This is a genomic window from Saccharothrix longispora (assembly GCF_030852425.1).
GTDB lineage: Bacteria > Actinomycetota > Actinomycetes > Mycobacteriales > Pseudonocardiaceae > Actinosynnema > Actinosynnema longispora.
This window is the reverse complement of record NZ_NSDM01000009.1, coordinates 173,014-230,684: the sequence shown is the minus strand read 5'-3', so window position 1 is coordinate 230,684 and position 57,671 is coordinate 173,014. Positions and strand designations below refer to the sequence as shown.

The 57,671-nt window shown below is 74.1% G+C and carries 37 protein-coding genes (2 of these 37 only partly in view); 16 read left to right on the top strand and 21 right to left on the bottom strand.

Annotated elements, in window-relative coordinates; genetic code table 11:
- Nucleotides 1-291: the 3' end of a pectate lyase family protein gene (locus CKY47_RS21770; RefSeq protein WP_306747780.1), read on the top strand. The gene continues 690 nt to the left of window position 1, outside the view; only the last 291 of its 981 coding nucleotides appear in the window; the start codon falls outside the window, past its left edge; the stop codon is at nt 289-291.
- A 12-nt stretch (nt 292-303) separates the two neighbouring features.
- Nucleotides 304-1,311, top strand: a complete 1,008-nt coding sequence (locus CKY47_RS21765; protein WP_306747779.1) for a pectate lyase family protein — start codon at nt 304-306, stop codon at nt 1,309-1,311.
- Here CKY47_RS21765 and CKY47_RS21760 read toward each other — a convergent pair.
- From CKY47_RS21760 to CKY47_RS21725, 8 genes are all read right to left on the bottom strand, one after another.
- Nucleotides 1,292-2,539, bottom strand: coding sequence for a putative PEP-binding protein (locus CKY47_RS21760; RefSeq protein ID WP_306747778.1), 1,248 nt, complete (start codon nt 2,537-2,539; stop codon nt 1,292-1,294). The two genes, CKY47_RS21765 and CKY47_RS21760, sit on opposite strands and share 20 nt — an antisense overlap.
- Before the next feature lie 177 nt (nt 2,540-2,716).
- Entirely contained in the window at nt 2,717-4,519 is a 1,803-nt protein-coding gene (locus CKY47_RS21755) for an FAD/NAD(P)-binding protein (protein ID WP_306747777.1), read from the bottom strand.
- Nucleotides 4,520-4,721: 202 nt separating this feature from the next.
- Nucleotides 4,722-5,180: a hypothetical protein gene (locus CKY47_RS21750; RefSeq protein ID WP_306747776.1), complete on the bottom strand. Its 459-nt coding sequence runs from the start codon at nt 5,178-5,180 to the stop codon at nt 4,722-4,724.
- A 37-nt stretch (nt 5,181-5,217) separates the two neighbouring features.
- Nucleotides 5,218-7,032, bottom strand: coding sequence for an aa3-type cytochrome oxidase subunit I (gene ctaD, locus CKY47_RS21745; protein ID WP_306747775.1), 1,815 nt, complete (start codon nt 7,030-7,032; stop codon nt 5,218-5,220).
- Nucleotides 7,033-7,040: 8 nt separating this feature from the next.
- The gene (locus tag CKY47_RS21740; protein WP_306747774.1) at nt 7,041-8,210 is read right to left on the bottom strand and encodes a zinc-dependent alcohol dehydrogenase; all 1,170 of its coding nucleotides are present in this window, start codon (nt 8,208-8,210) and stop codon (nt 7,041-7,043) included.
- Nucleotides 8,207-8,638, bottom strand: coding sequence for a hypothetical protein (locus CKY47_RS21735; RefSeq protein WP_306747773.1), 432 nt, complete (start codon nt 8,636-8,638; stop codon nt 8,207-8,209). Before CKY47_RS21735 ends, CKY47_RS21740 begins: the two co-directional genes overlap by 4 nt.
- Nucleotides 8,635-8,769, bottom strand: a complete 135-nt coding sequence (locus CKY47_RS21730; RefSeq protein WP_306747772.1) for a hypothetical protein — start codon at nt 8,767-8,769, stop codon at nt 8,635-8,637. The genes CKY47_RS21735 and CKY47_RS21730 overlap by 4 nt, the downstream gene beginning before the upstream one ends.
- Before the next feature lie 103 nt (nt 8,770-8,872).
- The gene (locus CKY47_RS21725) at nt 8,873-9,595 is read right to left on the bottom strand and encodes an AfsR/SARP family transcriptional regulator (protein ID WP_306747770.1); all 723 of its coding nucleotides are present in this window, start codon (nt 9,593-9,595) and stop codon (nt 8,873-8,875) included.
- A gap of 195 nt (nt 9,596-9,790) precedes the next feature.
- Between CKY47_RS21725 and CKY47_RS21720 the strand changes: the two genes are divergently transcribed.
- Together CKY47_RS21720 and CKY47_RS21715 are read left to right on the top strand one after the other, a co-directional pair.
- Nucleotides 9,791-10,654, top strand: coding sequence for a manganese catalase (locus CKY47_RS21720; protein WP_306747768.1), 864 nt, complete (start codon nt 9,791-9,793; stop codon nt 10,652-10,654).
- A gap of 66 nt (nt 10,655-10,720) precedes the next feature.
- The gene (locus CKY47_RS21715) at nt 10,721-11,953 is read left to right on the top strand and encodes an Nramp family divalent metal transporter (protein WP_306747766.1); all 1,233 of its coding nucleotides are present in this window, start codon (nt 10,721-10,723) and stop codon (nt 11,951-11,953) included.
- On the opposite strand, the gene CKY47_RS21710 is transcribed toward CKY47_RS21715, so the two are convergent.
- Both CKY47_RS21710 and icmF read right to left on the bottom strand, forming a co-directional pair.
- Entirely contained in the window at nt 11,943-12,752 is an 810-nt protein-coding gene (locus CKY47_RS21710) for an MBL fold metallo-hydrolase (RefSeq protein WP_306747765.1), read from the bottom strand. The two genes, CKY47_RS21715 and CKY47_RS21710, sit on opposite strands and share 11 nt — an antisense overlap.
- A 51-nt stretch (nt 12,753-12,803) precedes the next feature.
- Nucleotides 12,804-16,046, bottom strand: a complete 3,243-nt coding sequence (gene icmF / locus CKY47_RS21705; protein ID WP_306747764.1) for a fused isobutyryl-CoA mutase/GTPase IcmF — start codon at nt 16,044-16,046, stop codon at nt 12,804-12,806.
- Between the two features lie 226 nt (nt 16,047-16,272).
- Between icmF and CKY47_RS21700 the strand changes: the two genes are divergently transcribed.
- Together CKY47_RS21700 and CKY47_RS21695 are read left to right on the top strand one after the other, a co-directional pair.
- Nucleotides 16,273-16,434 carry a hypothetical protein gene (locus CKY47_RS21700; protein ID WP_306747763.1) on the top strand — a complete coding sequence of 54 codons (162 nt, stop codon included), beginning with the start codon at nt 16,273-16,275 and terminating at the stop codon, nt 16,432-16,434.
- A 58-nt stretch (nt 16,435-16,492) separates the two neighbouring features.
- Nucleotides 16,493-17,110 (top strand): alpha-ketoglutarate-dependent dioxygenase AlkB, encoded by a 618-nt coding sequence (locus tag CKY47_RS21695; RefSeq protein ID WP_306747762.1) that lies wholly within the window; start codon nt 16,493-16,495, stop codon nt 17,108-17,110.
- A gap of 46 nt (nt 17,111-17,156) precedes the next feature.
- Here CKY47_RS21695 and CKY47_RS21690 read toward each other — a convergent pair whose 3' ends face one another.
- Nucleotides 17,157-17,981 (bottom strand): ATP-grasp domain-containing protein, encoded by an 825-nt coding sequence (locus CKY47_RS21690; protein ID WP_306747761.1) that lies wholly within the window; start codon nt 17,979-17,981, stop codon nt 17,157-17,159.
- A gap of 131 nt (nt 17,982-18,112) precedes the next feature.
- Here CKY47_RS21690 and CKY47_RS21685 point away from each other — a divergent pair, with 131 nt between their 5' ends.
- Nucleotides 18,113-19,279 carry an MFS transporter gene (locus CKY47_RS21685; RefSeq protein WP_306747760.1) on the top strand — a complete coding sequence of 389 codons (1,167 nt, stop codon included), beginning with the start codon at nt 18,113-18,115 and terminating at the stop codon, nt 19,277-19,279.
- Nucleotides 19,280-19,337: 58 nt separating this feature from the next.
- Here the strand turns inward: CKY47_RS21685 and CKY47_RS21680 are convergent, their stop codons facing one another.
- Complete coding sequence (locus CKY47_RS21680) at nt 19,338-19,829, bottom strand: MarR family winged helix-turn-helix transcriptional regulator (RefSeq protein ID WP_306747759.1); 492 nt, start codon at nt 19,827-19,829, stop codon at nt 19,338-19,340.
- 92 nt (nt 19,830-19,921) lie between these two features.
- Here CKY47_RS21680 and CKY47_RS21675 point away from each other — a divergent pair, with 92 nt between their 5' ends.
- Together CKY47_RS21675 and CKY47_RS21670 are read left to right on the top strand one after the other, a co-directional pair.
- The gene (locus CKY47_RS21675; protein ID WP_306747757.1) at nt 19,922-20,467 is read left to right on the top strand and encodes a YceI family protein; all 546 of its coding nucleotides are present in this window, start codon (nt 19,922-19,924) and stop codon (nt 20,465-20,467) included.
- Between the two features lie 290 nt (nt 20,468-20,757).
- Entirely contained in the window at nt 20,758-21,258 is a 501-nt protein-coding gene (locus CKY47_RS21670) for an ATP-binding protein (RefSeq protein ID WP_306747756.1), read from the top strand.
- 32 nt (nt 21,259-21,290) lie between these two features.
- On the opposite strand, the gene CKY47_RS21665 is transcribed toward CKY47_RS21670, so the two are convergent.
- The gene (locus tag CKY47_RS21665; RefSeq protein WP_306747754.1) at nt 21,291-24,569 is read right to left on the bottom strand and encodes a hypothetical protein; all 3,279 of its coding nucleotides are present in this window, start codon (nt 24,567-24,569) and stop codon (nt 21,291-21,293) included.
- A 504-nt stretch (nt 24,570-25,073) separates the two neighbouring features.
- Nucleotides 25,074-25,736: a lytic polysaccharide monooxygenase auxiliary activity family 9 protein gene (locus CKY47_RS21660; protein WP_371320717.1), complete on the bottom strand. Its 663-nt coding sequence runs from the start codon at nt 25,734-25,736 to the stop codon at nt 25,074-25,076.
- A 422-nt stretch (nt 25,737-26,158) separates the two neighbouring features.
- On the opposite strand from CKY47_RS21660, the gene CKY47_RS21655 reads away from it, so the two are divergent.
- Nucleotides 26,159-26,590, top strand: coding sequence for a hypothetical protein (locus tag CKY47_RS21655; protein ID WP_306747753.1), 432 nt, complete (start codon nt 26,159-26,161; stop codon nt 26,588-26,590).
- 11 nt (nt 26,591-26,601) lie between these two features.
- On the opposite strand, the gene CKY47_RS21650 is transcribed toward CKY47_RS21655, so the two are convergent.
- From CKY47_RS21650 to CKY47_RS21630, 5 genes are all read right to left on the bottom strand, one after another.
- A complete protein-coding gene (locus CKY47_RS21650; RefSeq protein ID WP_306747752.1) occupies nt 26,602-28,119 on the bottom strand; it encodes a hypothetical protein in 1,518 nt (505 codons plus the stop codon).
- 297 nt (nt 28,120-28,416) lie between these two features.
- Entirely contained in the window at nt 28,417-29,007 is a 591-nt protein-coding gene (locus tag CKY47_RS21645; protein WP_306747750.1) for a hypothetical protein, read from the bottom strand.
- Nucleotides 29,004-30,635 carry a vWA domain-containing protein gene (locus CKY47_RS21640; protein ID WP_306747749.1) on the bottom strand — a complete coding sequence of 544 codons (1,632 nt, stop codon included), beginning with the start codon at nt 30,633-30,635 and terminating at the stop codon, nt 29,004-29,006. Before CKY47_RS21640 ends, CKY47_RS21645 begins: the two co-directional genes overlap by 4 nt.
- Nucleotides 30,632-31,783 (bottom strand): toxic anion resistance protein, encoded by a 1,152-nt coding sequence (locus CKY47_RS21635; protein WP_306747748.1) that lies wholly within the window; start codon nt 31,781-31,783, stop codon nt 30,632-30,634. Before CKY47_RS21635 ends, CKY47_RS21640 begins: the two co-directional genes overlap by 4 nt.
- Nucleotides 31,780-32,850 (bottom strand): hypothetical protein, encoded by a 1,071-nt coding sequence (locus CKY47_RS21630; protein WP_306747747.1) that lies wholly within the window; start codon nt 32,848-32,850, stop codon nt 31,780-31,782. Before CKY47_RS21630 ends, CKY47_RS21635 begins: the two co-directional genes overlap by 4 nt.
- A gap of 424 nt (nt 32,851-33,274) precedes the next feature.
- Here CKY47_RS21630 and CKY47_RS21625 point away from each other — a divergent pair, with 424 nt between their 5' ends.
- Complete coding sequence (locus CKY47_RS21625) at nt 33,275-33,910, top strand: SRPBCC family protein (protein ID WP_306747746.1); 636 nt, start codon at nt 33,275-33,277, stop codon at nt 33,908-33,910.
- 21 nt (nt 33,911-33,931) lie between these two features.
- Here CKY47_RS21625 and CKY47_RS21620 read toward each other — a convergent pair whose 3' ends face one another.
- Nucleotides 33,932-34,777, bottom strand: a complete 846-nt coding sequence (locus tag CKY47_RS21620; RefSeq protein ID WP_306747745.1) for an EamA family transporter — start codon at nt 34,775-34,777, stop codon at nt 33,932-33,934.
- A 176-nt stretch (nt 34,778-34,953) separates the two neighbouring features.
- Here CKY47_RS21620 and CKY47_RS21615 point away from each other — a divergent pair, with 176 nt between their 5' ends.
- On the top strand, nt 34,954-35,568 hold the full coding sequence (locus tag CKY47_RS21615; RefSeq protein WP_306747744.1) for a GTP pyrophosphokinase: 615 nt from the start codon (nt 34,954-34,956) through the stop codon (nt 35,566-35,568).
- A gap of 5 nt (nt 35,569-35,573) precedes the next feature.
- Here CKY47_RS21615 and CKY47_RS21610 read toward each other — a convergent pair whose 3' ends face one another.
- Nucleotides 35,574-36,263, bottom strand: a complete 690-nt coding sequence (locus tag CKY47_RS21610; protein ID WP_306747743.1) for an MOSC domain-containing protein — start codon at nt 36,261-36,263, stop codon at nt 35,574-35,576.
- 122 nt (nt 36,264-36,385) lie between these two features.
- Between CKY47_RS21610 and CKY47_RS21605 the strand changes: the two genes are divergently transcribed.
- The 4 genes from CKY47_RS21605 to CKY47_RS21590 all read left to right on the top strand — a co-directional run.
- A complete protein-coding gene (locus tag CKY47_RS21605) occupies nt 36,386-36,973 on the top strand; it encodes a CGNR zinc finger domain-containing protein (protein WP_306747742.1) in 588 nt (195 codons plus the stop codon).
- A gap of 355 nt (nt 36,974-37,328) precedes the next feature.
- A complete protein-coding gene (locus tag CKY47_RS21600; protein WP_306747741.1) occupies nt 37,329-38,603 on the top strand; it encodes a serine hydrolase domain-containing protein in 1,275 nt (424 codons plus the stop codon).
- A gap of 79 nt (nt 38,604-38,682) precedes the next feature.
- Entirely contained in the window at nt 38,683-46,338 is a 7,656-nt protein-coding gene (locus tag CKY47_RS21595; protein WP_306747740.1) for a non-ribosomal peptide synthetase, read from the top strand.
- 7 nt (nt 46,339-46,345) lie between these two features.
- Nucleotides 46,346-57,671, top strand: the 5' portion of a protein-coding gene (locus tag CKY47_RS21590) for a non-ribosomal peptide synthase/polyketide synthase (protein ID WP_306747739.1). The gene runs 7,517 nt beyond the window's last position; 11,326 of the gene's 18,843 nt are visible here — the first part of the coding sequence; it begins with the start codon at nt 46,346-46,348; its stop codon lies beyond the right edge, outside the window.

Below are 57,671 nucleotides of genomic sequence, written 5' to 3'. Positions count from 1 at the left end.
TACAACAACTACTTCCGGGACAACGCGCTCTACGGCGTGGCCTCGACGGAGAACGCGGGCGTGCTGGTCGAGGCGAACCACTTCCGGAACGTGCCGCACCCGATCTACGTGGGCTACGACGAGAGCGGTCCCGGTCGCGTGGTGGAGCGCGACAACGTCTACTCGAACTCCGGCGCGCCGCAGACCGCGGGCACCGTCGTGGAGCCCCGCACCTACTACTCGTACACACCCGACAACCCCGCGAACCTGCCGACCACGGTGCCCGCCGGTGTCGGCGTGGGCCGGATCTGAGGAGGGGCGACCATGAGCCCGCTGAACCGCCGGCGCCTGCTCGCCGGCTCCGCACTCGCCGCCGCGGCGGCGGCACTCCCCCGCACCGCCTGGGCCGCGCACCCCTCCGCGCTCGCCGCGGCCGACGGGTTCGCCTCGGTCGACGCCCTGGGGCAGAACGGCACCACGGGCGGCGCGGCCGGCCAGGCCGTCACCGTCACCAGCGGCGACGCGCTGGCCGACTACGCGGGCCGCAAGGAACCCTACGTGATCACGGTGTCCGGGCTGCTCGACGTGGACGACATGATCACCGTGGTGGCGAACAAGACCATCATCGGCGTCGGTTCCACCTCCGGGATCACCGGCGGCGGCCTGCAACTGGGCTCCACCACCCGACCGGGCAACAACGTGATCATCCGCAACCTGCGGTTCACCGGCGCCTCGGACGATTCGATCAGCGTCACCAACAAGGCCCACCACGTGTGGATCGACCACTGCGACCTGTCCGACGGCTACGACGGCCTGCTGGACGTCAAGCGGGAGTCCGACTACGTCACCGTGTCGTGGAACCACTTCCACGACCACAGCAAGGCCGCGCTGCTCGGCCACTCGGACAGCTACACCGCCGACCGGGGCAAGCTGCGCGTCACCTACCACCACAACTTCTTCGACCGCACCGACCAGCGCCACCCGCGCGTGCGGTTCGGCGAACCCGTGCACGTCTACAACAACTACTACCGCGGCAACGCGCTGTACGGCGTGGCGTCCACGGAGGACGCGGGCGTCCTGGTGGAGAACAACTACTTCGAGAACGTCGCCCACCCGATCCTGTCCGGCTACGACAAGAGCGGCCCGGGGCGCGTGGTCGAGCGCGGCAACGCCTACGTCGGTTCCGGCACGCCGCAGACCCTGGGCACCGTGGTCGAACCCCGCACCTACTACGCGTACGCGCCCGACCCCGCCTCCGCCGTGCCCGGTCTGGTCACGGCGGGCGCGGGCGTCGGGCGCATCCGAGCGGGGCTCAGTTCCACGCCCCGATGACGCTCTGCGGTCCGGTGTCGAGCGGGCGGTGGGCGGTGGGCGGGGCGGACCGGCGGGCGAGCTGCCGCAGTTCGGCCGCGCACATCATGAAGCCGTCCGCCGGCAGGCGTCGCACGTAGTGGTCGAGGTCGACGGCCAGCGCGAACACGTGCACCGGCGTCCTCGCGGCGCGGCCCGCGTCGACCACGTGCCGCAGCGCAGCGAGGACGGCCGGGTGGCGCATCCGGTAGGAGGACGCCACCAGGTGGTTGCCCCGGTCCGCCGCGAGGTAGAACTGGGTCAGGTCCTTCGTGCCGACGAACAGCTCGCTCGCGCCCGCCGCGCAGAACGCGCCGGCGGCGTGCACGGCTGCCGGCGTCTCGACGAACACCGCGAGGGGCAGGTCCTCCGGCAGGTCGAGCCGCTGCCGCAGCAGCAGGTACTCGTCCTGGTCGTTGATGAACGGCACGGCGAAGTCCACCTGCCCGGCGGCGGCGCCCAGGTGTTCCCGGACGTGCGCGCGCAGGGCCCGGAAGGCGCGCGGGTAGTGCTCCTCGTCGAGCAGCCACCGGGCGCCGTGCAGGCCGAGCTCCGGGTTGGGCTCCCGGTCCACGCCCACGTCGCGCGTGATGTGGGCGGCGTCGTCGGACCGGAGGTCCAGCAGCCGCATGACGAGGCGCTGCCCCGGCAGCAGCTGCCCGGCGATCGCGCACAGCTCGGCGCCGAGGGCCGCGCCGTAGCGCTCGGCCCGCTCGGGGCCCGCCCGCAGCGAGTCGAGCGGGCTCAGGCCCGCCGTCAGGCACAGGAACTCCTCGCGGATGAAGAAGGTGTCCAGGCCCTCCACGCGCTGGTCGAGGGCGTTGACCGACCGGACGTCCGAGGTGGCGGCGATGACCGCGCAGATCGAGCCGAGGTCGGCCGGCACGGTGACCGGGGACTCCGCCGCCCTGGCCCGCGGCACGGCGCCGCCGAGCACGACCGACTGGCGGTCCAGCCGGACGGTGACCTCGCCGACGAGGTCGTCCAGCTCGGCGGCGTCGACCCGCATGACGGGGATGCCGCGCAGGCGGCACAGCGACTGCATGTGGCCCGTCTTCCCGCCCTTCGCGCAGATCACGGCCGACGACGCCACCAGGGCCTCGTACATCCCCGGGACGAGCGACTCGACCACCAGCACCGATCCCTCGACGGGCTCGCCGGTGCGGTTGCACGTGCCCCGGACGCTCGGCACCGGCACGTCGACCAGCACAACCCCTGAGATCTCGCGAGGCCCCACATGTCCTCCCACGGCTCCGGTCGGTGCGCGGAGGACCGACGCCCATCACGGAGCGTCGACACCTGACTCCGCTCGGCCACCGCCACCCCACGAGCGTGGCAGCCGCCCGATCCGCCGATCATCTCCCCCCTTGCGCCGGGCCCGGTCGGGTCACCCGGTCGGGCCCACCGCGTCGTCGAGTCCGAGGAGGGCCCGGAGGTCACGCGGTGTGACGGACAGGTCCTTGAGCATCTCCGTCGCGGTGGTGTTGACCGCGAATCGCAAGGCGCTGTCGTCGACCGGGGCGCCCAGGGCGTCCCGGATGGCCCCGAGGCTGTCGTCGAGCCGCTCGGCGAGGGCTTCGCGGTCGGCGCGGCGGCGGGCCGCCATCCGCCGGACGTCGAACGACACCGCACGGGAGAACACGCCGTCCACGGCCGGGTCCGAGGTGGTGGTCAACGCCTCGACCACGTCGTCCGCGCGTTCGTCGTAGCGGTGTTCGAGCCGCTGGAGCACGGTGGCGGCGGCGGACACCGAGTGGTTCTTGATCGCGGCGAGGTTGAAGGTGAACGCGCCGGTCCGCCCGTGGCGCACGATCTCGTCGCCCTCGCGCGGGCTGCCCACGACGGTGACCGGTCCGGCGGGTGAGCCCGCCGGGGTCAGCAGCCCGCCCGCCGCGTCGACCTCGACGCCCCGGCCGGTGTGCCGGTGCGCGGTGGCCAGGCCCTTGCGCAGCAGGGACGCCCAGAGCGGCGACTCCGCGCGCAGGTAGTCGGACTCCCGCCCGAAGTTGCAGATCACCAGGCGCGCCTCGATGGTGCGCGTCCCGTCCGCCCCCGAGACGGACACCGCCAGCGCGCCGTCACCGGTGGGCTCGACGCGCTCGACCGCCCCCACGGTGAGCGAGAGCCGGTCGCCCGCGAGCACCGCCTCCTCGACCAGCCTGGTCGTGTACGGCACCGCGCCCACCCGCAGCACGGCCAGCAGGCTGCTGTGGGCGGTGAGCAGGGCGCGCAGGTCGTCGGGCGGCACGCGGGCGACGACCTCGGGCAGGTAGGGCTCCCAGGACTTCGCGACCCGTTCGGACACCACCTCCCTGGGCACGTCGGGGTGCCGGCGGACGACCGCGTCGCACGCCTTCTCCCACTCCGCCCGCAGGCGCCGGACGAAGTCCTCGCGTCCCTCGTACGGGTGGTCGAGGAGGCGGGGCGGCGGCAGGGCCAGGACGTGGTGGCGGTGGTCCGGCGGGTAGGTCCGCAGCATCAGGCCGGACCGCGAGACCAGGTGCACGCGCCCGGCGTGACCGCGGCGCAGCAGGAGGTCGGCGAAGTCGTAGGCGGTGAGCAGCGAGCCGACGATGACCACGTCGTCGTCGGGCGCCACGTCGAGGACGCGGGCGAGCCCGGCTTCCGAGTACGGGTGCCGCACGAACGCGGGGTGGTCCGCGACGTCGGCCGCGAACGCCGGGAAGCGCACCTCCAGCCCGGTCGCGAGGACGACGTGGTCGGCGGTCAGCACCTCGCGGGACGCGCCGCCGAGCACGACGTCCACGCGGCCGTCCCGGACCTCCAGGTCGACGGCCTCGCCGTCCGCCTCCACCAGGACCACGCCGGCGGCGGCCTCGCGGGCGGCCTCGGCCAGGCGGTTGTCGAGGTAGTCGTGGTAGATCCGCCGGGGCGCGGGCCCCGACTCGGTGAAGGCGAACCCGCGCCACTCGTCTGGCCACCCGGTCCGGTCGGCCTCGTGGTTGGCCCAGTCGACGAAGTCGTCGACGTCCTCGCGGAAGGCGGACATGCGGCCCGCCTGGATGTTGAAGACGTGGTGCCAGTGGTTGCCCGCGCGGTGGTAGGCCACCCCGGCGTTGCGGTAGTCGGGGCGCCGTTCGAGCAGCACCACCTCCAGCGGTTCCCGGGCGAACCGCAGCAGGCGGATGGCGGTGGCCACGCCCCCCAGGCCCGCGCCGACGACGACCACCCTGTGCGCTCTTCCCGAGTTCCCCACGCTGCTCCGGTCTCCCGCCGTACGCGATCCGCGATCACGTTAGCGGGAGCACCGGGCCGTGTCGCCGTCGTCGCGGACGCCGGGTTCGGCCTCGCGACGCGGGCGTGCCCGACCCCGCGCCGCCGCGCCCGGTGGGGTCACGGCGGCGCGGGGTCGGGCACGCCCGGGGTACGGCTCAGTAGTCGTCGGACGCCTGACCGCGGCCCACGGCCTCGGCCCGGATCCGGTCCTCCCGCGACAGGGTGTCCGGATCGGCCCTGACCAGCTCTTCCGGCTGGTCGAGCCGCTCCAGGGTGGCGTCGTCGCCGTCCTGCGACACCGCCTCGTCGTCGAGGCTCACCACGTCCTCGTCGGCCTGGTCGACCGGCTCGCCCGCGGGCCGGTCCGCCGTCACGTCGGGCTGCTCCTCGGCGAGCCGGTCGGCGAGGGGCCTGGGGTGGGACTCCTCGTACGGCGTCATGCCGTACTTGGTCACGCCCGACCAGTTCTCCGGCGGGTCCATCCCCGCCTCCAGCGGGTCCTTCCTGATCCGGTCCTCGTCGAGGTCCTCGGCCGCGTTCAGCGCCGCCGGGTCGCTCTCGGCCTCGCTCGTGTCCTGCGACGGTGCGTAGCCCGTCAGATCCTCCGAACTCATGACGACGGTGTACCCACTCCGCCGGGGCCGAACCCGGTCACGAGTCGCCACCGCCCTTGTCGTCGTCGAGCTTCACGTCGCGCTTGTCGTCCCGGTCGGTGATCTTCGTGTCGCGGTCGGTCGACGCCAGGTACTTCTCGGTGGTGGGGTCGACGCCCGCGTGACCCCCGCGCTTGGTCAACGAGTAGTGCGACTCGTCGCGCATCCGCTCGACCATGTGCGGGTAGTGCAGCTCGAAGGCGGGGCGCTCGCTGCGGATGGGCGGCAGCTCGGTGAAGTTGTGCCGCGGCGGCGGGCAGGTGGTCGCCCACTCCAGCGAGTTGCCGAAGCCCCACGGGTCGTCCCCGCCCGCGATCTCGCCGAACCGGTGGCTGCGGAACACGTTGTAGACGAACGGCAGCGTGGACGCGCCGAGGACGAACGCCGCCACCGTGGAGATCGTGTTGAGCGTGGTGAACTCGTCGCTGGGCAGGTAGTCGGCGTAGCGGCGCGGGAAGCCCTGGTTGCCCAGCCAGTGGTGGACCAGGAAGGTCCCGTGGAAGCCGAGGAAGGTCAGCCAGAAGTGCAGCTTGCCCAGCGGTTCGTCCAGCATCCGCCCGGTGAACTTCGGGAACCAGAAGTAGATGCCCGCGTAGGTGGCGAACACGATCGTGCCGAACAGCACGTAGTGGAAGTGGGCCACCACGAAGTACGTGTCGTGCACGTGGAAGTCGATCGGCGGCGAGGCGAGCAGGATGCCGGACAGGCCGCCGAACAGGAACGTCACCAGGAACCCGACGCTGAACAGCATCGGTGACTCGAACGTCAGCTGCCCCTTCCACATGGTGCCGATCCAGTTGAAGAACTTGATGCCGGTCGGGATCGCGATGATGAACGTGCTGGCCGAGAAGAACAGCAGCAGCACCGCGCCGGTGGCGTACATGTGGTGCGCCCACACGATCACCGAGTACAGCGCGATGGCGATCGTGGCGTAGACCAGTCCCTTGTAGCCGAACAGGGGTTTCCGGCTGAACACCGGCAGGATCTCCGACACGATGCCGAAGAACGGCAGCGCGACGATGTACACCTCCGGGTGACCGAAGAACCAGAACAGGTGCTGCCACAGGATCACCCCGCCGTTCGCGGGGTCGAACACGTGCGCGCCGAAGTGCCGGTCGGCCAGCAGGCCCAGCAGCGCGGCGGTCAGGATCGGGAACGCCACCAGCACCAGGATCGAGGTGATGAGGATGTTCCAGGTGAAGATCGGCATCCGGAACATCGTCATGCCGGGCGCGCGCAGGCAGACCACGGTGGTGATCATGTTGACCGCGCCGAGGATCGTGCCGAGGCCACCGACCGCCAGGCCGCAGATCCACAGGTCCGCGCCCACGCCGGGGCTGTGGATCGCGGTGGACAGCGGCGTGTAGGCGGTCCAGCCGAAGTCCGGCGCGCCCGCCGGGGTGAGGAAGCTGCTGACCGTGATCAGGCCGCCGAACAGGTACAGCCAGTACGAGAACGCGTTGAGCCGCGGGAACGCCACGTCGGGCGAGCCGATCTGGAGCGGCAGGATGAAGTTGGCGAAACCGAACACGATCGGGGTCGCGTAGAGCAGCAGCATCACCGTGCCGTGCATGGTGAACAGCTGGTTGTACTGCTCGTTGGAGAGGAACTGCATCCCCGGCCGGGCCAGCTCGCCGCGCATCAGCAGCGCCATCAGGCCGCCGACCATGAAGAACGCGAACGAGGTGACCAGGTACATCAACCCGATCAGCTTGTGGTCGGTGGTCCGGAACAGCCGCAGCAGCGCGGAGCCCTTGAGCCGCGAACGCGTCTGGTCCGCGATCGGCATGGGTGCGGGCTTGAGCGTGGTCATGTCGCCCCTCACGGGCGGAAGACGGCTCGCAGGCAGTCGTCTTCCTTGTCCTTGAACAGTTGGTAACCGCGTGCGCCCTCGTCGAGCGGCATGACGTGCGTCGCCAGGTGGGTGGTGCTCAGCTCTCCCGAGGCGATCCGGTCGAGCAGCATCGGGATGTAGCGCTGCCCGTGCTGCTGCGCGCCGCGCAGGGTGAGGCCCTTGTTCATCATCGCGCCGAGCGGGAACTTGTCGACGATGCCGCTGAACACGCCGAGCACGAACACCGAGCCGCCCTTGCGGCAGGCGTGGATCGCCTCGCGCACCGCGATCGGCCGGTCGGTCTCCAGCTTCAGCTTGCTCTTGACCTGGTCGTAGGCGTGCTGCGGGCCGTAGCTGTGCGCCTCGCAGCCCACCGCCTCGATGCACACGTCCGGGCCGCGACCGCCGGTCATCTCGCGCAGCGCCGCGCCGACGTCGGTGTCGCCGTAGTTGAGCGTCTCGACGCCGAACGCCTGTTCGGCCTGCGTGAGCCGGTAGTCGAAGCGGTCGATGACGACCACGCGCTCCGCGCCGAGCAGCTGGGCCGAGCGGGCCGCCATCTGGCCGACCGCGCCGCTGCCCCACACGGCCACCACGTCGCCGGGGCCGACGCCGCCGAGTTCCGCGCCCATCCACCCGGTCGGGGCGGAGTCGGAGGCGAACACGGCGCTCAGGTCGTCCACGGCGGGTGGGATCGGGATGGCGGTGTGGTCGGCGAACGGCACGCGCACGTACTCGGCGTGGCTGCCCTTGAAGCCGCCCATCGCGTGCGAGTAGCCGAAGATGCCGCCCGGGTCCGCGCCCCACAGGGCCTGCGTGATGCCGGGGTTGGTGTTGGTGTTGTCGCACAGCGACCACAGCTCGTTGCGGCAGTACCAGCAGCGCCCGCAGCCGATGAACGAGGCCACGACGACGCGGTCGCCCACCTTGTGGCGGGTGACGCCCGGCCCGACCTCGACGACCTCGCCCATGAACTCGTGGCCGATGACGTCGCCGGCCTCCATGAAGGGGATGTGGCCGGTGAGCAGGTGCAGGTCGGAGCCGCACACGGTGCTCAGGCCCACCCGCAGGATCAGGTCCTCGTCGTTCTGGATGACGGGGTCGGGCACGTTCTGCACCCGGACGTCGTTGACGCCTTCCCAGCACAGCGCCTTCACAACCTGCCCTCTCCCTTGGACTTGCGCACGACGAACTGGAGCACCTTGCCCGCCGGACCGGGGTGCGTCGACGGCCGCGCGTCGGGCTGGACCACGGTGCCGGTCTCCAGCAGCGACTTGGCCTTCCGCAGCGCCACCCGCAGGTCCTCCCGCGACACGGCGTCGCCGCGCGGCCGGCCCAGCACCTCGGTGCCCCGGTCGCCGGGGGCCGCGCGGAAGCGCAGGTCGACCTGCCCGCTCAGTCGCTCCAGCGGTTCGGGCAGGGCCCGCGCCCCCTCCACGTCCTCCAGCGGGCGGGCCACCGTCACCGCGAGCCAGTGGTCCGACCGGGTGCCGTGCGCCGCGCGGCGCCGGGCCACGGCGCGGCCGGCCAGCGCCGCCGCCGCACCCGCTCCGGTCAGGGCAAATGTCGTGAGCCTGCCGTTCACGCCTCGTCCTCCGGCGAGTCGCTCGGCGGCCGCTTCGAGACCTCGACCTCGGTCTCGGTCAGGGGTGCCCCGCTGTCCTCCTCGGCCGCACCGCGCTCGACGTCCTCGTCGTCCCGCTGTGGTTCGGTCATCGACTTCCTCCTCGTGCCCGCGAGCGGTGGGCGCTGGATTGCCGGGCCGATCCGCTTCAAACCCCCGGACTGCGACCCGTTCGCCTGAACCTCCCCCGCGCCGTCACGCCCGTCCGCCGAGGAGCGGACCGACCAGTCGGTGGATCTCCGGTGACGGCTCCAGCCCCAGTTCGGCACGCAGCCGCGAGCGGTAGCTCCGGTACTGCCGCACGGCCTGCGCGGGGTTGCCGTCGTCGAGGTGCAGCTCGACCAGGGTTCGGTGGGCGCTCTCGCGCAGCGGGTCGCTCTGCACGGCCGCCAGCGCGGCCTGGTGGGCGCGGTGGCGGTCGCCGGCGGACCTGAACCGCGTGCTGAGCGCCTCCAGCGCCCGCAGCCGCGCCTCGTGCCACCAGTCCTGCTCGGCCGCCAGCCACTGGTCGCTCCAGCCGGGCAGCAGGTCGGCCTTGAGCAGGGCCACGGCCCCCGGGTCGGGCGTGCCCGCCTCCGCGGCGGTGGCGGCCAGGCGGCACGCCCGGTGGAAGTCGACGTCCACCGCCGCGCCCAGGCGCAGCGCGTCCTCGGTCGGCTCGACCAGCGGCGCGCCCGGCTTGGCCAGGCGCCACAGGGTGGAGCGCAAGCACGCGGCGGCGCGGCGGGTGGTCGCCTCCGGCCACAGCATCGCCGCCACGACCGCGCGGCTGACCGGCGCCTGCCGCACGGCGAGCAGGGCCAGCAGCCGGCGCGCGCCCGGTATCACGTGCAGTGGTGTCGGACCGTGCTCCAGGACGAAGCCGTCGAGGAGCCTGATCGTGGTGCGGGGCTCGGACTCGGCGAGGGGTTCGCTCATCGGTACTGCCCATCTACAGGGTGCTCGGGCCGCACGGGTGCCCGTGAAATCCGCGAACACACCATCAGCCGCGAATTTTCTTCCGCTGTGACCAGCACGGGTGACGCGGCGGTGACGCGCCCGTGGCGGGTTCGGACGCTCCCCGTCATGCGGCGTTCCTAGCGTCGGCGCCCTGACCGCAACCCAGGAGGCGTGATGTTCCTGCACACCAGCAGGCTTCAGTTCGAGGCCAAGCCCAGCGCGCCGGACGCCCTGTTCGCCCGCAAGCTCCAGGAGCTGATCGGTGGCGCGTGGGGCGAGATGACGGTGACGATGCAGTACCTGTTCCAGGGCTGGAACTGCCGCGTGGAGGGCAAGTACAAGGACCTCATCATGGACGTGGCCACCGAGGAGATCGGCCACGTGGAGATGCTGGCGACGATGTGCGCCAGGCTGTTGGAGGGCGCTCCCTCGGAGATGACGGCCGACGCCGTGAAGGACCCCGCCGTCGCGGCGGTCCTCGGCGGCATGGACGTCCAGCAGGCCATCGTCAGCGGCGGTGGCCCCACCCTGTCCGACAGCAACGGGGTGCCGTGGAACGGCCGCTACATCGTGGCCAGCGGCAACCTGATGGCCGACTTCCGGGTGAACGTCGCGGCCGAGGCGCAGGGCAGGCTCCAGACCGCGCGCCTGTACAACATGACCGACGACCCCGGCGTGCGCGACATGCTCAAGTTCAACCTCGCCCGCGACACCGCCCACCAGAACATGTGGCTGGCCGCGATCGAGGAGCTCCAGGAGGACGGGCTGGAGGGCCCGATCAGCCCGAGCGCCCTGTTCGACGAGGAGCACCAGGAGCACGCGGGCACGATCTGGCACAACTCCGACGGCGTGCACGGCCCCGAGGGCCGCTGGGCGTCCGGGCCCGCGCCGGACGGCTCGCACGAGTTCTCCTACCTGATGGACGTCGAACCGCTGGGGGGCAAGGCGTCCGCGCCGCCGCCGGACCCGATGCTCTACGCGACGAGCCCCGCGAACCTCGGGCTCATCGAGAAGGCCATCAAGAAGCTCGCTCCCTGATACCAGGTCCCGCGGTGGTGGCCACCCGCCCGGGTGGCCACCACCCGAGCACGGAAGGACGGTGGGATGGTCGGCATCTCGATGGCGTCGCCGGTGGTGGCGCGGCTGCGGTCGGCGGCCGTGGTCATGGGCCCGGCGTTCGTGGTGGCGGTCGCGTACGTCGACCCGGGCAACTTCGCGACCAACATGGCGGGCGGCGCCAAGCACGGCTACCTGCTGCTGTGGGTGATCGTCGCGGCGAGCGGGTTGGCGATGTTCATCCAGTACCAGTCGGCGAAGCTCGGCGTGGTCACCGGCCGCAACCTGCCGGAACTGTGCCGCGAGCGCTACTCGCGACCGGTCACGGGGATGCTGTGGGTGCAGGCCGAACTGGTGGCGATGGCCACCGACCTGGCCGAGTTCGTGGGCGCGGCGGTGGCGCTGAACCTGCTGTTCGGGGTGCCGCTGCTGCCCGCCGCGCTGATCACGGCGGTGGTGTCGGCGGGCATCCTCGCGCTGGCCCCGCTGCGCAGGCGCCGGTTCGAGTCGGTGATCGTCGGCCTGCTCGCGATCGTGCTCGGCGGGTTCCTCTACCAGGCGTTGCAGCTCGGTCCCCTCACCGGCGCGGCGGCCGGGCTCGTGCCGGGGTTCGCCGGTGTGGACAGCGTGCTGCTGGCCACCGGCATGCTCGGCGCGACGGTCATGCCGCACGTCATCTACCTGCACTCGGCGCTCACCCAGCGCCACCACACGACCGACCCGGTGGTGCGGCGGCGGACGCTGCGGGCCAGCCGCACGGACATCCTGGTCGCGCTCGGCGTGGCCGGGGTCGTCAACGTGAGCATGCTGGTCGTGGCGGCCGGCGCGTTCCACGGCAGCGACGCGCCCCGCGAGTCGCTGGAGGACATGCACAGTGGGCTGGGCAGCCTGCTCGGCCCGGGCGCGGCGCTGGCGTTCGCGCTGGCCCTGCTGGCCTCGGGCCTGGCCGCGTCCAGCGTCGGCACCTACTCCGGTCAGGTCGTCATGGAGGGCTTCCTGCGCCGCCGCATCCCGCTCTCGCTGCGCAGGCTGCTGACCATGGCCCCGGCGCTGGTGATCCTGGCGATGGGCGTCGACCCGATGAAGGCGCTGGTGCTCAGCCAGGTCGTGCTGTCGTTCGGCATCCCGTTCGCGCTCGTCCCGCTCGTGCTGCTGGGGCGCCGCCGCGACGTGATGGGCGACGCGGTGAACCGCCGCGCCACCACGTTGTTCGGCGCGGCGGGCGCGGCGGTCATCTCGGCGTTGAACGTGTTCCTGCTGGTCCGCACCATCACCGGGTGAGCCGGCCGGGGATCGGGACCGTCTCGCCGCGGCCCACCGGGATCAACGAGACCGGTGGGCGGCGGCGCTCGACCTCGCCGACGAAGTCCGACAACGGCGACTTCATCAGGCCGTAGTCGTCGTAGTGCACCGGCACGGCGTGCCGCGGGCGCAGCATCTCCAGCAGGTCGACGCCCTGCGCGCCGTCCATGGTGAGCAGCACGCCCAGCACCTTCGTGCCGCCCAGGTGGACGACCGCGACGTCGATCTCCGGGTAGCGCTCGCGGATCTCGCGCAGCTCGTCGTGGACGAGCGTGTCGCCGCTGAGGTAGACCCGCAGCGGCGTCGCGGTCGGGTTCGCCCGGTACTCCACCATGGTGCCCATCACCGGCGGCAGGACCCTGGCCAGCGCGCCGAGCGCGTGCCGCCCCGGCAGCGACGTGATCGTCACCGACGCCTCGCCCCTGGTCAGCGTCTCCTGCCCCCAGGTGCGCAGGCCCAGCGTCTCCCGGAAGCCGCGCCGGCCCAGCCTGCGCGCGGCGTGCGGGGTGGTCAGGATCGGCAGGTCGTGGTCGAGGCCGCGCGCCGCGACCCGGTCGAAGTGGTCGCCGTGGAAGTGCGACAGCACCACCGCGTCGAGCGGCGGCAGCCCGTCGATGCCGACGGCCGGGTCCTTGAGCCGCCGGGACACCAGCCCCTGCCCGAAGTAGCTCCACTGGCCGCGGCGGAGGAAGTTGGGGTCGGTCAGCAGGGTGAACGGCCCCAACCTCAGCACCGTCGTGGCGTTGCCGACGAAGAACAACGAATTCTGCTCGCCCATGGCCGCGGGATAGCCGCGGGCGGGCGGTTCAACCACGCGGGTCGCGATTCCTCACACGTTGCGCCGGTACTGGCCGCCCACCTCGAAGAACGCCTCGGTGATCTGCCCGAGCGTGCACACGCGCGCCGCGTCCACCAGCACGTCGAACACGTTCTCCCCCGACGCGGCGGCCTGCTTGAGCCGGCGCAGGGCGGGCTCGGCCTCCGCGGCGTGGGCGGCGGCGAACGAGCGGGTCCGCTCGACCTGCGAGCGCTTCTCGTCCTCGGTGGCGCGGGCCAGCTCGATGGTCACCTGCTCGCGCGAGCCGTCCTCGGGCAGGAACGTGTTCACCCCGACCAGCGGCAGCGACCCGTCGTGCTTGCGCTGCTCGTAGCGCATCGACTCGTCCTGGATGCGGCCGCGCTGGTAGCCGGTCTCCATCGCGCCCAGCACGCCGCCCCGCTCGGAGAGCCGGTCGAACTCGGCGAGCACCGCCTCCTCGACCAGGTCGGTCAGCTCGTCGATCACGAACGAGCCCTGGAGCGGGTTCTCGTTCGCCGACAGGCCCCACTCCTTGTTGATGATGAGCTGGATGGCCATCGCCCGGCGCACCGACGCCTCGGTGGGCGTGGTGACCGCCTCGTCGTAGGCGTTGGTGTGCAGCGAGTTCGTGTTGTCGTACAGGGCGCACAGCGCCTGGAGGGTGGTGCGGATGTCGTTGAAGTCCATCTCCTGCGCGTGCAGGGACCGGCCGGAGGTCTGCACGTGGTACTTGAACTTCTGCGACCGCTCGTTGGCGCCGTAGCGCTCCCGCATGGCGATGGCCCAGATGCGCCGCGCCACCCGGCCGATGACGCTGTACTCGGCGTCCATGCCGTTGGAGAAGAAGAACGACAGGTTGGGCGCGAAGTCGTCGATCGACATCCCGCGCGCGAGGTACGACTCGACGTAGGTGAACCCGTTGGCGAGGGTGAAGGCGAGCTGGCTGATGGGGTTCGCGCCGGCCTCGGCGATGTGGTAGCCGGAGATGGACACCGAGTAGAAGTTGCGGACCCGGTTGCGGATGAACCACTCCTGGATGTCGGCCATCATCCGCAGCGAGAACTCGGTGGAGAAGATGCAGGTGTTCTGGCCCTGGTCCTCCTTGAGGATGTCGGCCTGCACGGTGCCGCGCACGGTCGACAGCGCCCGCGCCCGCAGCTCCGCGGCCTCCTCCGCCGACGGCTCCCGGCCGTGCTCGGCCCGGAACTTGTCGACCTGCTGGTCCACCACGGTGTTGAGGAAGAACGCGAGGATCGTGGGCGCGGGGCCGTTGATGGTCATCGACACCGACGTGGTCGGCGCGGTGAGGTCGAAGCCGTCGTAGAGCGCCTTCATGTCGTCCAGGGTCGCGATGGACACGCCGGACGTGCCGACCTTGCCGTAGACGTCCGGCGGGGTGTCGGGGTCGCGGCCGTAGAGGGTGACCGAGTCGAACGCGGTGGACAGGCGCGTGGCCTCCGAGCCCTGGGACAGGTACTTGAAGCGGCGGTTCGTGCGGAACGCGTCGCCCTCGCCCGCGAACATGCGCGCCGGGTCCTCGCCGTCGCGCTTGAACGGGAACACGCCCGCCGTGTACGGGAAGCGGCCGGGGAGGTTCTCCTTGCGCAGGAAGCGCAGCAGCGTGCCGTCGTCGTCGTGGCGGGGCAGCGAGACGCGGCGCACCCGGTTGCCCGACAGCGTCTCACGGGTGAGCGTCGTGCGGATCTCGCGGTCGCGGACCTTCACCACCAGCTCGTCGCCGCTGTAGTCCTCGACGGTCTTCGGCCACTCGGCGAGCAGCGCCGCGGACACCGCGTCGACCCGCTGCTCGGCCGCCTCCAGCAGCTCCGCCACCCCGGCGGTGTCGTGGCCGGCGGCGCCCAGCTCCTCGCGCACGGCGCGCAGGCGCGCGACCCGGCGCACGGCGTCCACGCGGGTCTCGGTGGCGCGGTGGTAGCCGCGCACGGTCTCCGCGATCTCGGCCAGGTAGCGGACGCGCTCGGGCGGCACGACGGTGGACGCCGACGTGGACACCTTGCGGTCGACCCGGGCCAGCGCGCCGTCGCCCACGGCGAGGCCGCGCTGCGCCAGCTCGTCGCGCAGGTGCTGGTACAGGGCGGTCACGCCGTCGTCGTTGAACGTGGCGGCGGACGTGCCGAAGACCGGCATGTCCTCCCAGGACGCGCCGAACGCCTCGCGGTTGCGCACCAGCTGGCGGGCGACGTCGCGGCGGGCGTCCTCGGCGCCGCGGCGCTCGAACTTGTTGATCGCGACCACGTCGGCGAAGTCGAGCATGTCGATCTTCTCCAGCTGCGACGCGGCGCCGAACTCCGGCGTCATCACGTACAGCGAGAGGTCCGCGAAGGGCACGATCGCCGCATCGCCCTGGCCGATGCCCGGCGTCTCCACGACGACCAGGTCGAACCCGGCCGCCTTGCAGGTCAGGATCGCGTCGGCCAGCCCGTCGGGCACCTCCGCGCCCGCGCGCCGGGTGGCCATCGAGCGGAAGAACACGCGGTCGCCGTCCAGGCAGTTCATCCGGATGCGGTCGCCCAGCAGGGCGCCGCCGCCCTTGCGGCGGGTCGGGTCGACGGCCAGCACGGCCACCCGCAGCTTGTCCTCCTGGTCGAGCCGGAAGCGGCGCACCAGCTCGTCGGTCAGCGAGGACTTGCCCGAGCCGCCGGTGCCGGTGATGCCCAGGACCGGCACGGTGCGCCCGGTCGCCGCGGCGACCAGGTCCTCCCGCAGGTCGTCGGGGAGCCGCCCGGCCTCGACGAGCGTGATGGCGCGGGCCAGCAGGTCGTCCCCGCCGGTGAACAGCCCGTCCCACGACGGCGGCACGCGCTCGGCCAACGGGTGGTCGCACGCCTCCACCATCGTGTTGATCATGCGGGCCAGGCCCAGCTGCTGGCCGTCCGCCGGGGAGAAGATCCGCGCCACGCCGCGCGAGTGCAGCAGGTCGATCTCCTCGGGCACGATCACGCCACCACCACCGCCGAAGACCTTGACGTGCCCCGCGCCGCGCTCGGCGAGCAGTTCGACCAGGTAGGTGAAGTACTCGACGTGGCCGCCCTGGTAGGCGCTGATGGCGATGCCCTGCACGTCCTCCTGGATCGCCGCGTCCACGACCTCGCGCACGGACCGGTTGTGGCCGAGGTGCACGACCTCGACGCCCTGCGACTGGAGGATGCGGCGCATGATGTTGATCGCCGCGTCGTGCCCGTCGAACAGGCTGGCCGCGGTGATGAAGCGGACCGGGTGCTCCGGGGCGTGCAGCGGGCTGGCGGCGGTCACGACGGCTCCTTCGGCATCGGCGACTCCCCACAGATTACTAGGACATCCGTCTATCGGAGGTAGGAAGGAATTGTCGCGCACGTCACGCGACCGCGCACCGCGCCACCCCGCGACCGCTCCCCCGGACCACCCGTCCGGCCGACCCCCGGTCGTTTTGCCAACCCTGGACGCATGCCTTGACGCACACGCGTGTAACTTGCGTACAAACGGGGTAGAGGATTTTTCTATGAGCAGCACACCGATCTACGACGAGCTGGCCGCCATCCTGCTGTCCGACAAGCCCGCCGAAGGTGAGGCCGCCGGGCCGAAGCAGGTCGACCAGGGCCAGGAGCAGGCCGCGCCCGTGCGCACCGGTGGCCGCCGGCGCAAGCCCGAGCCGGACGCCTGACCCCCTCCCGCCAGTCGTGGTCGAACAGGTGTTCGACCGACCGGGTTATGCTGCCGACATGCAGGTGTCGCTGTTCGACGACGGCGCGCAGGCCCCGGCGCTGCGCCCGCTGACGGGGCTGCGGCGGACCGCTCTGGGCGACGGCGCGTGGGTGGACGTGCTGCCGGGCTGGCTGACCGGCGCGGACGCGCTGTTCCGACGCCTGGTGGCCGAGGTGCCGTGGCGGGCCGAGCGCAGGCGGATGTACGAGCGCGTGGTCGACGTCCCCCGTCTGCTCTGCTTCTACGACGAGACCGCTCCCCTGCCCGACCCGGTGCTCGCCGAGGCGCGCACGGCGTTGAGCGCGCACTACGCGGAGGAGTTGGGCGAACCGTTCCGCACCGCCGGCCTCTGCTACTACCGCGACGGCCGCGACGGCGTGGCCTGGCACGGCGACACGACCGGCCGGGGCGCGACGCACGACACGATGGTGGCCATCGTGTCCGTCGGTGCCCCGCGCGCCCTGGCCCTGCGCCCGCGCGGCGGCGGTCCGACCACCCGCTACGCCCTCGGCCACGGCGACCTGATCGTCATGGGCGGCTCGTGCCAGCGCACCTGGGAGCACGCCGTCCCCAAGGCGGCCGGCGCGGTCGGTCCGCGCGTCAGCGTCCAGTTCCGGCCGCACGGCGTGCGCTGACCCCGCGGTGTCGCACCGTGGGTCCAGCGCCGTGGGTCCGGCGCCGTCACAGGATCGCGACCACCGCGCCCGCCGCGGTGGTGCCGGGCTTGTCGCTGACCTGGCCGTCGCCGAGTTCCACCACCCGCCACTCGCCGTCCGCGCGCCGGGCCAGGTCGACGGTGGCGAACCGCAGGTCGGCGATCAGCGGACCGATGGCGTCGAGGTCCGGCGCGTCGGGCACCTCGTTCGGCGTGTCGGGGTGGGGGCCGATGAGCGCGCAGGCGCCGTCGACCCACCAGGTGCGGACCTCGGTGGAGGTGAACCGCTCGAAGCGGCGCAGCACGAACCCGCCGGTGGCGTCGTCGTCGCGCAGTTCGCGGAACCGCGCGGCGACCCGCCAGGCGGCCTCGGCGTCGGTGAGGTCCGGGATGTAGGCGGCCTCGTGCCAGTGGTGCTTCGCGGACTTCGTGTAGTCGCGCAGCACGGCCGGACCGGAGCCGAGGTCGCGGCGGATCCCGTCGAAGGCCTCGCGGTCGAAGCCCTCCGTCCACACCGACTCGGGGGTGTGCGCGGTGAAGTCGCCGTACCAGCCGGGCAGCTCGTGGGCCCGGCGGTACTGCCCGGGCGAGGTGCGCGTCGCCACGCCCCGCGCGGCCAGGGCGTCGGCGAACGCGGCGTAGTGCTCGGAGCGCAGCATCCAGCCCCGGTAGACGGCGTCGTCGTCGGCGGGCACCCGCCCCACGGCGCGCTCCGCCTCACCGCGGGCGAGCGCGTCGTGGTCGACGACCGCGACCCGGTGCCCGGCGTCGCGGGCGGCGGCGGCCTCGGGGGCGAAGTGCGGGTCTGGGCGCACCGGCCGCAGCGGGTCGGCGGGGACGAGCAGCATCATGGCCGCCATGGTGACCGCCCGCGCGCCCGGTGGCCGGCGGTTTTGCGCGAAACGCGCACCGAAAGGTTGCGCAAGCCCTCGACCCGCGGTGCGCGGTCGGCCGATCCTCGGACCGGTCCGGGGGAGGTCCGGTGGACGGGGTGCGGGTCCGGGTCGCGGCGGCGTACGCGACGTTCGCGTTGCTCGGCGTCGGCATCGGCGCGTCGGGCGTGCTGCTGCCGGCGCAGCTCGACGACTACGGGGTCGACCGGTCCACGCTCGGGCTGACGTTCCTCACCGGGTCGGCGGGGTTCGTGCTGGGCGGGGCCGCCGCCGGACCGCTGCTGCACCGCTGGGGGCCGCGGGCCGTGCTCGCGGCGGCGGGCGCCCTGTTCGCGGTGGCCGCCCTGGTCACCGCGGCGCACCCGCCGTTCGCCGGGTACGCGCTGCTCCAGGCCGTCGTGGGCTGGGCGAGCGGGGTGCTGGAGTCGGTCCTCAACGCGGTGCTGGCGGCGCTGCCGAGGGCCACGACCCGGCTCAACCGGCTGCACGCGTTCTTCGGCGCGGGCGCGCTGCTCGGACCGGTGGGTGCGACCCGGCTCCTCGCCACCGCGCCGTGGCCCACCACCTGGCTGGTGCTGGGGCTCGCCGCGCTCCCCCTGGTGGCCTGCTACCTGGTCGCGTTCCCCGCGCGGGCCCCGGCGGCGTCGCCGACCCGGTCGACCGGCCTGCTGGGCACGGCGCTGCGCCACCGCGGCGTACTGGTCGCCACCCTGCTGCTGGTGCTGTACGTCGGGGTGGAGCAGTCGGTCGGCAGCTGGGGGTTCAGCTACCTGGTGCAGGCGCGCGGGCACGCCGACGCGGCGGCCGGCTACGCGGTGGGCGCGTACTGGCTGGGGTTGACGGTCGGGCGGTTCACGATCAGCCCGGTGCTCACCCGCCTGGGGTGGACGGCGGTGGGCCTGATGACGCTGTGCCTGTCCGGGGTGGCGGTGGCGGCGGCCGCGCTGTGGCTGACCCCGTTCCCCCCGGTCGCGGGCTTCGCGCTGCTCGGCTTCGCGCTGGGGCCGGTGTTCCCGACCGCGATCGCGGTGGTGCCGGACCTGACCGGACCTCGGCTGGCGCCCACCGCGATGGGTGTGCTGAACGCCGGTTCCTCGGTCGGCGGCGGGGTGCTGCCGTGGTCGGCGGGCGCGCTCGCGCAGGCCGTGGGCGTGGGGACGCTGCTGCCCTTCGCGCTGGCGCTGGCCGTGCTGCAGCTGGTCGTGTGGTGGCCGGTCGCCCGGCTGGTCCGGTCCGGTCCCACCGGGACGGCCTGATCGCCGCCCCGGCCGGCGCCGTCGCCCCGACGGCCGCGCGGTGCCGCGGCGGGACCCGTCAGAACTCGCCGAGCTCCGTGCGGGCCTTGTCGCACTCCACGGTCAGCCCCGCGTCGACCGCGCGGCTGATCGACGCCAGCGCCCGCAGCTGCTCCGGCGTCAGCACGTCGAACAGGTGCTCGCGCACCGCCGCCACGTGCCCCGGCGCGGCCTCCCGCAGTACGGCGAAGCCCTCGTCGGTCAGCGTCGCGATGGAGCCGCGCCGGTCCGACGCGCACGCCCGGCGCTCGACCCAGCCCTCCTTCTCCAGGCGGGCCACCGCGTGGGACAGCCTCGACCGGGAGGAGAGGCACACCGCTGCCAGTTCGCTCATCCTCATCGCGCGGTCCGGCGCCTCGGACAGGGCGACCAGGATCTCGTAGTAGGCCATCGGCATGCCGGAGTCGCGCTGCAACTGACGGTCCAGGTGTTCGGTGAACTTGGTCACGGCGGTCATGAAGGCACGCCAGACCTGCTGCTCCTCGGCGCTCAACCACCGCACGTCGCTCATATCCCCATCATACGTCCGTTGTTGAACACTCAACCAGGATGCGCTATGTTCTGTTGAGAGTTCAACCAGACCGACCGAGAAGGACTTTGACGATGACCTCGCAGACTGCGATCCCCGGCTACCTCGTGGGCACCTGGGCGATCGACCCGGTGCACTCGGACATCTCCTTCGTGGTCCGCCACCTGGGCGTGTCCAAGGTCCGCGGCCACTTCGGCACCTTCGAGGGCACCATCGTGACCGCCGAGAACCCGCTGGAGTCCACGGTCACCGCCAAGATCGACGCGGGTTCCATCGACACCCGCAACGAGCAGCGCGACGCCCACGTGCGCGGCGAGGACTTCCTGGACGTCGAGAAGTTCCCGGAGCTGACCTTCACCTCCACCGGTGTGCGCGCCCACGGCGAGGGCTTCCTCGTCGACGGCGACCTGTCGTTCCACGGCGTGACCAAGGCCGTGACCCTGGAGCTGGAGCCGAACGGCTTCGGCGACGGCATGGGCGAGGGCTCCAAGGTCGCGGGCTTCTCCGCCTCCACCGAGATCAGCCGCAAGGACTTCGGCGTGACCGGCGGCCCCGCGGGCGCCGTCGTCGGCGACAAGATCACGATCCTGCTGGAGATCGAGGCCACCAAGCAGGGCTGAGCCCCGCTCGAAGGCCGATCGCGAAAGCCCCGCCGGCGCCCCCGGCGGGGCTTTCGCGCACCCACCCGGACGATCCCGGGCGACGTGGTCGCGGTCCGGGGTGAACCGGACCCCGTGCGCATCCGTAGTAGCCCTTGATGCCAGGGTTCCTCCCGTGCCGGGCCGATGCGCCGGAACCGCGTCGCGGACACGGTCTGCTCACGGTCCGCGGACCGCGTGGGTGACACGGACGCAGGCATGGCACCATCTGGCGCAACACGCGCGCCGGACGCAGTCGAGGAGGGACCGGTGTGAACGCCAAGACCGAGCAGGTCGACGACCTTCGACTCGTCGCGCTACCGACCGCGGTGAACGTCGCGGACATGTTCGTCCGCTTCTCGCTCGGCGAGTGGCGCCTGCGGGGGATGCAGGACGAGGCCGCCCAGACCGCGCGCCGGCTCGTGGGCGCCGCCGTCGAGGTGGCGGACCGGCGTGCCCCCGGCCTCCTGCTGATCCGGCTCCGGCTGACCGGCACCTACCTCGTGGTCGAGGTCGAGGGCAACCGGGTGGCCGTGCCGCCGGAGCTGGCGGGCACCCGGGCGGGCCTCGTGGACCTCACCGCGGGCGGCCACCTCGCGTGGTGCGAACTGCCGCTCCCGTCGGGCATGAACGCCTCGTCGGTGCCGCTGCCGCGCCGCGAGCCGCGCCGCTCCCCCGCCGCGGAGAAGCTGGGCGACGAGCCCGACGTGGACCCCGAGGTGATCCAGCGCATCCTCTACGGCCTGGGTGGTGGCGCGGGCCGCCCCGAGTGACCCCGGTGGGGCGGCGACCGCGCCGTCCCACCTCACTCCACCGCGGTCACCACGCCCGACGCCGCCTCGCGCACGTCCGGGTCCTCGTGCCGGCGCAGGCCGCGCAGCAGCACCCGCCACGGCTCGGGCCACCCCGTGCCGCGCCCCACCGCCGAGACGACCGCGAGCGCCAGCGGCGCGCACTCCGCGACGAGCGCCGACGCCACCTCGTGCAACCTGGTCGGTGACAGCCGGGACAGCCGCGCGCCGAGCTCGTCGGAGACGCCCTCCGCCGCGCGCCACCGGAGCGTCGGCCGCACCGCCAGCCGCACCACCTCGCGCAGCCCCTCCAGTTCCGCGCCGGGCTCCTCCCACGGCACGGCGGCCAGTGCGAGCGAGACCGCCGCCGCGTCGAGGCCGGCCGCGGCGAGGTCCCGGGCCAGCGCGCGGGACGCCGCCCGCCACCGCACCTGTCCGCGCTCCGCCACCAGCCGCGACGCGATCGAGGACACCCGCTGCCGGGCCGGCAGGTCCCGGTCGGGTTCGGCGTCGTGCAGGTCCACCCGCGCGAGCAGCCCGGCCACGGCGGCGCGCAGCGGCGCCACGTCCCGCGTCGTGGCCGAGGCGCGCAGCAGGGCGGTCAGGGCGCCCGACCAGGTGGCCGTGTTGTCGAGGTCCACCACCAGGTCCACGAGCAGGTCCGCCGAGCCCGCGGTCCACCGGACCCACTCCGGCAGCGCGCCGAGGCCGCGCCGGGCCGTGTCCGGGTCCGCCGAGGAGGCGACCGCGCGCACGAGACCCGCGTACCGCTCCCGGTGGCGCCGGGCGACGGCGGCGGGCGGCAGCTCCAGCAGTTCGACCGCGACCTCGCCCCGTTCGCCGCTCGCGCGGGTCAGCAGCTCCCACGCCGCCGGGTCGTCGAGGAACCACCGGGTCGCGGACACCAGGGCGCGCTTCACGTCCCGGTGCGCGCCGTCCCACGCGCCGGCGAACGCGGTCGCGGCGCCGGGCACGCGGTGCCGGGCGAGGAGCCGCACGGCCTCCTTGCGGGCGGTCACCTTCCGCCCGGCCGCCAGCGGCGCGAGCAGCGCGCCCAGCCGGTCGGGCGGGGTGGAGCGGGCGCAGCGGGCCAGCGCGTGCACGGCGACGCGGGCCCGGTCGGTGTCGACGTGCGCGAGGAGGTCCGGCAGCACCGCCGACGGTTCGTCGGTCCACGCCAGCGCACCCAGCGCCGCCTCCACCACCCGCACCTCGGGGTCGGCCAGGAACCCGCGCAGCACGTCGGCCGTCCCCGGCACGCGACCGAGGGCCCGCGCGGCGGCCGCGCGCTCCACGGCGGGGACGCGACGCGCCTCGACCAGCGTGCGCAGCGCGGCGGCGTGCGCCTCGACCTGGCGCGGCAGCCAGCGGTGGAAGCAGCCCCGGAACGCCGGCACGTACCGCACGCCGCGCTTGAGGAACCGCCCGTGCAGCGGCCCGGCCGCCACCCGGTCGAGGAGGTCGGTGCGACGGCGGCCGATCGCCTCGCGCACGGCGTGCAGCGTGATCGTGGAAGGGTCGTCGCGGAACACGCGCTCCACCCGCTCGTCCCGGGTCGCGGGCGGCGCGAGCCACAGGTCGATCGCGCGCCGCACCACGTGGTCGTCCTTGGCGGACCGGGCCCGGTCCAGCAGTTCCTGCACGCGGTCCAGGCGCCAGGCACGCTTGCCGAGACCCGCCGCGAGCCCGAGCAGCACGGCGTGGCGACCGCGCCGGGCGTCCGCCGTGATCCGCGGTTCCAGCACCGCGAACACCCGCTCCTCGGCGCCGCGCGGCAGGACGCGGTCCAGGTTCGACAGGTCCACCGACGTCGCGTGCCCGCCCAGGTGCTCCACCGCGGCCAACCCGGCGTCCACCAGCGCGGGTCGGCGCGACACCGCGCCCTCGCGGATCAGCGCCGCGGCCAGCGCGCGGACCGCGTGCTGGGTCCGCCACGACGAGTCGCGCGCCTCCGCCGCGTCCAGCGCGACCTTGACGAGCACGTCGGCCTCGTCCGGGCGGAACAGCCACCCGGGGATGGCGGCGAGGGCGGCGATGGCCCTGGCGCGCACCGGGTCCTGCTCGTTGGTCAGGCCCGCCAGGCCCGCGACGACCCCGCCGACCACCTCGGGGTCGCGGGTCGCGGCGGCGGCCGACAGGTACAGCGGGTAGGCCGCGGCGCGGTCGTCCGCGGTGGCACGACGGGTGGCGGTCAGCAGCGCCTCCCGCGACTCCTCCCACGGCAGCCGCGCGGTCGCCTCCAGCCGGCGGACCGGGTCGTCGGCGACCACGCGCAGTCCGAGCAGCCGCCGGGCCGCCTCACCGCGCGCGGCGGACGGCAACTCGTCCAGCACGGGCAGCGGCACGTCCGGGCGGTCGCCGAACACGCCCGCGACCACCGCGGCCCGCCGGGACGGCGCGACGGCGCGCAGGAACCGCACCTGCTGGTCGCCGTCGAGCACGCGGGCGACCGGCACCAGCCGCTCCTCCGGCAGCACGGCGAGCGCGCGCCACAGCGACCGGCGCGCGGGCAGCGGCCCGGTGCGGCGCGGGTCGACCAGCAGGGCCGCGACCCGCTCCGGCGCGTGCCGAGCGAGTCGGCCGACGACCTTGTCCAGCTCCCACGGCAGCGGCACGTGCGGCAGCACGCGTTCGACCAGGTCGAGGACGCGGTCCGGTTCGGCCCGCGCGGCGGCGACCACGGCCTGCCCGAAGCGCTGCCACGTGCCCGCCCACCACGTGGGCGCGGTCGCCGACAGCTCGGCCTCGACGAAGTCGAGCACCACGCCGGGGTGTCGACGCCCGACCGCGGTCCACCCGCCGACCGCGTGCTCCAGCTCCGGCAGCGCGGCCCGGACCACGTCCGACGAGCAGGCGGGCAGCAACCCGGCGGCCTCGTGGTCCCCGTGGAGCGAGCGGGCGACGGGCAGCAGCGCGTCGGCCAGCGCCCGGCGTTCCCGCCGGCGCACCGCGCCGTAGAGCAGCCGGCGCAGGTCGGTCGGCAGGTGCGGCAGGCGTTCGCGGAACACCGCGCCGGGCAGGTCGAGCCGGATCGCCGCGCCGAGCGCCTGGTGCACCACCGCGGTCTCGGGGGCCGACAGGCAGCGCTCGACGTGGGCGCGGTGCCCGGCCACGTAGGCGATCTGCACGGCCGTCAGCCGTTCGAACGGGCCCCGGCCGTGGAGGTCGTCCAGCAGCCGGTCCAGCTCGGGCGTGCCGACCAGCTCGCGCGCGGTGCGGGCGAGCAGGCGGCGGCGCGCGGCGAACGGCAGCGGGTCGAGGGAGTGCAGCAGGCTGCGGGCGGAGGTCGTCACGGCGGGATTCTGTCCCGCGGGGCACCGGGCCGCCACCGAGTAGCCGAAATCGCCCGGTTAATTGTTTTGACGCCGCTGATCGGGGTTCGCCATGATCGGTGCCACACGGAAACCGGGAGCGGACATGACGAGCACGGGCCGGATGGCGGCAATGCCCCGCCGTAACGCGCTCACCTGCCCGTTCCAGCTCCACGGACCAGGCTCTCGCACCTGACCTGCGCACAGGTCGCACCGGGAGCCGCCCGTCGGGTAATCCGACCAGGGCGGTTTCTTTTTGCCGCACCCACCACGACCGATGCGGAATGCGCGCGTATTCGCGTGCTCACGACAACACGGAGGTAACGAGCACCATGGACGGAAGAACCAGCCCGAGGCCGTCGCACCCCCGGCCCACCACCCGCGGCCCGCGCAGACCCCCGACGCGCCACGGCGGCGACCAGTGGGACGGCAGCAGGTGACCGCGCCCGGACCCCGGCCCACGTGACGTGGGCCGGGGCCGGTCGACTACTGGAAGATCACGTCGGAGCAGAAGTAGTACGACTGGTCGCTGTGGCTGGCCTGCCAGATCGCGTAGACGACGTGGCGGCCCGTGCGGCTGCCGGCGTTCACGGCCACCTGGTAGGTGCCCGCCGGCGCGTAGCGGCCGGTGGTGGCGACCAGGTCGACGTTGTTCCAGCCCAGTGCCTGCCTGGTCGGGTCGAAGCCCTGCTTGGTCACGTACACCCGCAGGTAGTCCGCGCCGTGCCGGGCCTGGTCGGTGATGGTGAGCGTGAACTGCCGCGGCTTGGTCACGGCCCTCCACTGGCCCGGGTTGTCCAGCGCCGCGTACCGCATGCCGCCGGTCCGCCCGCCGCTGCACAGCTGGCCGTTGGGGATCGCGCCCTGGTGGTTGCCGGCGACGCCCTCGCGGTACAGGCCGTTCCAGTTCCACATCGCGTTGGTGTCGGCCTGCCACGCCTGCCAGCACATCGGGTCCTGCTGGGCCATCGACGGGTTCTGGAAGTCACTGCCCCAGCGCTGCCAGCAGCCGTAGTTGCGCGACGGCGGGTCGGTGGTCGAGCCGTGCGCGTCGGCCACGCCGGTCAGCAGCCCCGCCATGAGCCCCGTGACGGCCACGAGCAACGCGAGGGACCGGGCGAACACGTTCTTTCTCGCAGGGATTGGCATGAGCGCCACTCTCTCCTCCTCGTTGAGGATGACCAACAGACTGGGAGCGCTCCCAAATCGCACTGTAACCACCTGTGCGCAATCTTGGGAAGTGTTGCCGCACAACGACTTCCATTCGACGGCGTTCGACGCCCGTGTTCGACGAAAGCCGGCAGGCCCTGCGCCGGCGCACGGTCGCGCAGCCACTCGGCCGGGTCGTCGGGGCACCGGTCGCCGGCGTCCACAGTGGAGCTCGCGTCATCGGCGGTGCAGGCGTCGGACATCACCCACAGGGTCGCGCTTTCCGCGCACTCTTGGTGATGAGCGCAGGTCAGAGGTGGTCACACCGCACCAGAATCCTTACCCGATCCGCTTACCCACCGTTGGACCTGATCACGTCGGGTACCTGACTGGCGCATGGTCACTACTCAAGGAGGTTCCCCATGCGCAACATCACTCGTCTCATCGCCGCGAGCTTCGTGTCCGCCCCGGTGCTGATCGGTGCCGCCGGTCTCGCCTCGGCGTCCGCCGAGGACGTCCACCACGAGCACGAGGTCTCGGTCGCCACATCCGAGGGCGCGGGCTCGGAGGGCGTGTACTCCGGCGTCGTGGACGGTGTGGCGTTCTTCCTGGAACACGAGTCGTGGGCGGACGACGAGGGGGCCTACTCCGAGGAGACGGGCTCGCTCGCCGGCGGCCACGGCTGGGGCGGCGACCACGGCTCGGACGGTGCCCACTACTGGAACTCGACGCACTACGCCGGCGAGGAGGGCGCCTTCAGCGAGAGCGTCGAGAGCCACGCCGGTGACAACGGCTGGGGCGAGGACGCCGAGGTCGAGGGTGACGACGTCGAGGTCGAGGCGGAAGAGGAGTAGGCGGTCGCCGGTCACGACCGCCGACCGTTTCGCGACGACGCGCTGAAGAGCACCGAGCAGTGAGGTCCGCCGCGCACCACGGATGTGCGGCGGACCGTCGCGTTTCCCACCGCGGGCCGGCGCGGCCGCCACACGCCGGTCGTGCCGGGGCTGGTCAGGCGGTCGGAGTCGAGCCGGGCCGGTCGCGTGCCGCCGGTCAGGCGGGACAGGATCTCGTGGTGGCGGCGGGCGAGGGTGGCGATCACCTCGGCGGGCGGGGTGGTGGGGTCCGACGCGTGGGCGTACCAGTTGCCCAGGACCTCCAGGGCCAGGTCGGTCAGCATCACCGCGCCGACGGCGTGCACGGGTTCGTCGCCGGCCGGCCCGGAGTGCGGGGTGGGGTTCCTCGTCGCGTGGAGGGCGTCGAGGACCGCGGACGTGCGGGTGATCCGGTCGCGCAACCGGCCGGCGAGCACCTCGGGACCGGCCGGCGCGGCGCGCCGGCCGGTGACCTCGTGGACGGCGGGCGGGTGCAGGTGCGGGAGGAGGTCGCCGAGCGCGGCGCGGGCGGCGGACGACCCGGCCCGGCCGGTCGGGTCCCGGCGGGCGGCGGCGCGGTGGCGCTCGGCGCGCTCGGCCTCGGCCACGCGCCGCCGGGCCTGCTCCAGTCGCGCGGCCGCGGACTGGTGCACGGTCCGGTACGCGCCGACGACCTGCCGGCGCAACGCCTGCACAGCCGGCGCCGCGGCCGGCTCGTGCCGCCGCACCAACCCGCAGGCCTCCAGCGCCGACCACGCCGGCGCCGACGCCACGGCGGGCGCGCCGGCGGCCACGTGCGCCATCCGCAGCGCCCGCCGCACCTCGTCGGGCAGCTCGCGGCGGGTCAACGGGCGGGCGACGGGGGTGGTGCGCACGGGCGGCCGCCACTGCTCGGTCCCGGCCGCACCCACCCGGTTCACCAGCACCCGGGCGTCCACGACCGGCGAGGACAGGCGCGTGCCCGCCGTGTACTGGTCGAGCAGCTCCACCAGCGCCCGGCGGGCCTTGCGGGCGGCCGACCGGCGGTCCACCGCGCGCACCTCGCCGCCCGCCGACGTGGCGTCGACGAAGGCGCGCGGCCCTTGCGTCGCCGAGTCCCACCGCAGGGAGCGGGCCGAGCGCGGCGGCGCCTGCTCGGCGGTGGCGTCGAACGCGTCCAGGCCCTCCAGCGCGCCGGCTCCCGGCACGACCAGCGCGGCCCGGTGCGGCGCGACGTCCGGTCGCAGGGTCCGCCACACCGACGCGGCGTCCCAGCGGTCCAGGCGCGCCAGGTCCAGCTCGACGGCCGACGGGTCGCGGGCGAGCGCGGCGAGCAGGCAGGCGACCTCGTCGGCGACGCCGTCGGCCGTGTCGTCCGGGTGCTCCCGGACCTCGGTGAACCGCCGTGCGAGCACCCCGTCCACGCCGGACACCGCGTCGCGCAGCGGTCCGAGCGGGCGCACGCCGTCCACATCGGACCTGGCCACGGCGGCGCGCGCGTCCCGCACCAGCCCGGCGTTCGGGTCGAGCACGTCCCGTCCCGGACGGCGGTGCTCGCGTCGACGCGAGCGGGGACGTTCTCGCACAACCGGTCGACCAGGTGCTTCTGCGGCTGCCCCGCCGCGTGGTGGTGCTCCAGCGCCGCGTGCAGCCCGGGCAGCTCGGCCACGAGGCCGGCCGGCGCGGAGGCGTGCCGGCTGTGGATGACGGCCGGTTCGACGCCGCGCAGCACCTGCTGCACCAGGCAGGCCCGCTCGGGGGTCAGGGCGTCCAGCAGTGCCGACAGGTGCGCGCCGAACCCCGGTACCTCACCGGGCGGACACCATCGGTCAGCCCTCGTCGCGGTCCCTCAGATATCGGGTGTGGTCGGCCTGCCGGTCGACGTCGGCGCCGTACACCCGGTCGGCGAGCCGGTGCGCCTCGGCCTCCAGCAGCTCCAACTGGGCCAGCAACTCGGCGTCCGGGCTCGTCCCGCCCGCCCGCTGCCGGACCGCGTACCACCACGGCAGGTTCAGGTAGGTCTGCACGGACAGCGGCAGGTCGGTGCGGGCCAACCGCGGCACGGCGTGCCGCAGCTCGGGGTCCGCGGTCAGGGTGGCGGGCCGGTCGAGCAGGTCGCCGAGCACGGCGGCGATCCGGCGCACCGCCTCCAGGGCGGGCGGCGGCACGCGGGAAGCCCGGGCCTCCACCCCGCGCACCAGCTCGTCCAGCCCGGACCGCAGCCGCCCGACCTCGACGACCGGGTCGACCGGCACCAGGCGCACCCCCTCCGCCGGGGCGAGCAGCGCGCCCGCCGCGTACAGGGCGGCGACGACCGCGGGCCACCACGCCCCGACGGCGCCGGTCACGTGCAGCAGCACGCCCGCCAGGCCGGCCAGGCAGCCGACGAGGTTCTTGGTGGAGCCCAGGTAGCCGATCACTGGTACCCGCGGATCTCGCGGAACACCCCGCCGAGGTCGACGGCGCGGGCGTCGAACACCTTGCCGCCGGTCAGCGCGGCCACGCGGGTCAGCTCGTCGTCGCTGCCCTCGCCGAACAGCACGGTGAACACCGGCACGCCCCGCAGCCGCGCGGGCACCGAGCCGAACGACGCCTCGAACTCCGCGAGGCCCGAGCCGTCGGTGTTCTCGCCGTCGGTCATCAGCACGATCGAGGTGAACCGGTCGGGGTCGGCGGCCACCAGCGGTCCCATCACCTCGTAGGCGCGCGACAGGCTGTCGTAGATCGCCGTGCCGCCGCCCTCCCGCAGTCCCCCGGCGTACTCGGCGATCCCGGCCAGTGCGGCCGTGGGGTCGCCCTCGGGCAGGGTGAAGGTGCGCGGTTCGCCCGGAGCGCTGCCGAACGGCAGCATCGTCACCTCCTCGCGGCTGCGGAAGCGCCGGTACCGACCGGTGAGCGAGTCGTCCGCGCCGGTCAGCCCGATCAGCGCGGAGCGCAGCGACGCGATGCGGTCGCCCGCCATCGACCCGGAGGTGTCGAGCACGTAGAGGGTGCGGGAGGGGCGCCGGATCTCGTCGAAGTACGCGGCGAGCAGCGCGTCGACGGCCGCCTGCGCCACGGGGAACGGCAGCTCGACCAGGTCGCGCCGCGTGAAGTCGTCGGACAGCGCGACGCCCGGCACGACGGGCCTGCGGTGCGTGGTCTCCATGATCCGGCGCTGCGCGTCGGGCGTGCGCAGGTGGTCGGTGAGGCGACGGTGGGCGTCGCGCGCGTCGTCGCCCGCGTCGGCGAGCAGGGTGAACGGGTAGTCGGCGGTCACCACCCCGTCGCTCGGGTACACGACGGTGAACTCCTCGGGCGATGCGCGCACGGAGTCGACCGACAGCAGCACGGACTCGTAGTTGATCAGCCCGTCGACCTTCCCGCCGGGGTCCTCGCCGGTGGCGCGGCGCTGGTAGGCCTGCCACAACCAGCCGGACGAGCCGGCGGACAGCGCCTGCGCGGAGAAGAACTCCTTGAGCTCCGGGGTGACCGCGTCGATCTGCGCGGCGTCGACCGCGGCGCCCGCCCCGGCGAGGGCGGACGCGACGCCGACCAGCGCGGAGAACCCGGAGTTCGAGGCGGACGGGTCGGTCATGCCGTAGCTGAACGCGCGCCGCCCGGCGGCCTCGGCGATCTCGCCCCAGCCGACCCGGCGGTCGGTCCAGCCCAGCTCGCGGGCCTTCGACCCGGTCAGTCCGAGGACGACCGGGGAGCTCATCACCTCGACCTGCGCGCCGAGCCGCCGGGCCGCCTCGGGGACGCCCGCCGGGTAGCGGTTGGACGAGAACCACACGGCGTCGTACCTGCCGTCGACCGCGCCCCCGGCCAGCGCCTCGGTGCCCTCCAGGGTGCCCGTGAAGGTGAACTCGACCCGGACCCCGGTGGCGGCCGCGGCCTCCTCCAGCACGTCCCCCATGTCGGTCAGCTCGCTGCCGGCGAGCACGCGCAGCACGCCGGGCCTGGGCGGCCCCGCCGGCAGGCCGGGTTCCGCCGGCCCCGGGTCGGTCGGGCCGGTGCACGCCGACACCAGCAGCAGCACGAGCACGAGCGTGAACGGCGTCCTCATCGGTCCCCCTCGACCAGCGCGGTGTCGTGCGAGCGGCGCAGGTGCGCCTCCGCGCGCCGGACCTCCCCGGACAGCGACTCGACCGTCGCCTCCATCGTGCGCACCGCGTCCGCCCGGTAGCCGTCGACCGCGTCGATCGCGGCGTAGATGCGGTCGAACGAGGAGCGCAGCGCCTCCACCGCGACCGCCGGGTCGCTGCCCGCCCGGCGGATCTCCGCGGTCTGGAGGTCGAGCAGGTCGGCGTTGGCGCGCAGCAGGCCGTCGGTGGTGGCGCGCACGGCGTCGACCTCGTCGAGCACGTCCCGCTGCTGCGCCAGGGCGCCACTGACCAGCAGGGCGACCCGCAGCGCGGCGACCGTGGTGGACACCGCCCGCTCGACGCCGCGGACGAGCTCGTCGTTGGTGCGCCGCACCAGGTCCAGCGCGAGGTAGCCCTGGGCGCTCACGGCGAGCTGGGTGAGCAGGTCCTGGTGGCGTCGGCGGATCGGGTGCAGCACGTCGGCGCGCAGCGCCCGGGCCCGCTCGGGGTCGGTCAGGTCGAGCACGTCGGCCTGCCGCGCGACGGCCCCGTCGACAGCCTCGGCGAGGGCCGCGGACTCGGCCAGCCGACCCATGACCTCCCACAGCCGCTCACGCTCGCGCTTGACCGCGGCGTTGTCGCGGCGCAACGCGTCCTGCCGGGTGCGCAGGTCCACGACGAGCTGGTCCACCGGCTCCCCCGCCGCGCGGTAGCGGTCCAGGGCGCGCTTCGCCGCGTTCGCGCCGGGCAGCAGCCGGACCAGTTTGCGCCCGGTGATCGGCAGCCTGGCCGGGTCGAGCTCGGCGACGGTGCGGCGCAGGCCCGCCAGGCTGGTGGTGATGCCGACCTGCGGCGAGCCGTCGCGCAGCGCGCGGGCGGAGCGGTCGAGCATCGCGCCCGCCACGCCGGCCGCCGCGCGCATGTCCGACTCGCCGACGGCGAGCAGCTCGTCCAGCGCGGTGGTGAACGCCGGTGAGCGCGCGTCGAGCGCCGCCAACCGCCCGGCGAACTCGTCGGCGCGTCGGCCGACGTCGGCGCGGGCGTCGTCGTCGAGGGCGATCAGGCCCGCCGCGCGTTCGACCGGGACCGGCGGCACCGGCTCGGGCGGGGTGAGCGCGAACCCGGTCACGACGGCGCGCCGACCGCGTCGAGCAGCCGTTCCAGCACCTCGAACGACGGCGGTTCGACGACGTCCACCAGGTCGACGGGCGCCTTGTCGCCGACGACGCCGGCGAAGTGCGCGGGATCGGTGGTGCGGAAGCCGAACGCGGCGGCGAGCCTGCCGAGTTCGGCGTCGGTGGACAGCACCCTGCCGACCTCGTCGCCCCGGTCGTCCAGCGGCACGAGCGTGTGCTTGGAGTACACGGTGGGCGCGAGGTAGAGCAGGCGCATGTCCGGGCGGATCGAGCCGTCGCCGCGCAGCACCCGGTCGAGGTACTGCGACTCGTAGACCAGGGCCAGCGGCGCCTTGCCCATGCCCGCGGCCAGGTAGTCCTCGAACGGCCCCTCGGTGCTGTTCTGCGTGTAGCCCTGGTCGCGGAACAGGCCGGCGACCAGCGGCAGCACCCGCGCCTCCTGCTCGGGCGCGGTGACCGCGGCGTCGCCGTTGGCCACGAACGCCGCGGCGGCCAGGTACATGGCCGCCGAGTTCGACTCGGCCGGGTTGGTCGTGGTCACCAGGATGTTCTTGCGCACCGGGTAGTCGGTGTTGCCGGGCAGCTGGTCCCAGCGGGTGCCGGCCAGCTCCAGCACCGCCGCGACGTCGAGCACGCGGTAGTCCCCGGCGCCCCGGCGCACCGCGCCCGCCGCCTCCAGGAGCCGCACGACCGGTTCGAAGGACGCCACGGCCAGGGGCGACTGGAACGGCGTGTAGCCGGCCGTCGTGCCCCTGTCGCGCTGGATCTTCTGCGCGGCGGGCGAGGACGACGGGAACGCGAACGCGTACTCGCCGAGGTCGACGGAGGTGGCGATCTGCCGCGACCCGGCGGTGTCCACCTCCACCGACAGCCCGTGCGCGGCGAACCGCTCGACGACCCTCGGGTCGCGGAAGAACGCGAGCTTCTCCGACCCGATGACACCGCGGACGGTGGTCGGGCCACCTCCTCCCCGCGCGTCGCCGGGACCGTCCCACACCACCACCGCGACGACCGCGGCCAGCAACAGCACGGCCGAGCCGATGGACAACCGGCGCTTCACCTGACCTGCTCACCCCCGTGTTCGTCGGAATCCTCTCCCCCGCCCGCCTCGTTCGACGCACGAAGCGGTGGTGGACGGGAGAACTGTGGGTGAACGATGGGTGTCGGTTCACCCGGTGAGGGGCCGACGGCGCCGTCCCGCCCGACGAGCGGCGGTCGCGGGGCGTCGAACTGCCGAGCTGGTGGGGTGCCGACCACCTTCATCAGCTACCGGCGCGACGACAGCTCCGGTCACGCCGGACGGCTGTACGACGTGCTGGCCGCGCGGTTCGGCGAGGACGCCGTGTTCCTGGACGTCGACTCGATCGGGCCGGGCGAGGACTTCGCGGTGGTCGTCGAGCGCGTGCTGGACCGGTGCGACGTGCTGCCGGCGGTCGTCGGGGCGGGCGTGGGCGTCCGAGCGCCTGCACGACCCGGCGGACTTCGTGCGGCTGGAGGTGGAGCGCGCGCCGGCCCGCGGCCTGCGCGTCGTCCCGGTGCTGGTGGGCGGTGCGGCGCTGCCCGCCGCCGGGGACCTGCCGCCCTCGCTGCGCCCGTTGCTCCGGCGCAACGCCTTCGAGCTGAGCGACCTGCGGTTCCGCCGGGACGCCGACCGGCTCGCCGAGCACCTCGTCGAGGCCGCGCCCGCGGTGGTGGCGTTCACCCTGGAGCGGCACGTGCGGGCCGCGCCCGAGGCGGTGTTCGACCTGCTCGCGGACCCGGCGCGGTCGGTCGCGGTGTTCTCGTCGGTGACGCGGGTCGAGCTCGTCACGCCCGGCCCCGGCACGCGGTACCGGCAGACGTCACGGGTGCTCGGCGCGGAGGCGGACGCCGAGGTGTCCTCCGTGGAGTTCGTCCGGCCGCACCGGCTGACGACCGTCGTGGCCGGGACCGCGAGCGGTGCCCCGAGTCGGATCGAGTACGCGTTCGCGCCCGCCACCGGCGGCACCCCGGCCACCTGCCGCTACCCGGTGGTGGGCGGGGGCCGGAAGCTGCGCGCGGCCGTGCTGGCGAGCAGGGCGTACAGCGCGCGGCGCGCCCGGCGGGAACTGGACGAGCCGGCCGCCGCGGCCGAGGCGTGAACCGCGGCGGCCGGCCCGCGCTCACCGGCGGGCGAGCACCGCCAGCGCCAGCACCAGCACGCCCATGCCGCACCACGACACGAGCGGCAGGCGCTCACCCAGCACGACCACGCCCAGCACGGCCGCCACGGCGGGTTCGGCCAGGGTCAGCGTGGTCGCCGCCGCCGCGCTCGTGTGCCGCAGGCCGAGCCCGAACAGCAGGTACGCCAGGAACGTGGTGAACACCGCGAGGTGCGCGGTCACCGCCGCGCCCTGGACGGTGCCCACCCAGCCGACGCCGAGCACCAGCAGCACGGGCAGGGTCAGCGCCGACGCGCCGCCGAACACCGCGCCCACGACCGCCCGCGACGGGTGCCCGCGCGCGATCAGGTGGGCGCAGACGGCCGAGTAGGCGGCGTACGACAGGCCCGCGACCAGCGCCAGTCCGACGCCGACCACGTCGACGTGCGCCTCGCCGCCACCGAGCACGAGCACCGCGCACCCGGCGACGGCGGTCAGCGTGGTGAACGGCCGGGCCCGCAGGCCGAGCACGATCGGCGCGGTCGCCAGCGCCACGGTCGTGGCCACCGCCACACCGGTGCGCGCCACGGCCGGGTAGAACGCGAGCGCGTAGCCGGCCGCCGTCACCGCCCCGAGCAGGAGCAGCCGCCGGTCGGCGGTGCGCAGCACGTCGCGGGAGCCACGCGCGCTGAGGAACAGCAGCAGGCCGCCGAGCACCAGCCCGGCCGCGCCGACCGCCGAGGGCGGCGCGGAACCGGGGGCGAACGAGCTGACGGTGCCGGTGGTGCCCCACAGGGCGCACGCGGCGAGGATGGGCAGCGGCCCCTGGATCAGACCAGGGCGTGCCGGTGCATCGAGAGTGGACACCAGGTCTCCGTTCGCGGAGGAGGAGAAGGGGACGCGAACGGGCGCGCTGCGCGAGCAGGCGTGGGGTGTGCTTCCGCGAGTGCGCCCGTCAGGCGCCCGGAGGCGGGAGGACCACGTGCCAGTGGGTGTTCACGCCCGGCATCGTAGCCGACAGGGGCGGCGGTACCCTGGGGATCATGGACCTGGACGTCGCGGACGACCTGCTGCGGCGGTCCCTCGTGGTCTACAAGTTCGCCGTGGACGAGCTGATGACGAAGCTCCGCATCCTCAGCGAGGAGTTCGACCTCGTCCACCGCCACGACCCGATCGAGCACGTGACCCAGCGCGTGAAGCGGCCGGACGCGATCCTCGACAAGCTCGCGCGCAAGGGGCTGCCGCCCGACCTGTCGCTGGCGGCCGAGCACCTGGACGACGTGGCGGGCGTGCGGGTGGTGTGCCCGTTCGTGTCCGACGTGTACCGCGTGCGGGACATGCTGGCGCGGCAGAGCGACGTGGAGATCCTCAAGACCAAGGACTACATCGCCGCGCCCAAGCCCAACGGGTACCGCAGCCTGCACCTCATCGTGCGCATCCCGGTGTTCCTGTCCGACCGGGTGGAGCACGTCAAGGTCGAGGTGCAGCTGCGGACCATCGCCATGGACTTCTGGGCCACCCTGGAGCACAAGCTGTTCTACAAGTACGACGACCAGGTGCCCGCGGGGTTCGTCGACGAGCTGACGAACACCGCCGCCATCGCCGCCGAGCTGGACGCGCGGATGGAGGCGCTGCACCTGGAGGTGCAGCGCGACTGAGCCGGTCAGCCGGGGAGCGCGTACGGCGCGCCGGTGATCCAGCCGCCGACGTGGTCCGGCAGCTCGTCGGTGGGCACCAGCTCCGCGGTGTCGCCCTCGCGGACCCGGCCCGGTCGGATCACCCAGCAGTTCAGGGCCAGCCGGCCACCGAAGTCGGTGCGGATGCGGCGGAAGACGTCGGGGTGCCGCTCACCGCTGTCGGGGTCGATCGAGGTGACGACGCACCTCGCGCGCAGCGAGAACACGCCGACGACGGCGTCGCCGACGAGCAGGGCGTGCCCCGGCCAGTCGCGTTCCGCGTCCGGGTCCACGCCGCCGATCAGCAGGTTGGGGCGCAGTCGCCGGACGTCCGAGCCCCACGCCCGGACCGCGCCGTCGGTGGCGACGAGGAGGTTGAGCACGTCGAACCGCTCGGGTCCCGGGTAGCGGGCGAGCCTCCCGCCGAAGGGCTCGACCAGCGCGCCGGCCTCCGGGCCGTCCCAGCGGTGGCCGGCGACGAGCGGCGTGCCGTCGGGGCCGGTGGAGGCCGGGATGGTGAGCAGGCCGTGCCGGGTGCGGCCGGTGAGCGGCGTGTGGCCGCCGCTGACGTGCACGAGCCGGTCGCCCGCCACGCCGTCGTCGGTGAGCTCGGCGGCGGTGATCCGCTCGCCGCCCAGGGACTTCACGGGGTAGCGCCACAGCGCCTCCACGTGCACGGCTACCCCGCCCGACGTTCGGTGTCGTCCTGTGGCATGACGATCCCTTCTAACGTTTGCAGTGGCCTCCGAACGTTAGAACGAGACCCTCACGGATGCAAGCCCCTGTTACCGTGAGGCACGTGCCGTCCACCGAGCCGCGCCCGATCCGCCTGGCCAACACCGTCCGTCGCGACCGCTCGACCGTGCGCGACCACCTGACGACCGCGGCCGACCTCGCGGCGTGGCTGAGCGGGAACGACGTCGGGGCGGACGCGGGCACGCGGGTCGCCGCCGGGGACATCACCGCCGAAGACCTCGCCGCGTTCCGCGAGCTGCGCACCGCCGTGCGCGACCTCGCCGCCGCGCTGACCGACGACCCACGGCCGATCGCCCGGGACGCGGACGTCGAGCGCGCCGTGGGCGCGGTGAACCGGGCGGCGATCCGGGCGGACACCCGACCGCAGCTCGAAGTCGTGAGTGGACGGTTGCGCCGGACCACCGCGACGACCGCCGGACCGGTGGCCGCCGCACTGGCCGCCACCGCGGCCGAGGCCGTCGACCTGTTCACCGGCGACGAGCGCGAACTGCTGCGCGCCTGCCACGCGCCCGGCTGCGTCCTGTACTTCGTGAAGGACCACCCGAGGCGTGAGTGGTGCTCCACGGGGTGCGGGAACCGGGCGCGTGCCGCCCGTCACTACCGGCGCACCTCGGGGGCTACGGCCGGGTAGCGTCAAACGACGTCCGCAGGTATCGGTTACGGGTGTCCGTAAAATTGTTTCGGAAGTCCATCGAATGGCTCACCATGAACATTCGACAGCCTCCGATGACCGAGCGTACGCCTTAGCGCAACCGTTGCCAGGCGACTGCGAATAACCCTCGCGTACTGGGCTTGTTTACGAGACACGACGGTCCAAACCTGCCGATCGAGTGAACCGTGCCACGTCTCCCTACAACGACGGGTTAAGTTTGGACAAAATAGGGAATCAACATTCTGTAAATGCTCCGTTCGGCGGTCGCGACGATCCGGTCGCAACAGTCAACGTAGGTCCGCAGCCACTTCGGCTCATTTCTCAGAGGACCAGGATGGACACGCACAGGATCGCGACTCGATTAGCCGACCTCGTCCGCGCGCACCGCGTGCCGGGCGTCCAGCTGGCCGTCCACCAGGACGGCCGGACCTGGACGCACGAGATCGGCCTCCCCGCCGACGCCGCCGTACCCATCGGCTCCATCACGAAGACGTTCACCGCCACCGTCGCCATGGCGCTGGTCTCCGACGGTGACCTCGAACTCGACGCGCCGCTCTCCGACCACCTCCCGGTGGTCTCGGGCGAGCTGACGCTGCGGCACCTGCTCAGCCACACGGGCGGGCTGCCCTCGGACCCGGAGGACGTCCGCTCCACCTCGCTGCGCCGCCACGTCGAGCAGGCGCTGCGCGACCTCGACCCGCTGCACCGGCCGGGCGAGGGCTTCTCCTACTCCAACATCGGCTACTCGCTGATCGGCCACCTGATCGAGGTCGCCACCGGGATGACCTGGTGGGAGGCCATAGACGCGGTGCTGCTGCGCCCCCTGGGCGTGCGGCCGCGGTTCACCACCGGCCCCGGCGCGGGCGTCGGCGTGGTCCCCGGGCACGCGGTCAACGCGGACACCGGGCGGGCCGTGCCGGTCGAGCAGTCGCTGAGCCTGGTCGACGCCCCCGCGGGCGCGCTGGCCGCCGGCGCGACCGACCTGGTGGCCCTGGGCCGCATGCTCGGCGGGTCGGCGCCGCACCTGATCGACCCCCACGACCTCGACCTCATGCGCACCCCCGCGCGGCACGCCGAACCCTTCGGCATGGCGGACGGCTGGGGCCTCGGCCTCGCCCTGTTCCAGCGCGACGGGGTCCGCTGGGTCGGCCACGACGGCACGGCCGACGGCACCTCGTGCCACCTCCGGATCAACCCCGCCGACGGCACCACGGTCGCCCTGACCTCGAACGCGGGGCCCGGGTTCGCGTTGTGGCGCGACCTGGTTCCGGAACTGGCCGACGCCGGGCTGCCGGTGGGCGATTACGACGGAATGCGCGGCCTCGACCACCGCATCGCACCACCTCCGGACTGCACGGGGAGGTTCCGTAACGGCGATGTCGAATACGCCGTGCGCCCCCTCGACCGGGAGCGGCTGGCGCTCACCGTGGACGGCGAGCCGTTCGCGGACCTCTCCTTGTTCGACGGACTGGTGTTCGCCATGCGCGATTCGGACACGGGCGACACCAACCAGACCGGCCGTTTCCTCCGGGACCCCGGCGACGGCGACATCCGATGGATCCAGATCGGTGGGCGCCTCGCCCGCCGACAGGTCTCGGAAATGGTCTGACGAATCACGTTTGAACTTTCCGGAACCGGGTAAAGCGCGTCCCGGTCGTCCCTACCGAGCCAGAGAGGCACCTTTCGCGATGACGCACGCCCACACCCTGCCGGCGCTGGTGGCCGCGCAGGCACGACGCACCCCCGACGCGGCCGCGGTCGTGTCGGCCGAGGGCGAGGTGAGCTACCGGGAGCTCGACGAGCGGGCCAACCGGCTCGCGCACCTGCTGATCGCGAAGGGCGCCCGCCGAGAACGCGTGGTGGCGATCCAGCTGCCGCGCTCGGTGGACAACGTCGTGGCCCGCCTGGCGGTGCTCAAGGCCGGCGCCGCCTACCTGCCCGTGGACCCGGCGTACCCGGCGGACCGGATCGCGTTCATGGTGGACGACGCGGGCCCGCTGCTCGTGCTGGACGGGCCGGTGGACGTGGCGGACCAGCCCGCCACCGACCCGGGCGCGGACATCCGGCCGGACGACCCCGCCTACGTCATCTACACGTCCGGCTCCACCGGGCGGCCCAAGGGCGTCGTGGTCACCCACCGCGGCCTGCCCGCGTTCGCCGCGGCCGAGATCGAGCACTTCGACGTGCGGCCTGGCGACCGGGTGCTCCAGTTCTCCTCCCCCAGCTTCGACGCCTCGGTGCTGGAGCTGTGCATGGCCCTGCCGGCGGGCGCGGCGCTCGTCGTACCGCCGCCGGGACCGCTGCTGGGCGAGCAGCTCGCGGACGTGGTCGAGCAGTTCGGCGTCACGCACGCGCTGATCCCGCCGGTCGCCCTGGCCACGGTGCCGGTTCGCGCGCTGCCGACGTTCCGCACCGTGATCGTGGGCGGCGACGCCAGCTCGGCCGAACTGGTGGCCGCGTGGGCGCCGGGCCGCCGCATGATCAACGCCTACGGCCCGACCGAGTCCACGGTGGTCACCTCGTGGAGCGGGCCGCTCGAACCCGGTGGCACGCCGCCGATCGGCCGCCCGATCCCGGGGACCGAGGTGCGGGTGCTGGACGACCAGCTGCGGCCCGTCGCGCAGGGGGAGCTGTACGTGACGGGCGTCGGCCTGGCCCGCGGCTACCTCGGCCGGCCCGGCCTGACCGCGCAGCGGTTCGTCGCCGACCCGTTCGGCGAGCCCGGTGCGCGCATGTACCGCACCGGCGACGTGGTCCGCACCCGCGACGACGGCCAGCTGGAGTTCGTCGGCCGCGCCGACCACCAGGTGAAGATCCGCGGCTTCCGGGTCGAGCCCGGCGAGGTCGAGGCCCTGCTGCGCGCGCACCCCGCCGTCGACCAGGCGCTGGTCGTGGCGCGGGACGAGCCCAAGCGGCTGGTGGCGTACGTGGTGGGCCGCGGCACGGACGGGCTGCGCGAACACCTGGCCGCCACGCTGCCCGACTACATGGTGCCGTCGGCGTTCGTCGCGCTCGACGCGTTCCCGTTGAACCCCAACGGGAAGCTGGACCGCGCCGCCCTGCCGGTCCCGGTCGTCGGCGAGGTGCCCGAGGGGTTCGTGGAGCCCCGCACGCCCGCCGAGCACCGGGTGGCCGGCGTGTGGTCGGACGTGCTGGGCACGCCGCTGGTCGGTGCGCTCGACGACTTCTTCGCCCTGGGCGGCGACTCGATCCTCGCCGTGCGGGCGCTGGCCCGGCTGGGCGGTCTGCCGGTGCGGACGATGTTCGAGCACCGCACGGTCGCCGCGCTCGCCGAGGTGCTCCCCGAGCACGAGGGCGCGCCGATCCCCCGAGTGCCGCGCGACCGGCCGCTGCCGCTGTCGCCCGCGCAGCGCCGGCTGTTCTCCCTCGACGGCACGGCCGAGCAGAACACCGCGGTCGGCCTGCGGCTGACCGGGCCGCTGGACGTGCCGCGCCTGGCCGCCGCCCTGGACGCGCTGGCCGCCCGCCACGACGCCCTGCGCACCACGTTCGACGTGGCGGGCGACGAGCCGGTGCAGGTCGTCGCCGACCACGGCACGATCCCGCTGCGCGTGCTGCCCGGCCCGGCCGACGGGGCCGACGACCTGGGCCTGGCCGAACCGTTCGACCTGCGCCGCGGCCCGCTGACCCGCGCGGTGCTCGCGCCGGTCGGCCCGGACGAGCACCTGCTGGTCCTCGTGCAGCACCACATCGTCACCGACGGCTGGTCGGTGCAGGTGCTGGTGGAGGAGCTGGCCGAGCTGTACGCGGGCCGCTCCCCCGCCGACCCGGCCGTGCAGTACCCCGACTTCGCGGTGTGGGACCGCACCAACCCCGAGGGCGACCTCGCCCACTGGCGGGAACGGCTGGCCGGCCTGGAGTCGCTGGACCTGCCCACCGACCGGCCCCGCCCGGCCCTGCGCACGACGGCGGGCGCGGTGCTGCGCCGACCGCTGCCCGCCGACCTGGTCGAGCGGCTCACGGGGGTGGGTCGCGCCCACGAGGCGACCCTGTTCATGACGCTCACCGCCGCGGTGCAGCTGCTGCTGGCGGCGCGCACCGGCCAGCGGGACGTCGCCGTCGGCACGGTCAGCTCCGGCCGCGACCGCGCCGACCTGGAGCGCGCCGTCGGCTTCTTCGTCCGCACCCTCGTGCTGCGCTCGTGGATCGAGCCCGACCTGCCGTTCACCGCGTTCCTGGACCAGGTGCGCGACACCGCGCTGGCCGCGTTCGCGCACGACGACGTGCCGTTCGACCGGATCGTCGAGGAGCTGCGCCCCGACCCCGACCCCGGCCGCACTCCCCTCGTGCAGGCCGTGGTGGCGCTGCACCAGCCGCTGGTGCGCGACGCGGCGTTCGGCGACCTGACCGTCGCCGAGCACGACCTGCCGCGCCCGGTGGCCCGGTTCGACCTGGTGGTCGAGTTCTGGCCGCGCGGCGACGACCTGGCGCTGACCGTCGAGTACAACACCGACCTGTTCGACGCCGCCACGGTGGAGGCGCTCGCCGACGACCTGGACGCCCTGCTGCGCCTGGTGGTCGAGGACCCGGACCGACCGCTGCGCGGCCTGGTCGACCTGACGGCGACGGCGGACGACGCCGTGCGGATCAGGGGCGTGCGGGTGGACCTCGCCGAGGTGGAGCGGGCGCTGCTGCGGCACGACGAGGTGACCGACGCGGCCGTGGTCGTCGTCGACCGCAGGCTGATCGCCTACACCTCGCCCGTCGCGCCCGCCTCGCTGCGCGGCCTGCTGGAGCAGGTGCTGCCCCCGCACGCGGTGCCCGAGGTGTTCGTCGGCCTGGACCGCCTCGACCGCGACGACCTGCCCGCACCGCCCACCGAGCGCGCGGGGTCCCGGTACGTGGCGCCGCGCACGCCGGTGGAGGCCGTGCTGGCCGGGATCTTCGCCGAGGTGCTGGGCGCCGCCCGGGTCGGCGTGCGGGACAACTTCTTCGCGCTGGGCGGCGACTCGATCCTGGGCATCCAGGTGGTGACCAGGGCCCGCCGCGCCGGGCTCGTGCTGACCTCGCGGGACATCTTCGCGCACCAGACCGTCGCGGCCATCGCGCCGCACGTCCGCCGCGACCTGCCGCCCGTGGCCGACCAGGGCGTGGTCACCGGCGACGCGCCGCTCACACCGATCCAGCGGTGGTTCCTGGAGCACCACACCACCCGGCCCGAGCACTTCGACCAGTCCGTGGTGGTCGACCTGGACGACCTCGACGTGACCGCGCTGCGCACCGCGCTGAAGGCGCTGGTCGAGCACCACGACGCGCTGCGCACCCGGTTCGAGGGCGACCGCCAGGTCGTCGGCCCGGTCGGGGACGCCGACCCGCTCGCGCTCGACGGCTTCGACCTCTCCCGCGGCCCGCTGCTGCGCGCCGAGGTGCTGGACGGGCGGTCGGTCCGGCTGACCGCGCACCACCTCGTGGTGGACGGCGTGTCCTGGCGGGTGCTGGTGGAGGACCTGACCACCGCGCACCGGCAGGCGCGGGCCGGGCAGCCCGTCCGCATCGGGCGCAAGACGACGTCGTTCCGGGACTGGGCGACGAGGCTGGGCGAGCACGCGACCCACGGGTTCGCGGACGAGCTGGCGCACTGGACCTCGGTCGCCGCCACGCCGGGCGACGTCCCGCTGGACCGGCGCGGCGCGAACACCACCGCCTCGCAGCGCGAGGCCACCGTGCGCCTCACCGCCGAGGAGACCGCCGCGCTCCTGCGGGACGTGCCCGGCGCGTACCGCACCCAGGTCAACGACGTGCTGCTGACCGCGCTCGGCCGGGCGCTGGCCGACTGGACGGGTCGCCCCCGGGTGCTGGTCGACCTGGAGGGCCACGGCCGCGAGGAGCTGTTCGACGACGTCGACCTCTCCCGCACGGTCGGTTGGTTCACCACCGTGTTCCCGGTGGCGCTCGACGTCGAGCACGAGGACTGGGGCGAGGCGCTCAAGTCGGTGAAGGAGCAGCTGCGGGCGGTGCCCCGGCGCGGCATCGGCTACGGCGCCCTGCGGCACCTGGCCCGCACCGCGCCCGCGTGCGCCCCGGCGGTCAGCTTCAACTACCTGGGCCGCTTCGACGCCGACCAGCGCGACCTCGACCTGTCCGCCGACCCGGCCGCGCCCCGGCCGCACCCGCTGGACGTGGTCGGCCAGGTGCGCGACGACCGGCTGGAGTTCACCGTCTACTACAGCGACCAGCTGCACGACGACGCGACCGCCACCGCGCTCGCCGAGGCGTTCGCGGCGAACCTGCGCGCGATCGTCGCGCACTGCACCCGCCCCGGCGCGGGCGGGCGCACGCCGTCGGACTTCCCGCTGGTGCGGCTCACCCAGGAGCAGGTGGACCGGCTGCCCGGCGAGGACGCCTACCCGCTCACCCCGATGCAGGCGGGCATGGTGTTCCACGGCCTGGGCGAGAAGGGCGTCTACTTCCAGCAGACCACGTTCGTCGTGGACGGGGTCGCCGACCCGCACGGGTTCGCCCGTGCCTGGCAGCGGGTGGTGGACCGGACCCCGGTGCTGCGCAGCTCCGTGCTGTGGGAGGACGTGCCCGAACCGCTCCAGGTCGTGCACGCCGACGCGCGCGTGCCGTTCACGTTCCTCGACTGGCGGGGGCTCGCCGACGACGCCCGCGCGGACCGGCTGCGCGAGCTGCTGGCCGCGGACCGCGAGGAGGGCATCGACCTGGCGGTGGCGCCGCTGATGCGTCTGACCGTCGCCCGGATCTCGGACACCGCCGTGCAGGTGCTGTGGACGTTCCACCACGTGCTGCTGGACGGCTGGAGCGTCTTCCACGTGCTGTCCGACGTGCTGGCGCGCGGCGAGCTGCCCGAGCGGCGTCCGTTCCGCGACTACGCGGCCTGGCTGGCCGAGCAGGACGGCGCGGCGGCCGAGGCGCACTGGCGGCGGGTGCTCGGCACGTTCGACTCGCCCACCCCGCTGCCCGCCGACCGGCCCGCCGCGCACGGCACGTCGTCGGAGCGCCTGTCCGTGGAGCTGGACGAGGACGAGTCCGCGCGGCTCTACGAGTTCGCCCGGCGGCACCGGCTCACGCCGAGCGCGATCGTGCAGGGCGCGTGGGCACTGCTGCTGGGCCGTTCCAGCGGTCGGCGGGACGTGTGCTTCGGCGCGACCGTGTCCGGCCGCCCGGCGGACCTGCCCGACGTCGACTCGATCACCGGCATCTTCATCAACACCCTGCCGGTGCGGGTCGAGGTGGACGGGACCGCGCCGGTGGCCGACTGGCTGCGCGCGCTCCAGGACGCCCAGGCCGAGTCGCGGCGGTTCGAGCACGTGCCGCTGACCAGCCTCCAGGGCTGGAGCGGCGTCGAGCGCGGCGTGAACCTGTTCGACAGCGTCGTGGTGTTCGAGAACTACCCGGTCGAGCTGGCCGAGGGCATGGGTCTGCGCGAGCTGTCGGCCGTGGAGACCACGAGCTTCCCGCTCAGCGCCACCGTCTACCCGAGGGAGCGCCTGGGCCTGCTGCTGGGCTACGAGCCGGCGATGTTCGACGAGGCCACCGTCGAGCGGCTGGGCGAGCGGCTGCGCCGGCTGCTGGTCGAGCTGGTCGCGGACCCCGACCGCCCGCTGGGCCGGGTGCCGTGGCTGTCGCAGGCCGAGGTCGAGCAGGTGTTGGTCGACTGGAACGGCACCATGGTCAGCGAGCCGGGCACGACGATCCCCGGGCTGTTCGCCGCGCAGGCCGCCCGCACACCCGACGCCGTCGCGGTGAGCTGCGAAGGCTCCTCGCTGACCTACCGCGAACTGGACGAGCGCTCCAACCGGCTCGCACACCACCTCGTCTCCCTGGGCGCGGGGCCCGAGGAGATGGTCGCGCTGCTGTTCCCCCGCTCCCTCGACCTCGTGGTCGCGGTGCTGGGCGTGCTCAAGTCCGGTGCGGCGTACCTGCCGCTGGACCCGGTCTACCCGCCCGAGCGGATCACCGCCACGATCGCCGACGCGGGGCCGGTGGCCACCCTGTCGGAGCTTCCCGACCTCGGCGCGTACCCGGCCACCGCCCCCGCGGTGCCGCTGCGCCCCGACAACGCGGCGTACGTCATCTACACCTCGGGTTCGACCGGTCGGCCCAAGGGCGTGGTGATCCCCCACGGCAACGTCGTGCGCCTGTTCACCGCCACCGACCACTGGTTCAACCTCGGACCCGACGACGTGGTGTCGCTGTTCCACAGCTACGCCTTCGACGTGTCGGTGTTCGAACTGTGGGCCGCGCTGCTGCACGGCGGCCGACTCGTCGTCGTCCCCCACGCCGTGACCCGCTCACCACGCGACTTCGCCAAGCTGCTCGCCGACGAAGGCGTCACCATCCTCAGCCAGACCCCGTCGGCCTTCTACCAGCTCATCCCCGAGAAGCCGACCGGGCTCGACCTGCGGTGCGTCATCTTCGCCGGCGAAGCGCTCGACATGCACAAGCTCGAAGGCTGGGACGGCCCCGGTGCGTTGATCAACATGTACGGCATCACCGAGACCACCGTCCACGTCACCTACACCCAAGCCGACGGCAGCATCGGCGTCGCCATGCCCGACCTGCGCATCTACGTCCTCGACGAAGACCTCAACCCCGTCCCGCCAGGCGTGCCCGGCGAGATGTACGTCGCCGGCCCCGGCCTGGCCAGGGGCTACTTCCGGCGGCCGGGGCTGACCGCGTCGCGGTTCGTCGCGGACCCGTTCGGCGCACCCGGTTCCCGCATGTACCGCAGCGGCGACCTCGCCCGCTGGGGCGACGGCGTCCTGCACTACCTCGGCCGAGCCGACCAACAGGTCAAGATCCGCGGGTTCCGCATCGAACTCGGCGAGGTCGAATCCGTCCTGGGGGCGCACCCTGCCGTCCGCCAGGTCGTTGTAGTGGCGAACGAGCACCGCTTGGTGGCGTACTACGTGCCGGACAAGCCGACTACGGCATCGGAACTGCGCGACCACACGGCCAGTGTCCTGCCCGACTACATGGTCCCGGCGGCGTTCGTCGCACTGGAAAGCCTGCCGCTGAACGCCAACGGCAAGCTCGACCGCGTCGCGCTCCCCGCGCCCGAGCGCGACGCGGTCACCTCCGGGGCCTACGTCGCCCCGCGCACCGGGACGGAAGAGGCGATCGCGGCCATCTGGGCCGACGTCCTCGGTGTCGAACGGGTCGGCGTGGAGGACGGGTTCTTCGCCCTCGGCGGCGATTCCATCCGAAGCCTGCACATCACGTCCCGGACCAAGGCGGCGTTCGGCGTCGACCTCTCCCCGCGCGACGTCCTCACCGCCCGCACCGTGGCCTCCCTCGCCGACCTGGTCGAGGAACTGGTGCTGGCCGACCTCGAAGCCCTCGCAGAGACGGAAGCGTGACCGCCCGATGACGACGTCGAAGAACGACCGGATCTCCGCGCTGCCCGAGCACCTCCGGGAGAAGCTGCGCGCACGGCTGGCGGGCAAGGCCCCCGCCCCGCGCGTGGACGTGATCCCCCCGGCGCCCCGGGACCGGCCGCTGCCGCTGTCCGCCGGCCAGCAGCGGCTGTGGTTCCTCGCGCAGTTCGAGCCCGACAGCACCGAGTACACCAGCGCGCTGGCACTGCGGCTCACCGGGCGGCTCGACGTGCCGCGGCTGACGGGTGCGCTGCGCGACCTGGTGCTGCGGCACGAGTCGCTGCGCACGACGTTCGACCAGGTCGACGGTCGCCCGGTGCAGGTCGTGCACGACGACGCGGAGCTGGAGGTGGTCAGCACCGACGACCCGCGCGCCGTGCTCGACCGGCCGTTCGACCTGCGGCAGGGGCCGCTGTTCCGGGCCGCGCTCACGGCCGAGTCGGACGACGTGCACGTGCTGCTGCTGACCTCGCACCACATCGTGGTGGACGGGTGGTCGCTCGGCGTGCTGGCGGAGGAGCTGGGCGCGCTGTACCGGGGCGAGGCCCTGGCCCCGCTGCCCCTGCAGTACGCGGACTACGCCGTCTGGCAGCAGGACCGCGCGGTGGACGTGGAGTTCTGGCGCTCGGCGCTCGCCGGCGTGGCGCCGGTGGAGCTGCCGACGGACCGGCCGCGACCGGCCGAGCGCACGTCGGCGGGGGCCACGCACGAGTTCGCCGTGCCCGTCGACCTCGCCTTGGCGGTGCGGGACCTGGCCCGCCGCAACGACACGACGCTGTTCACCGCCCTGACCGCCGCCTGCCAGCTGCTGCTGGCCCGGTACGCGGGGCAGGACGACGTCGCGGTCGGCACGGTGACCAGCGGTCGCGGCCGGCCCGAGCTGGCCGGGCTGGTCGGGTTCTTCGTCGGCACCGTCGTGCTCCGCTCCACTGTGGACACGTCGTGGTCGTTCACCGAGTTCCTGGCCCGGGTCGACCGGACGGCGCTGGACGCGTTCGCGCACGACGACGTGCCGTTCGACCGGGTGGTGGAGGCCGTGGGCGCGCCGCGCGACCCGAGCCGCACGCCGCTGTTCGACGTCATGGTCGTGCTCCAGAACGCGGGCCGCGCGCTGCCCGCGTTACCGGGCCTCCGGGTGGAGGAGCACCCGCTGACCCGCGAGCACGCGAACTTCGACCTGAGCATCGACTTCACCGAGACCCCCGACGGCCTGCACGGGCTGGTGGAGTACAGCACCGAGCTGTTCGACGCGGCGACCGTGGACCGGATGGTCCGTCACCTGCTGGTCCTGCTGTCCGGCGTCACCGCGCACCCGGACCGGCCGATGGCCGAGGTGTCGCTGCTGCTGGGCGACGAGCCCGACGGCCGGGGCCGGGCGCTGGACGTGCCCGACACCACCTACCCCGCCCTGTTCGAGGCGCAGGTCGCCCGCACGCCCGACGCGACCGCCCTGGTCTGCGGCGACGACCGGCTCACCTTCGCCGAGGTCGAGGCCCGCGCCAACCGCCTCGCCCACCACCTGGTGCGCGAGGGCGTGCGCCCGGAGCAGGTGGTCGCGCTGTCGCTGCCGCGCGGCGTGGACGCGGTGATCGGCATCCTGGGCGTGCTCAAGGCGGGCGCCGTGCACCTGCCGGTCGACCCGGGCCTGCCCGAGGCGCGGCGGCGGCACGTGCTGGAGGACTCCGGCGCGGTGCTGGTGCTCGACGCCCTGCCCGCGCTCGACCGCGGTCCGGTCGAACCGCCCGCCGTCGACGTGCGCCCGGACAACGCGGCGTACGTGATCTACACGTCCGGCTCCACCGGTCTGCCCAAGGGCGTCGTGGTCGAGCACCGGCAGCTGGTCAACCTGCTGCACAACCACCGCGCGGACTTCGCGACCGACCACATGCGCGTGGCCCTGTCGGCCGTGTTCTCCTTCGACACCTCGTGGGAGGGCCCGCTGCTCATGGCCGACGGCCACGAGCTGCACGTCCTGCCCGACGAGGTCAGGCTCGAACCCACCGCCCTCGTCGAGTACGTGCGGCGCCACCGCATCGACTTCCTCGACCTCACCCCGTCCTACGTCCAGCAGCTCGTCCCCGCGGGCCTGCTGGCCGGCGAGCACAAGCCCCGCGTGCTGATGCTCGGCGGCGAGGCGCTGGGCACCGCGCTGTGGCAGGAGCTGGCCCGGACGCGGGGCACCACCGCCTACAACTTCTACGGCCCCACCGAGACGACCGTGGACGCGGTGTCCACGCCCGTGGTGGGCGACCGGCCGGTGATCGGCCGACCGCTGGCCAACCTGACGGCGCGCGTGCTGGACGAGGACCTGCGCCCGCTGCCGGTCGGCGTGCCCGGCGAGCTGTTCATCGCCGGGCCCCAGGTGGCCCGCGGCTACCTCGACCGACCCGGCCTGACCGCCGACCGGTTCCTCGCCGACCCGCACGGCGAACCCGGTTCCCGCATGTACCGCACGGGCGACCGGGTCCGCTGGCTGGCCGACGGCACGCTGGAGTACCTGGGCCGCAACGACGACCAGGTCAAGATCCGCGGCTTCCGCATCGAACCCGGCGAGGTCGAGGCCGCGATGCTCAGCCACCCCGAGGTGCGCGAGGCGGCCGTCGTCGCCCGCACCGACCACGGGCACACCCGGCTGGTCGGGTACGCCGTGACCACCGGACCGGTGAACCTGCGCGAGCACCTGCGCCGGTCGCTGCCCGAGTACCAGGTGCCGTCGGCGTTCGTGGAGCTGGACCGCATCCCGCTCACGCCCAACGGCAAGCTCGACAAGGCCGCCCTGCCCGCCCCGAAGGCGGTCGGCGACGGCGTGTTCGTCGCGCCCCGCACGCCCGTCGAGGCCGAGCTGGCCCGGATCTGGGCCGAGGTGCTGGGTGCGGAGCGGATCGGTGTCGAGGACAACTTCTTCGCGGTGGGCGGCGACTCGATCCTGTCCATCCAGCTGGTGTCCAGGGCGCGACAGGCCGGTCTGCACCTGACCTCGCGCGACGTGTTCCGGCACCAGACCGTGGCGGAGCTGGCGCTGGTCGCGTCGGTGCAGGCCGAGGCGGAGCCGGTGCGGGTGTTCACCGGTCCCGCGCCGCTCACCCCGATCCAGCGGTGGTTCTTCGCCGAGCACGGCCCGCTGGCCCACTTCACGATGTCGCTGCTGGTCGAACTGGACCCCGCGGTGGAGGCCGAGGGGCTGCGGGTGGCGCTGCGGACCGTGCTCGCGCACCACGAGGCGCTGCGGCTGCGGTTCCGCGAGGTCGACGGCCGGTGGGTGCAGGAGGTCGGGGACGCCCGGGACGACGTGTTCCGCGTCGGGCCGCACGCCGTGGTCGACGCCGTGGCGCGCGGCGCCCAGCGGAGCCTGGACATCGGCGACGGGCCGCTGCTGCGGGCCGTGCTGTTCCCCGGCGAAAAGCCGCAACTGCTGCTCACCGCGCACCACCTGGCGATGGACGGCGTGTCCTGGCGCATCCTGCTCGACGACCTGGAGCGCGCCTACCGGGGCGCGCCGCTGGAGCCCGTCGGCACGCCGTTCACGCAGTGGGCGCACCGCCTGGACGAGCACGTCCGGTCCGGTGCGCTCGACGGCGCCCGCGCGCACTGGGACGCCGTGCCCGCGACCCCGCCGCTGCCGCGCGACCACGACGGCGAGAACACCGCCGGGTCGGCCCGCACGGTGTCGGTGCGACTGGACCGGGACACCACCGACGCGCTGCTGACCGCCGTGCCGCCGGTGTACCGGACGCAGGTCAACGACGTGCTGCTGAGCGCGGTCGGCCGGGCGTTGGCCGAGTGGACCGGCCACGACGCGGTCGCCGTGGCCCTGGAGGGCCACGGCCGCGAGGAACTGGTCGACGGCGTGGACCTGTCCCGCACGGTCGGCTGGTTCACCACGCAGTTCCCGGTGGTGCTGCCCGTGCACGACGGGTGGGACCGCACGCTCAAGTCCGTCAAGGAGGCGCTGCGCGCCGTGCCGCACCGCGGCCTGAGCTACGAGGCCCTGGGGTACCGGGCGCTGCCCGAGGTGTCGTTCAACTACCACGGCCGCTTCGACGTGGCCGACGGCGGCTTCTACCGGGCGCGCGCCGGCTCGGTCGGCGAGGACGTGCCGACCACCGGGCGGCGCAGCCACCTGCTCGACGTGACCGGCCTCGTCGAGGGCGGCGAGCTGGAGCTGACCTGGGAGTACTCCGAGCTGGTGCACGACGGGGCGACCGTGCGGCGGCTCGCCGACCGGGTCGTCGAGGCGCTGCGCGAGATCGTGGCGCACTGCGCAGAGCCCGGCGCCGGCGGGCGCACGCCGTCCGACTTCCCGCTGGCCCGCCTCACCCAGGACCAGGTGGACGCGCTGGCCGGTCCCGACGTGGAGGACGTCTACCCGCTGACCCCGCTCCAGGCGGGCATGGTGTTCCACAGCCTGGTCGAGCCCGGCGCGTACGTGGACCGGATGCGGATCGTGCTCGACGGCGTGACCGACCCGGCCGCGCTGCGCGAGGCGTGGCAGCGGGTCGTGGACCGCACGCCCGTGCTGCGCTCCAGCGTGGTGTGGGAGGGCGTGGACGAGCCCGTGCAGGTGGTGCACCGCCACGTCGAGCTGGCCGTGGGCGGCGCCGACGAGCTGTCCGACCGGTTCGACCCGGCGGAGCTGGACCTCTCGGCCGCGCCGTTGATGCGGGTGGGGATCACCCCACTGGCCGAGGACCGCGTGGAGGTCGTGTGGGTCTCGCACCACGTCCTGCTGGACGGCTGGAGCACCGCCCAGGTGTTCGCCGAGGTGCTGGAGCACTACCGGGCGATCACCGGGGGTGACGCCCCCGCGCTGCCCCTGCGCAGGCCGTTCCGCGACTACCTGGGCTGGTTGGCCGAGCAGGACCCGGCCGAGGCCGAGGCGCACTGGCGGTCGCTGCTGTCCGGCGTGGAGGTCGCGACGCCGCTGCCGTTCGACCGGGTGCCGGCCGAGGGGCACCACGACCGGAGCACCGCCGATGCCCGCGACCGGACCGGCGTGGTCAGGCTGTCGCTGTCCACCGCGGAGTCGGCGGCGCTGCACGACACGGCGCGGCGCCACGGGTTGACCGTCAACACCGTGGTGCAGGGCCTGTGGGCGCTGCTGCTGTCCCGGCACTCGGGCGAGCGGGACGTCGTGTTCGGCAGCACGGTGTCCGGCAGGCCCGCCGAGCTGCCCGGCGTCGAGTCGATGATCGGCATGTTGATCAACACCGTGCCCACCAGGGTCGTCGTGGACGGCGACGCCCGCACGTCCGCCTGGCTGCGGGAGCTCCAGACCGCGCAGAGCGAGTCGCGGCGGTTCGACTTCGTGTCGCTGGCGCAGGTGCGGCAGTGGGTGGGCACGCGGCTGTTCGACAGCGCGGTGGTCTTCGAGAACTACCCGCTCAGCGAGGTCACCGAGGCCACCGGCGTGCGGGTGGGCGAGGTGACGGCCGAGGAGGGCGCCAACTTCGCCCTGACCCTCGTGGCGCACCTGACCGACCGCCTCGACGCCCGGCTGCTCTACGACCCCGCCCTGTTCGACGAGACCACCGCGCGCCGGCTCGCCACCCACCTCGGGGTGCTGCTGCGCGGGGTCGCCGAGGACGCCGACCGACCGGTCCGGGCCCTGCCGATGGCCACCGGGGAGGAACTGCGCGCGGTCCTCGTCGACTGGAACGACACCGGCGCGGGCGGCCCGGTGACGAGCATCCCCGCCGCGTTCGCCGCGCGGGTCCGGAGCGCACCGCACGCCCCGGCGGCGGTGTGCGGGGACACGACCCTGGACTACGCCGGGCTGGACGCGCGGGCCAACCGGCTGGCGCACGCGCTGGTGCGGCTGGGCGTGCGCCCGGACGACCGGGTCGGCCTGCTCGCGACCAGGTCGGTCGAGCTGGTCGTGGGCGTGCTCGCGGTCGCCAAGGCGGGTGGCGCCTGCGTGCCGCTGGACACCCGCGCGCCGCGCGACCGGCTCCGCCTGCTGCTGGCCGACACCTCGGCCGCGGTGCTGCTGGCGGACACCGGTTGGGCCGCCGCGGCGCGGGAGCTCCACGACGGGCCCGTGGTGCCGCTCGGCGGGACCCCCGACGAGCCGGACACCGACCCCGGCGTCGAGGTGCACCCGGAGAACCTCGCCTACGTCATGCACACGTCCGGCTCCACCGGCACGCCGAAGGGCGTGGCGGTGCGGCACCGCGACGTGGTCGGCCTGGCGTTCGACCGGGCCTTCGACCACGGCCACGAGCGGGTCCTGCTGCACTCGCCGCAGGCGTTCGACGCCTCCACCTACGAGCTGTGGGTGCCGCTGCTGCGCGGCGGCGCGGTGGTGGTGGCCCCGCCCGAGGACCTCGACGCCGACGCGCTGCGCCGGGCCGTGGCCGACGGCGGTGTCACCTCCCTGTGGCTGACCGCCGGTCTGTTCCGCGCGGTGGCCCAGGAGGCGCCGGACTGCCTGGCGGGCCTGCGCCAGGTGTGGACCGGCGGTGACGTGGTGCCCGCCGCGGCGGTCCGGCGGGTGCTGGACGCCTGCCCGGGGATCACCGTGGTGGACGGCTACGGCCCCACCGAGACCACCACGTTCGCCTCCCGGCGCGTGCTCACCGCGGCCGGGCCGGTGCCGGAGCCGGTGCCGATCGGCACGCCGCTGGACGGCATGCGCGCCTACGTGCTCGACGAGGACCTGCGGCCCGTGCCGCCGGGCGTCGTCGGCGAGCTGTTCGTCGCGGGCACCGGCCTGGCCCGCGGCTACCTCGACCGGCCCGGCCTGACCGCGTCCCGGTTCGTCGCCGACCCGTTCGGCTCCCCGGCGGGCGGGCGCATGTACCGCACCGGCGACCTGGTGCGGTGGACCGCGCGGGGCGAGCTGGAGTTCGTCGGCCGCGCCGACGACCAGGTCAAGATCCGCGGCTTCCGCGTGGAGCTGGGCGAGGTCGAGGCCGTGCTGGCCGGGCACCCGGCGGTCGCCGAGGCCGTGGTGGTCCCCCGCCACGACGAGCGGGGCGCCAAGCGGCTGGTCGCCTACGTCGTGCCCGCGCAGGCGGGCGCCGGCGCGCCCGACGTGGCGGACCTGCGCGGGCTGGCGGGGCGCGAGCTGCCCGACTACATGGTCCCGGCGGCGTTCGTGGTGCTCGACGAGCTGCCGCTGAGCCGCAACGGCAAGGTGGACCGCCGGGCGCTGCCCGACCCCGAGCCGATCCGCGCGCGGGAGCACGTCGCGCCGCGCACCGACGCCGAGCGCGTCGTCGCCCGCGTCTGGGCCGACGTGCTGGGCGTGGACGAGGTCGGCGCGGAGGACGACTTCTTCACCCTCGGCGGCGACTCGATCCTCAGCATCCGCGTGACCTCCCGGTTGCGCGCCGCCTTCGGCGTGCAGCTGTCGCCGCGCGCCCTGTTCGAACACCCCACGGTTTCCGGGCTCGCCACCGCGATCTCCGGGACGACGGCGGTGGACGCCATCCCGGTGATCCCGCGCGGTGGCGTCCACCTCCAGTCCCCCGCCCAGCGGCGGCTGTGGTTCCTGGACCAGTTCGAACCCGACAGCACCGAGTACCTCACCCCGATGGCGATGCGCCTGCACGGCCCGCTGGACGTCGACGCGCTGCGCCGCGCGCTCGACGGCCTGGTGGCCCGGCACGAGTCGCTGCGCACCACGTTCGACGACGGCGCGCAGGTCGTGCACGAGCCGCGCCCGGTGCCGCTGGACGTCGAGGAGGGCTCCTGGGAGGACGTGCTGCGCGAGGAGGTCGGCACCCCGTTCGACCTGCGGCGCGGCCCCCTGCTGCGGACGCGGCTGGTGCGCGTGTCGCCCGAGGAGCACGTGCTCGTGCTGACCCTGCACCACATCGTCACCGACGGCTGGTCCGGCGGCGTGCTGGCCCGCGACCTGGGCGCGCTGTACGCGGGTCGGGAACTGCCGCCGCTGCCCGTCCAGTACGTGGACTACGCGGCCTGGCACGAGGCGCCGCCGGTGGACTACTGGGCCGGGCAGCTGGCCGGGGTCCCCCCGCTGGAGCTGCCCACCGACCGGCCGCGCCCCGCGGTCCGCAGCGGGGCGGGCGCGATGCACGCGTTCACCGTGCCCGCGCCGGTCGCCGAGGCGCTGCGGTCCCTGGCCGCGCGGCGCGGCGACACCCTGTTCACCGCGCTCGTGGCCGCCACGCAGGCGCTGCTGGCCCGCTACACCGGCCAGGACGACATCGCGGTCGGCACCGCGGTCTCCGGGCGCGGCCGGGCCGAGCTGGACGACGTGGTCGGTCTGTTCGTCAACACCGTCGTGCTGCGGTCCGCGGTGGACCAGCGCCGGTCGTTCGACGAACTCCTGACCGGGGTGCGGACCACCGTGCGCGACGGGTTCGCCCACCAGGACGTGCCGTTCGAGCGGGTGGTCGACGCCGTGCGACCGGACCGCGACCCGAGCCGCAACGCCCTGTTCGACGCCATGGTGCTGCTCCAGAACACCGGCGGCGCGCTGCCGGAGCTGCCCGGCCTGCGGGCCGAGGAGGTGCCGCTGCCGCTGCTGACCGCGACGTGCGACCTGACGTTCGAGTTCGACGAGCACGACGGCGGGCTGCGCGGCGCGGTCGAGTACAGCACCGACCTGTTCGACGCCGACACGGTCGACCGGATGTCCCGGCACCTGCTGACCCTGCTGGCGGGGGTCACCGCCGAGCCGCACCGGCCCCTCGCCGAGATCCCGCTGCTGCTCGGCGACGAGCCGGACGGCTTCGGCGGGACGCTGGACGTCCCCGCCACCCCGTTCCCCGTGCTGTTCGAGGAGCAGGCGGCGCGCACCCCGGAGGCCACCGCCCTGGTGTGCGGTCCGACCCGGCTCACCTTCGCCGAGGTGGACGCGCGGGCCAACCGGCTGGCGCACCACCTGGTCGCGCGGGGGGCCGGACCGGAGCGGGTGGTGGCGGTGTCGCTGCCGCGCTCCGCGGACTCCGTGGTGGCGATCCTGGCCGTGCACAAGGCGGGCGCGGTCTACCTGCCGGTCGACCGGGACCTGCCCCGGGACCGCGTCGACCACCTGCTGGGCGACGCCCGACCGGTGCTGGTGCTGGACACCTGGCCGGACCTCACCGGCCTCCCGACCACCCGGCCGGACGTGGAGGTCCGCCCCGACCAGGCGGCGTACGTCATCTACACCTCCGGGTCGACCGGCCTGCCCAAGGGCGTGGTGGTCGAGCACCGGCAGCTGGCCAACCTGTTCCACAACAACAACGGCGCGTTCGGCGCGCACGGGCACCTGCGGGCCGCGCTGACCGCGGTGTTCTCGTTCGACACGTCCTGGGAGGGGCCGCTGCTCATGGCGGGCGGCCACGAGCTGCACGTCATCACCGACGACGTGCGGCTGGAGCCGGAGGCCCTGGTCGCCTACGTCCGCGAGCACCGGATCGACTTCCTCGACCTGACCCCGTCCTACGTCCAGCAGCTCATCCCCGCCGGGCTGCTCGCCGGCGAGCACGTGCCGGCGGTCCTGTCGCTCGGCGGCGAGGCGCTGCCGACCGCGCTGTGGCGCGAACTGGCCGGGGCGCGCACGAACGCCTACAACTACTACGGCCCCACCGAGACCGCGGTCGACGCGGTGGCCACCCCGGTCGCCGGCGACCGGGCGCTGATCGGCCGGCCGCTGCGCAACCTCGTCGCACGCGTGCTGGACGAGGACCTGCGGCCGGTGCCGGTCGGCGTGCCCGGCGAGCTGTTCATCGCCGGGCCCCAGGTGGCCCGCGGCTACCTCGACCGACCCGGCCTGACCGCCGACCGGTTCCTCGCCGACCCGCACGGCGAACCCGGTTCCCGCATGTACCGCACGGGCGACCGGGTCCGCTGGCTGGCCGACGGCACGCTGGAGTACCTGGGCCGCAACGACGACCAGGTCAAGATCCGCGGCTTCCGCATCGAGCCGGCCGAGGTGGAGGCGGCTCTGCTGCACCACCCCGACGTCACCCAGGCCGCGGTGGTGCCGCACGAGCACAACGGCCACAAGCGGCTCGTCGCCTACACCACGGGCACGGCGACCGGCCTGGCCGGCTGGCTCAAGGACCGGCTGCCGGACTACCTGGTGCCGTCGGCGTTCGTGGCGCTGGACGCGCTGCCGACCACGCCCAGCGGCAAGGTGGACCGGCGGGCGCTGCCCGCGCCGACGTTCACCGACGACACCGGGTACGTGGCGCCGGAACCGGGCGTGCCCGCGCGGCTCGCGGAGATCTGGGCCGAGGTGCTGGGGGTCGAACGGGTCGGCGCGCGGGACAACTTCTTCGCGCTGGGCGGCGACTCGATCCTGAGCATGCAGGTGGTGTCCCGGGCGCGGCAGGCCGGGTTGAGGCTGACGTCCAAGGACATCTTCCTCCGGCAGACCGTCTCGGACCTCGCGCTCGCGGTCACCGACGACGCCGGCCGGACCCACGAGGTCGTCACCGGCCCCGTGCCGCTCACCCCCGTGCAGCGGTGGTTCTTCACCGAGCACGGCCCCTTGGCGCAGTTCACCATGTCGGTGGTCGTGGAGCTGGGCGACGTCGACCCGGACGCGGTGCGCGCCGCCGTGGGGGCGCTGGTCGCCCACCACGACGCGCTGCGCACCCGCTTCACCGCGGTGGACGGCGTGTGGCGGCAGCAGGTCGCCGAGGTCGAGACCGGCGAGGTGTTCCGGGTGGCCGCGGACGACCTGCCGACCGAGGCCGAGCGGGCGAAGACGAGCCTGGACCTGCGCACCGGCCCGCTGCTGCGCGCGGTGCTGTTCGACGACGGGCGGCTCTTCGTCACCGCGCACCACCTGGTGGTGGACTCCGTCTCGTGGCGCATCCTGCTGTCGGACCTGGAGACCCTGCTCGCCGGTGGCCGGTTGGCCCCGCGCACCACGGCGTTCGCCGAGTGGGCGCGCCGCCTCGACGAGCACGTGCGCGCCGGCCGGTTCGACGCCGCCCTGCCGCACTGGGCGGCCGTCCCGACCGAGGAGCCGGTGCCCACGAGGGCGGACACCGCGCGCACCGTGTCGGTGCGGCTGGGCCGGGCGGAAACCGGTGCGCTGCTGACCGCCGTGCCCGAGGCGTACCGCACGCAGGTCAACGACCTGCTGCTGACCGCGCTGGCGTCGGCGCTCGGCGGTCGCGCGCTCGTGGCGCTGGAGGGCCACGGCCGCGAGGAGCTGTTCGACGGCGTGGACCTGTCCCGCACGGTGGGCTGGTTCACCGCGCAGTTCCCGGTGGCGCTGACCCTTCCCGCCGGTGCCCCGGACTCCGCCGGCCGGGACTCCTCCGGCGAGGCCTCCGTGGACTGGGGCACGGCGCTCAAGTCGGTCAAGGAGCAGCTGCGGGCGGTGCCGGACAAGGGGCTGAGCTACG

Excerpts from the sequence above, each read along its gene's own strand:
- CKY47_RS21765 (WP_306747779.1), top strand. The coding sequence starts at position 304 with ATGAGCCCGCTGAACCGCCGGCGCCTGCTCGCCGGCTCCGCACTCGCC.
- CKY47_RS21750 (WP_306747776.1), bottom strand. The coding sequence starts at position 5,180 with ATGAGTTCGGAGGATCTGACGGGCTACGCACCGTCGCAGGACACGAGC.
- ctaD (WP_306747775.1), bottom strand. The coding sequence starts at position 7,032 with ATGACCACGCTCAAGCCCGCACCCATGCCGATCGCGGACCAGACGCGT.
- CKY47_RS21730 (WP_306747772.1), bottom strand. The coding sequence starts at position 8,769 with ATGACCGAACCACAGCGGGACGACGAGGACGTCGAGCGCGGTGCGGCC.
- CKY47_RS21725 (WP_306747770.1), bottom strand. The coding sequence starts at position 9,595 with ATGAGCGAACCCCTCGCCGAGTCCGAGCCCCGCACCACGATCAGGCTC.
- CKY47_RS21720 (WP_306747768.1), top strand. The coding sequence starts at position 9,791 with ATGTTCCTGCACACCAGCAGGCTTCAGTTCGAGGCCAAGCCCAGCGCG.
- CKY47_RS21715 (WP_306747766.1), top strand. The coding sequence starts at position 10,721 with ATGGTCGGCATCTCGATGGCGTCGCCGGTGGTGGCGCGGCTGCGGTCG.
- CKY47_RS21710 (WP_306747765.1), bottom strand. The coding sequence starts at position 12,752 with ATGGGCGAGCAGAATTCGTTGTTCTTCGTCGGCAACGCCACGACGGTG.
- CKY47_RS21700 (WP_306747763.1), top strand. The coding sequence starts at position 16,273 with ATGAGCAGCACACCGATCTACGACGAGCTGGCCGCCATCCTGCTGTCC.
- CKY47_RS21695 (WP_306747762.1), top strand. The coding sequence starts at position 16,493 with ATGCAGGTGTCGCTGTTCGACGACGGCGCGCAGGCCCCGGCGCTGCGC.
- CKY47_RS21690 (WP_306747761.1), bottom strand. The coding sequence starts at position 17,981 with ATGATGCTGCTCGTCCCCGCCGACCCGCTGCGGCCGGTGCGCCCAGAC.
- CKY47_RS21680 (WP_306747759.1), bottom strand. The coding sequence starts at position 19,829 with ATGAGCGACGTGCGGTGGTTGAGCGCCGAGGAGCAGCAGGTCTGGCGT.
- CKY47_RS21675 (WP_306747757.1), top strand. The coding sequence starts at position 19,922 with ATGACCTCGCAGACTGCGATCCCCGGCTACCTCGTGGGCACCTGGGCG.
- CKY47_RS21660 (WP_371320717.1), bottom strand. The coding sequence starts at position 25,736 with ATGCCAATCCCTGCGAGAAAGAACGTGTTCGCCCGGTCCCTCGCGTTG.
- CKY47_RS21655 (WP_306747753.1), top strand. The coding sequence starts at position 26,159 with ATGCGCAACATCACTCGTCTCATCGCCGCGAGCTTCGTGTCCGCCCCG.
- CKY47_RS21640 (WP_306747749.1), bottom strand. The coding sequence starts at position 30,635 with ATGAGGACGCCGTTCACGCTCGTGCTCGTGCTGCTGCTGGTGTCGGCG.
- CKY47_RS21615 (WP_306747744.1), top strand. The coding sequence starts at position 34,954 with ATGGACCTGGACGTCGCGGACGACCTGCTGCGGCGGTCCCTCGTGGTC.
- CKY47_RS21600 (WP_306747741.1), top strand. The coding sequence starts at position 37,329 with ATGGACACGCACAGGATCGCGACTCGATTAGCCGACCTCGTCCGCGCG.
- CKY47_RS21595 (WP_306747740.1), top strand. The coding sequence starts at position 38,683 with ATGACGCACGCCCACACCCTGCCGGCGCTGGTGGCCGCGCAGGCACGA.